Source organism: Pseudoalteromonas sp. H105, assembly GCF_001469215.1.
GTDB lineage: Bacteria > Pseudomonadota > Gammaproteobacteria > Enterobacterales > Alteromonadaceae > Pseudoalteromonas.
Genome location: NZ_LOFH01000005.1, coordinates 115,344 through 173,014 on the forward strand (window position 1 = coordinate 115,344; position 57,671 = coordinate 173,014).

At 38.1% G+C, this 57,671-nt stretch carries 51 protein-coding genes and 1 other RNA gene (1 of these 52 only partly in view); 7 read left to right on the forward strand and 45 right to left on the reverse strand.

Going from position 1 to position 57,671, the window contains the following annotated elements; all coding sequences use genetic code 11:
* Positions 1 to 590 precede the first annotated feature (590 nt).
* Positions 591 to 1,460, reverse strand: coding sequence for a trypsin-like serine protease (locus ATS75_RS10375; protein WP_058560379.1), 870 nt, complete (start codon positions 1,458 to 1,460; stop codon positions 591 to 593).
* A 187-nt stretch (positions 1,461 to 1,647) separates the two neighbouring features.
* On the opposite strand from ATS75_RS10375, the gene ATS75_RS10380 reads away from it, so the two are divergent.
* Positions 1,648 to 1,899: a hypothetical protein gene (locus ATS75_RS10380; RefSeq protein ID WP_058560380.1), complete on the forward strand. Its 252-nt coding sequence runs from the start codon at positions 1,648 to 1,650 to the stop codon at positions 1,897 to 1,899.
* Between the two features lie 154 nt (positions 1,900 to 2,053).
* Positions 2,054 to 2,344: a hypothetical protein gene (locus tag ATS75_RS10385; RefSeq protein ID WP_058560381.1), complete on the forward strand. Its 291-nt coding sequence runs from the start codon at positions 2,054 to 2,056 to the stop codon at positions 2,342 to 2,344.
* Between the two features lie 52 nt (positions 2,345 to 2,396).
* Here the strand turns inward: ATS75_RS10385 and ATS75_RS10390 are convergent, their stop codons facing one another.
* The 3 genes from ATS75_RS10390 to rsmI all read right to left on the reverse strand — a co-directional run bounded on the left by ATS75_RS10390 (position 2,397) and on the right by rsmI (position 4,120).
* Complete coding sequence (locus ATS75_RS10390) at positions 2,397 to 2,729, reverse strand: hypothetical protein (RefSeq protein ID WP_058560382.1); 333 nt, start codon at positions 2,727 to 2,729, stop codon at positions 2,397 to 2,399.
* 127 nt (positions 2,730 to 2,856) lie between these two features.
* Positions 2,857 to 3,220: RNase P RNA component class A (rnpB, locus tag ATS75_RS11085), an RNA gene on the reverse strand.
* A 42-nt stretch (positions 3,221 to 3,262) separates the two neighbouring features.
* On the reverse strand, positions 3,263 to 4,120 hold the full coding sequence (rsmI, locus tag ATS75_RS10395) for a 16S rRNA (cytidine(1402)-2'-O)-methyltransferase (protein WP_058560383.1): 858 nt from the start codon (positions 4,118 to 4,120) through the stop codon (positions 3,263 to 3,265).
* A 61-nt stretch (positions 4,121 to 4,181) separates the two neighbouring features.
* On the opposite strand from rsmI, the gene ATS75_RS10400 reads away from it, so the two are divergent.
* From ATS75_RS10400 to dolP, 4 genes are read left to right on the forward strand one after another with little or no spacing between them, the layout of a single operon-like run.
* Entirely contained in the window at positions 4,182 to 6,047 is a 1,866-nt protein-coding gene (locus ATS75_RS10400) for a penicillin-binding protein activator (RefSeq protein ID WP_058560384.1), read from the forward strand.
* 27 nt (positions 6,048 to 6,074) lie between these two features.
* Entirely contained in the window at positions 6,075 to 6,446 is a 372-nt protein-coding gene (locus ATS75_RS10405) for a YraN family protein (protein WP_058560385.1), read from the forward strand.
* A 1-nt stretch (position 6,447) separates the two neighbouring features.
* A complete protein-coding gene (locus tag ATS75_RS10410; RefSeq protein ID WP_058560386.1) occupies positions 6,448 to 7,035 on the forward strand; it encodes an SIS domain-containing protein in 588 nt (195 codons plus the stop codon).
* Complete coding sequence (dolP, locus tag ATS75_RS10415; RefSeq protein ID WP_058560387.1) at positions 7,035 to 7,601, forward strand: division/outer membrane stress-associated lipid-binding lipoprotein; 567 nt, start codon at positions 7,035 to 7,037, stop codon at positions 7,599 to 7,601. Before ATS75_RS10410 ends, dolP begins: the two co-directional genes overlap by 1 nt.
* Positions 7,602 to 7,674: 73 nt before the next feature.
* Here the strand turns inward: dolP and mutT are convergent, their stop codons facing one another.
* The 4 genes from mutT to ATS75_RS10435 form a co-directional block, all read right to left on the reverse strand.
* The gene (mutT, locus tag ATS75_RS10420; RefSeq protein WP_058560388.1) at positions 7,675 to 8,070 is read right to left on the reverse strand and encodes an 8-oxo-dGTP diphosphatase MutT; all 396 of its coding nucleotides are present in this window, start codon (positions 8,068 to 8,070) and stop codon (positions 7,675 to 7,677) included.
* A 381-nt stretch (positions 8,071 to 8,451) separates the two neighbouring features.
* Positions 8,452 to 11,160, reverse strand: coding sequence for a preprotein translocase subunit SecA (secA, locus tag ATS75_RS10425; protein ID WP_058560389.1), 2,709 nt, complete (start codon positions 11,158 to 11,160; stop codon positions 8,452 to 8,454).
* A 413-nt stretch (positions 11,161 to 11,573) separates the two neighbouring features.
* On the reverse strand, positions 11,574 to 12,053 hold the full coding sequence (locus ATS75_RS10430) for a DUF721 domain-containing protein (RefSeq protein ID WP_058560390.1): 480 nt from the start codon (positions 12,051 to 12,053) through the stop codon (positions 11,574 to 11,576).
* Positions 12,054 to 12,435: 382 nt separating this feature from the next.
* A complete protein-coding gene (locus ATS75_RS10435) occupies positions 12,436 to 12,762 on the reverse strand; it encodes an REP-associated tyrosine transposase (RefSeq protein ID WP_161936897.1) in 327 nt (108 codons plus the stop codon).
* A 466-nt stretch (positions 12,763 to 13,228) separates the two neighbouring features.
* Between ATS75_RS10435 and ATS75_RS10440 the strand changes: the two genes are divergently transcribed.
* A complete protein-coding gene (locus ATS75_RS10440; RefSeq protein WP_058560392.1) occupies positions 13,229 to 14,599 on the forward strand; it encodes an MBL fold metallo-hydrolase RNA specificity domain-containing protein in 1,371 nt (456 codons plus the stop codon).
* Between the two features lie 119 nt (positions 14,600 to 14,718).
* On the opposite strand, the gene ATS75_RS10445 is transcribed toward ATS75_RS10440, so the two are convergent.
* The 37 genes from ATS75_RS10445 to ATS75_RS10635 form a co-directional block, all read right to left on the reverse strand.
* Positions 14,719 to 16,290, reverse strand: coding sequence for a hypothetical protein (locus ATS75_RS10445; RefSeq protein WP_058560393.1), 1,572 nt, complete (start codon positions 16,288 to 16,290; stop codon positions 14,719 to 14,721).
* Positions 16,291 to 16,521: 231 nt separating this feature from the next.
* Positions 16,522 to 18,720, reverse strand: a complete 2,199-nt coding sequence (locus ATS75_RS10450; RefSeq protein ID WP_058560394.1) for a YjbH domain-containing protein — start codon at positions 18,718 to 18,720, stop codon at positions 16,522 to 16,524.
* 375 nt (positions 18,721 to 19,095) lie between these two features.
* Positions 19,096 to 21,045 carry a polysaccharide biosynthesis protein gene (locus tag ATS75_RS10455; protein ID WP_058560395.1) on the reverse strand — a complete coding sequence of 650 codons (1,950 nt, stop codon included), beginning with the start codon at positions 21,043 to 21,045 and terminating at the stop codon, positions 19,096 to 19,098.
* Between the two features lie 73 nt (positions 21,046 to 21,118).
* Positions 21,119 to 22,201, reverse strand: coding sequence for an alanine racemase (gene alr, locus ATS75_RS10460; RefSeq protein ID WP_058560396.1), 1,083 nt, complete (start codon positions 22,199 to 22,201; stop codon positions 21,119 to 21,121).
* Entirely contained in the window at positions 22,202 to 23,362 is a 1,161-nt protein-coding gene (locus ATS75_RS10465; protein ID WP_058560397.1) for a CDP-glycerol glycerophosphotransferase family protein, read from the reverse strand.
* A gap of 1 nt (position 23,363) precedes the next feature.
* On the reverse strand, positions 23,364 to 24,269 hold the full coding sequence (locus tag ATS75_RS10470) for an ATP-grasp domain-containing protein (RefSeq protein WP_058560398.1): 906 nt from the start codon (positions 24,267 to 24,269) through the stop codon (positions 23,364 to 23,366).
* A gap of 15 nt (positions 24,270 to 24,284) precedes the next feature.
* A complete protein-coding gene (locus ATS75_RS10475) occupies positions 24,285 to 24,851 on the reverse strand; it encodes a sugar transferase (protein ID WP_058560399.1) in 567 nt (188 codons plus the stop codon).
* A 1-nt stretch (position 24,852) separates the two neighbouring features.
* The gene (locus ATS75_RS10480) at positions 24,853 to 26,106 is read right to left on the reverse strand and encodes a hypothetical protein (protein ID WP_152996215.1); all 1,254 of its coding nucleotides are present in this window, start codon (positions 26,104 to 26,106) and stop codon (positions 24,853 to 24,855) included.
* On the reverse strand, positions 26,103 to 27,191 hold the full coding sequence (locus ATS75_RS10485; protein WP_058560401.1) for an O-antigen ligase family protein: 1,089 nt from the start codon (positions 27,189 to 27,191) through the stop codon (positions 26,103 to 26,105). The genes ATS75_RS10480 and ATS75_RS10485 overlap by 4 nt, the downstream gene beginning before the upstream one ends.
* Entirely contained in the window at positions 27,178 to 27,900 is a 723-nt protein-coding gene (locus ATS75_RS10490) for a cytidylyltransferase domain-containing protein (RefSeq protein WP_058560402.1), read from the reverse strand. The genes ATS75_RS10485 and ATS75_RS10490 overlap by 14 nt, the downstream gene beginning before the upstream one ends.
* A gap of 7 nt (positions 27,901 to 27,907) precedes the next feature.
* Positions 27,908 to 28,456 (reverse strand): hypothetical protein, encoded by a 549-nt coding sequence (locus ATS75_RS10495; protein ID WP_161936895.1) that lies wholly within the window; start codon positions 28,454 to 28,456, stop codon positions 27,908 to 27,910.
* Positions 28,446 to 29,516: a glycosyltransferase gene (locus ATS75_RS10500; protein ID WP_058560404.1), complete on the reverse strand. Its 1,071-nt coding sequence runs from the start codon at positions 29,514 to 29,516 to the stop codon at positions 28,446 to 28,448. Before ATS75_RS10500 ends, ATS75_RS10495 begins: the two co-directional genes overlap by 11 nt.
* Before the next feature lie 16 nt (positions 29,517 to 29,532).
* Complete coding sequence (locus ATS75_RS10505) at positions 29,533 to 30,303, reverse strand: aldolase/citrate lyase family protein (protein ID WP_058560521.1); 771 nt, start codon at positions 30,301 to 30,303, stop codon at positions 29,533 to 29,535.
* Positions 30,304 to 30,339: 36 nt separating this feature from the next.
* Entirely contained in the window at positions 30,340 to 31,392 is a 1,053-nt protein-coding gene (locus tag ATS75_RS10510) for a nucleotidyltransferase family protein (RefSeq protein WP_058560405.1), read from the reverse strand.
* A gap of 2 nt (positions 31,393 to 31,394) precedes the next feature.
* Complete coding sequence (locus ATS75_RS10515) at positions 31,395 to 32,042, reverse strand: NeuD/PglB/VioB family sugar acetyltransferase (protein ID WP_058560406.1); 648 nt, start codon at positions 32,040 to 32,042, stop codon at positions 31,395 to 31,397.
* Positions 32,035 to 33,105: an N-acetylneuraminate synthase gene (gene neuB / locus ATS75_RS10520; RefSeq protein ID WP_058560407.1), complete on the reverse strand. Its 1,071-nt coding sequence runs from the start codon at positions 33,103 to 33,105 to the stop codon at positions 32,035 to 32,037. Before neuB ends, ATS75_RS10515 begins: the two co-directional genes overlap by 8 nt.
* 7 nt (positions 33,106 to 33,112) lie before the next feature.
* Positions 33,113 to 34,261 (reverse strand): UDP-N-acetylglucosamine 2-epimerase, encoded by a 1,149-nt coding sequence (neuC, locus tag ATS75_RS10525; protein WP_058560408.1) that lies wholly within the window; start codon positions 34,259 to 34,261, stop codon positions 33,113 to 33,115.
* Between the two features lie 4 nt (positions 34,262 to 34,265).
* Positions 34,266 to 35,420: a LegC family aminotransferase gene (locus ATS75_RS10530; RefSeq protein WP_058560409.1), complete on the reverse strand. Its 1,155-nt coding sequence runs from the start codon at positions 35,418 to 35,420 to the stop codon at positions 34,266 to 34,268.
* Between the two features lie 15 nt (positions 35,421 to 35,435).
* Positions 35,436 to 36,626 carry a UDP-N-acetylglucosamine 4,6-dehydratase gene (locus ATS75_RS10535; RefSeq protein ID WP_058560410.1) on the reverse strand — a complete coding sequence of 397 codons (1,191 nt, stop codon included), beginning with the start codon at positions 36,624 to 36,626 and terminating at the stop codon, positions 35,436 to 35,438.
* 54 nt (positions 36,627 to 36,680) lie between these two features.
* Positions 36,681 to 38,921, reverse strand: coding sequence for a polysaccharide biosynthesis tyrosine autokinase (locus ATS75_RS10540; protein ID WP_058560411.1), 2,241 nt, complete (start codon positions 38,919 to 38,921; stop codon positions 36,681 to 36,683).
* Between the two features lie 14 nt (positions 38,922 to 38,935).
* Positions 38,936 to 39,370 carry a low molecular weight protein-tyrosine-phosphatase gene (locus ATS75_RS10545; protein WP_058560412.1) on the reverse strand — a complete coding sequence of 145 codons (435 nt, stop codon included), beginning with the start codon at positions 39,368 to 39,370 and terminating at the stop codon, positions 38,936 to 38,938.
* A gap of 8 nt (positions 39,371 to 39,378) precedes the next feature.
* Positions 39,379 to 40,497, reverse strand: coding sequence for a polysaccharide export protein (locus tag ATS75_RS10550; RefSeq protein ID WP_058560413.1), 1,119 nt, complete (start codon positions 40,495 to 40,497; stop codon positions 39,379 to 39,381).
* 232 nt (positions 40,498 to 40,729) lie between these two features.
* Entirely contained in the window at positions 40,730 to 41,896 is a 1,167-nt protein-coding gene (locus ATS75_RS10555; RefSeq protein ID WP_058560414.1) for a nucleotide sugar dehydrogenase, read from the reverse strand.
* Between the two features lie 1,149 nt (positions 41,897 to 43,045).
* The gene (gene rfaH / locus ATS75_RS10570) at positions 43,046 to 43,534 is read right to left on the reverse strand and encodes a transcription/translation regulatory transformer protein RfaH (RefSeq protein WP_058560417.1); all 489 of its coding nucleotides are present in this window, start codon (positions 43,532 to 43,534) and stop codon (positions 43,046 to 43,048) included.
* 306 nt (positions 43,535 to 43,840) lie between these two features.
* On the reverse strand, positions 43,841 to 44,440 hold the full coding sequence (locus tag ATS75_RS10575; protein WP_058560418.1) for an SDR family oxidoreductase: 600 nt from the start codon (positions 44,438 to 44,440) through the stop codon (positions 43,841 to 43,843).
* Positions 44,437 to 44,886 carry an adenylyltransferase/cytidyltransferase family protein gene (locus tag ATS75_RS10580; RefSeq protein ID WP_082665459.1) on the reverse strand — a complete coding sequence of 150 codons (450 nt, stop codon included), beginning with the start codon at positions 44,884 to 44,886 and terminating at the stop codon, positions 44,437 to 44,439. The genes ATS75_RS10575 and ATS75_RS10580 overlap by 4 nt, the downstream gene beginning before the upstream one ends.
* An 80-nt stretch (positions 44,887 to 44,966) precedes the next feature.
* Entirely contained in the window at positions 44,967 to 45,719 is a 753-nt protein-coding gene (locus ATS75_RS10585) for a glycosyltransferase family 2 protein (RefSeq protein WP_058560420.1), read from the reverse strand.
* 29 nt (positions 45,720 to 45,748) lie between these two features.
* Positions 45,749 to 46,735, reverse strand: coding sequence for a glycosyltransferase family 2 protein (locus ATS75_RS10590; RefSeq protein ID WP_058560421.1), 987 nt, complete (start codon positions 46,733 to 46,735; stop codon positions 45,749 to 45,751).
* 6 nt (positions 46,736 to 46,741) lie between these two features.
* Positions 46,742 to 47,998 (reverse strand): oligosaccharide flippase family protein, encoded by a 1,257-nt coding sequence (locus ATS75_RS10595; protein WP_058560422.1) that lies wholly within the window; start codon positions 47,996 to 47,998, stop codon positions 46,742 to 46,744.
* Between the two features lie 5 nt (positions 47,999 to 48,003).
* Positions 48,004 to 48,834: a hypothetical protein gene (locus tag ATS75_RS10600; protein WP_058560423.1), complete on the reverse strand. Its 831-nt coding sequence runs from the start codon at positions 48,832 to 48,834 to the stop codon at positions 48,004 to 48,006.
* 1 nt (position 48,835) lies between these two features.
* Positions 48,836 to 49,966, reverse strand: a complete 1,131-nt coding sequence (locus ATS75_RS10605; protein WP_058560424.1) for a glycosyltransferase family 4 protein — start codon at positions 49,964 to 49,966, stop codon at positions 48,836 to 48,838.
* A complete protein-coding gene (locus tag ATS75_RS10610; protein WP_161936896.1) occupies positions 49,966 to 51,006 on the reverse strand; it encodes an EpsG family protein in 1,041 nt (346 codons plus the stop codon). The genes ATS75_RS10605 and ATS75_RS10610 overlap by 1 nt, the downstream gene beginning before the upstream one ends.
* A gap of 102 nt (positions 51,007 to 51,108) precedes the next feature.
* Positions 51,109 to 52,035, reverse strand: a complete 927-nt coding sequence (locus ATS75_RS10615; RefSeq protein ID WP_058560426.1) for a Wzz/FepE/Etk N-terminal domain-containing protein — start codon at positions 52,033 to 52,035, stop codon at positions 51,109 to 51,111.
* Between the two features lie 185 nt (positions 52,036 to 52,220).
* Complete coding sequence (locus ATS75_RS10620) at positions 52,221 to 53,213, reverse strand: exopolysaccharide biosynthesis polyprenyl glycosylphosphotransferase (RefSeq protein ID WP_058560427.1); 993 nt, start codon at positions 53,211 to 53,213, stop codon at positions 52,221 to 52,223.
* A gap of 93 nt (positions 53,214 to 53,306) precedes the next feature.
* Positions 53,307 to 55,985, reverse strand: coding sequence for an SLBB domain-containing protein (locus ATS75_RS10625; protein ID WP_082665462.1), 2,679 nt, complete (start codon positions 55,983 to 55,985; stop codon positions 53,307 to 53,309).
* 126 nt (positions 55,986 to 56,111) lie between these two features.
* Positions 56,112 to 56,882: a YdiY family protein gene (locus tag ATS75_RS10630; protein WP_058560428.1), complete on the reverse strand. Its 771-nt coding sequence runs from the start codon at positions 56,880 to 56,882 to the stop codon at positions 56,112 to 56,114.
* A gap of 250 nt (positions 56,883 to 57,132) precedes the next feature.
* Positions 57,133 to 57,671, reverse strand: partial view of a mechanosensitive ion channel family protein gene (locus ATS75_RS10635; protein ID WP_058560429.1) — the 3' portion only. It continues 280 nt past the right edge of the window; 539 of the gene's 819 nt are visible here — the last part of the coding sequence; its start codon lies beyond the right edge, outside the window — the gene reads right to left on this strand; the stop codon is at positions 57,133 to 57,135.

Below are 57,671 nucleotides of genomic sequence, written 5' to 3' on the forward strand. Positions count from 1 at the left end.
GTGCACATTTTCAACTAGGTTTTCCTTCGAAAAACACAAACAATTAAACGACGAATTTTTTCTCAATTTCAACCTCAGCCCTCAAAGCGTTACTAATGATATTCAATCATGTATTTTAGTGGTGGTATCAACGAATAACAGCAACTTTTCCATTTTCTATTTATAAAACGTCCATCATTGTTTGAGTGCATTCATTCAGCTGGTTATTTTTTGAGTAAATCCCTTTTGCATAGTGTTTATATCTAATGGTTATAGCTGAATGATTAAACGTAAACACATCTAATAGATCTATTTTGTATTCTGTATGAGCCCCTAAAGAAAAAGTCATGCTTTTCTCAGAGGTTCTTTTCCGCCAGGTAAACAAGAATCATCAATCACCCAAAGCAAATGAGAATGCCACATCATCAACGAGCAACGATATATATTCCTCCAATTCTTTTTAGTAACGCAGAGTAGCCAAGTCGCCTTCATTTTTGAAAATATAACGTTGCAAATGCATTTAGAACCACTCGCAGATATTGAACCTGAGAATAAAATAAAAATCGACAATAATATTTTTTGCATAAAACCGGCTTTCCAATAATAGGATATCAATCGCTCGTATTAGATTTAACTACAGGTTGTGTAATAGTAATATCTTTGCATACCATCGGTAGCATCTCAGTTGTCAACCCCGCTGGAAGCTTGCTTTGACTTAACTTTGTTGTGACTGAAGCTAGGCTACTTGGGTTAGGATGGTAAATAACCTCATGAATCCAATCATTAAAGTAAGATACTCTGGTATACACTTCATCAATACCATATTTACCAATCCCGCCCTTTTCAAATCGAGAGCTAATTCCTAAGACTTTAATCCCTGATTTCGTTTTGATATAAGCAGGACCACCGCTATCACCTCCTCCAGACACCCCTTCTAAAGGAAGGGCTTCACTACCATTATCAAACTTAAACTTTAACAATGGTCCTTGCGCGTAAGTCACTTGATTCTGTGCTTTACGTAATACACCTTTATTAGCGAAGTTATCTACCGTTTCTCCAATTAACCCATTTCCTGTTCCGCCAATACCTATAAACCAAACTTGTTTATTTAGTTCATTATTTTTGGTTTCGATGATTGCAGGCTTCACCGCCTGAACAGCTTGCGCTAACTCTACTAATGCAATGTCATGACTGCTGCCAGGTTTATATAACTTATGGATAAACAGGTTTTCGATAGTTTCCAATTTTCCATTAATCTCAACTTTACTCCCCTTTTCAATGCAAAAAGAAGCATGTGCTGCTGTTAATATCCATTTAGGGGCTATTAAAGAACCATGGGCACCACCTACGTAAAATGTAGCTAAAGGCGGAAACTCATTAATATTAGTCTTATAATTAAAATCGTTTTTGTCATGTTTTATAACAATCGCGTTGCTATAAAAAGACATGATTAAAAGTGTCGTGAAAAATGCTTTGTTCATGTTTTAATACCTTAACTTGAAATTGTTCTAACGGCTGATGCTAAGCTTAATCAGTATTGTGTTGTGCCATGTTATTCTGTTGCATGTGACAGTCGACTTTCTATGTTTTGTTCCTTAAAGTTGGCTAACCAATAGCTATCCAAATTATATCCTTGCGTGTTTTTGTACTTAGATAGGTAGTTTTGCAATGCAAATTGATAAAAATAAGGTTGAGCAACTAAAGAGGAAACCATTTAAAGTAAATGGCGCAGAAGTTGATTATCAAAGAAACCTTATCCGTATAGATGATGTAGATAACGCAGTACAGCCTATGGTAATGGAATTAATGGTGTTGTTAAGTAGCCATAAAGGAAAAACGTTATTAAAGAGTGATATTGTCGCTCACCTTTGGCCTGATACGATCGTGGGTCCCGATTCATTAGCAAATACCATGGCTTGACTTCGCAAAATATTAAACGACGATGCTAAAACGCCAATCTATGTAGAGACAGTGCAAAAAAAAAGGCTACCGATGGTTACAAGATATTAAAAAAGAGCCAGAGAAGCGCATACATAAAAAAAACTTAATTTTAATATTAGCCTCAATAATCTTTATGCCGTTCTTATTTATCTTTTTTACAAAAGAGCCAATAACACAATCTTCTTCAGAGTTTTTGTTTCCAGAACTGTCAATTACTCAGTTACCTGCCGGGGGGTATGAAGTAGATGTAGCTATTGAGGGCGAATTAACAGAGGAAAGAAAAGCGGCAGTGCTAAAAGAAATAAAGAGAATCACAGGGGAAGAAAACTCAGAAATGGAATTTACTTTTGACTCCTTAACCCCAACATGTGTTGATAAAGCCGAACAAAACATAAATTGCGAATACAAAGATAAACAACATTAATGAAGCAGGTACATTAAACAGGATTTCATGCTTGTACTAGCTCATACTTAATCTAACAGTTTTTATCAATCAGTGTGCCGTTGAAGTATAACGTTGCTGTTTTTTTGCTTAGCTCATGGGTCAGTTTTTGCTTCATATGAATTAAGATACGTTTTGCTTGAGTGATTAAAGTGCCAGTATCTATAGTGTGTCGATCACTGGCAAGTATTTTTAGTTTATCTAATTCGGGTTTGATTAATTCAAGAAAGTTTAAAGCATGATGAAGATGTTTAGTTTTAAGTGAAATGCGTATATCGGAGCCGATAAATTTACGAGGGAAAACATAACGAAAATAGTAACGTTCTTTTCGTAGTATGAGGTGTTCGGGGAGTTTGATATGTCTCATTAAGTTACCTATGTGTAAGTAACGTATTGAGTTTATTTGGCACACTATTTGGCACACTTTTAAAATTTTGTGCCATGAGATTAGTGGTTCAAGCGTAAGCACCTAATAAATCAGATGCTTACGCTTGAGTTTGAGTCAGCCTATAAGCCGGGTTCTGTTCTTTCCGAAGAAAGCGATAATCATTCGTCTAGGCCATAAATCGCTCTATGGCTCAAGCAACCTACCCGGTTCCAACGTGGGCCACGCCATAAGGAACCCTATTTGGTCTTGCTCCGGGTGGAGTTTACCTTGCAACCAACTATTACTAGCGGCCCGGTGCGCTCTTACCGCACCCTTTCACCCTTACCAACCGAGGTTGGCGGTCTCCTCTCTGCTGCACTTGTCGTGGGCTCACGCCCCCCAGCCGTTAGCTGGCACCCTGCCCTGTGGAGCCCGGACTTTCCTCCCCCTGCGCATTTTCGTTGCAGGCAGCGATTATCTTGGCTGACTCGGCGCGCAGTATACCTGAGCTTATAGCTCAGCGCAGTAAAGAATTAACCTTTTTCGTCAATAATTGTTTTATACAGTGCGTTTTTCTTCATTCCAAAGTAGTCAGCCACAATACCGCAGGCTTTTTTCATTGGCATTTCACTTTCAAGCAACGTAAGCATTTTGCGTGCTTCTGGCGGGATATCATCCACCAGCTTGGGTTTTCCCGGCAACATCAATACGATTTCGCCACGCTGTTTGGTAGGGTCATCCGTTAAAAATTGCTTCAGCTCAGTGACCGTTCCATTAAAAAAGGTTTCGAAGGTTTTGGTGAGTTCTTTGGCAAAGACAACGTGCTGTTCACTTCCCAGAGCAGCGTCTAAATCATCAAGACTTGCCATAATACGGTGCGTACTTTCATACATAATGCTGGTAATACCTGAATTTACCGCTTCGATGAAAAAGTCTTGGCGCGCTTTACTTTTAGCGGGGGTAAACCCAATGAACTGAAAACGATCTGTTGGCAACCCTGAGCAGCAAACCGCTGTAATGGCAGCACATGCACCGGGCACAGGGGTAACATGCGCGCCTTGCTCGCGGCAAAGGTTAACAACCGCATAACCTGGATCGCTTATCAGAGGTGTGCCTGCGTCGGATACTAACGCAATGTTCAATCCTTGATTTAGTTGATCAATAATTTGCTGTGCTTTTTGCTTTTCATTGTGATCATGCAAAGCAAAGGTTTTAGCCTTAATGCCAAAGTGACTGAGCAACTTGCCGGTGTGGCGTGTGTCTTCAGCTGCGATTAAGTCAACTTGAGATAGTGTCGCAATTGCGCGCTGACTTAAGTCGTCAAAATTGCCAATTGGGGTAGCAACGATGTAAAGAGTGCCGATTTTATCTGAATTCTCCTCATTTAACATTGAGGTCTCCTGCGTCAGTCAGTAATATAAGCAAATCGCGTTAACGTATTGGGAAATCATTGTGCGACTTAAACTTGTTAGTCTATTAATCATATTGTCAGGGTTATCGGCCTGTAGTACAACCGAAAAACCGACTAAAACCAGTGAAAACCTTAGTTCAGCGACTCGTTCTGCACAATTTCAAGCAACTGATGCACGCTCAATGTACCAACTTGCCTTAAATCGCCAAGGCGCAGATAAAATTCAGTTACTGTATAGCGCACGCGATGCTGCAATTGCAGAACAACGCTGGCCGTTACTTGAGCAAATATGCACTGACCTTGAACAAACTCCCAGCGTTGATCAAATTCAAAACAAACTTTACATCGCCTTTGCACAAAAACAACAGGGTAAAAATACGTTAGCACTTGAGATGCTAGCCACTTTAAATAATAAACTTACTCAAGCTGAGCACTTTGCATGGCATCAGTATTTAACAGGCAGTGTGTATACATCACAAGCGTTACCTAAAAAAGCGATACCTTACTTTTTTAAAGCATCTGAAACCGCCAGCAAAAATAATTTAACTATCCCCGGTTTAAACCAAGCGCTATGGCAAAACTTACAGCAGCTGTCTTCTTACGCTTTAGAGCGTTTTAATCGTGGTTCTGTTGTACAGCAGGGCTGGGTTAATTTAGCGTTATACCACCAAGTGTATTCAGGTACACCCGTTGAACTAGACCAAGCCATTAACAACTGGCAACGACGTTACCCTAGCCACCCTGCATCGGCAGTTTTACCAGAAAAAGACGCTGAGCTGCTCGCCGCTGCCCCCATTAATATTAATCGTTTAGTGGTATTACTGCCGCAGTCCGGTGCTAATCAACGATTGGGAGACGCGTTAAAAGCAGGTATTTTAGGGGCGCTCGATACAAGTGAGATAAATGAAGCAACATTTATTGACGAAATGCTCAGCACTGCACAAATCAATGCCAAACTCAACGAAATACAGCCAAACTTTGTAATTGGCCCACTGCTTAAAGTCAATATAGATAAGCTCACTAATGAACAAGCATTGAAAAACTACCCTACACTGCATTTAAACGCGATTGAAGGTGAACGAACCTCAGCTCAACATTACTTTTTTGCACTCAACCCTGAACATGAAGTACAACAGGCGCTGGAGCACTTTTTAGCACAAGGCTACCAGAAACCGATGTTACTTGCCCCAGACACCAGCGCAGGCCAACGTTTGGTTGATTACTTCAATGTTCAATGGCAACGTTACAGTGAAACCACGCCACAAGTAGGTCTTTATAAAGACAAAAAAGACATGCCAAACACGATCACGGGTTTACTCGAAGTCGCTGAGTCTAAACAGCGTATAAAAGGTGTTAAAGCGCTATTTAAACAAGAAGTAGAAAGTGAAACGCGTTCGCGCAGAGATATTGATGTCATTTACATTTTAGGTGATGCAACAGAAACGCGCTTAATAAAACCCTACTTAGATGTAAATGTCAGTACCTTTGCAGACCGCATTCCTTTGTACGCAAGCTCTAAAAGTCACAGTAAACAAATAGATAGAACAGACAAAGGCGACCTTGATGGTCTATATTTTACAGAGTTACCTTGGATGTTAAACGGTCAAATAGCGAATCAGTCTTTGCGTCAACAATACAACTCGCTTTGGCCTGAGCAAGTCGATATTAGCCAACGCCTATTTGCAATGGCGTATGACTCTGTGGCCTTACTTGATGATCTTAATCAGTTAAGGGTGTTTCCAGGGAAACAATATTCAGGTTTAACCGGGCAATTAAGCATTGCCAGTGACGGCCAAATTAATCGCCAATTAAATTGGGCGCAATACAAAGATAAGCAAATAAAGCCCGTGCAACTTAAAACACAAGCCCCAGTGCCTTTGTTTATGCAAGTTGCAAGCGGTGAATAATTTGCTAAAACCAACAAGGATGTTGTCATGTCGTGGTTTGAACAACTGTGGCAAAATAGCCGAGAAAAAGGCCAATACTATGAGCTAGAAGCTCAAAAGTATTTGCAACAGCAAGGGTTAATTCCCATAGAACGAAATTATAACTGCCCCTATGGTGAACTAGATGTGATAATGCGTGACGGTAACACACTAGTATTTGTTGAAGTTAAATTTCGTAGTAGCCACGCAAGAGGCGGCGCTATTCATGCGTTAGGAAAACAAAAGCAACAACGCCTAAAGCGCACCATTTATCATTATTTAGCGGCCAAGAAGCTACAAAACCAACCGCTAAGAATCGACTTTGTCGCAATAACGGGCGACAAATCGCAACAACTTAATTGGATAAAAAACGTATTTTAATATGCAAGATACAATAAAAGAAATTTTTAAAGAAAGCATTCAAGTACAAATTGCAGCCGGTGAAGTACTTCCAAGTGCTTTAGAAGCCGCGGCATTTACGATTGCGCAAAGCCTTATCAACGGTAACAAGCTAATTTGTTGTGGTACGGCAAGTTGCCATATGCTCGCACAGCATATGGCCGGCGTACTGATAAACTTTTATGAGACTGAACGCCCGTGTTTACCTGCAATAGCGCTTTCTCAAGAGCATATTAACTTAGGTCAGAACAACCAAAGTGAAGACCATGAAACATTTGCACGCCAAATTCGTGCGTTTGCTCAGCAAGGTGACTTATTGTTGGTGTTAGCCAGTAATGGTAATGAAAAAAATATAATTTCTGCTGTGGAAGCTGCACTTACTAAAGATATGAAGGTCATAGTCATGGTAGGTGATGACGGAGGTGAACTTGTTGGCCTACTAGGCGCCAATGACGTAGAAATACGCGTTCCATCTAAACGTCCTAGCCGTATTATTGAATCTCACTTGGTTAATTTACATTGTTTGAGTGAGCTTATCGATTTAACCCTCTTTCCTCAGGATGAAAGTTAATGTTCAAGCAGTCTCTTATTATTATTGGTACCGTTTTATTATTGCAAGGTTGTGCTGCCGCTGTTGTTGTGGGTACCGCAAGCGCCGTTACCGCAGCGAATGACCGCCGTACTATAGGCTCACAAATTGACGACAATAACATTGAAATTAAAAGTGGTATTGCTATTAATGACGTCCCGCGCTTAAAAGATCACACCAACCTTCATGTTATCAGTGTGAATGGTATTGTGTTACTGATTGGCCAAGTGGCGACACAAGAAATGAAAAACGAAGCCATGCAAGCGATTGAGAAAATTCAAGGTATTCGTAAAATTCATAATCAAATTAGGATTGGCTCTAATATAAGTATCAGTACAAAAACACATGATTCATGGTTAACATCAAAAGTTAAAACTCAGTTACTCACTGCTGAAAACATCAGTAGTAATAACATTAAAGTAGTCACTGAAAACGGTGAAGTATTTTTGATGGGGTTAGTCACAGATGCAGAGGCAAATGCTGCGGTGAGTATTGCCCGTAATGTATCTGGCGTAGAACGCGTTATCAAAGTATTTGAATACCTATAAAATCACTTAAAGCCACACGATTTTCTCTCTCTTGTGGCTTTAATTCATAAAGCAAAATATTGAGTGTGTTGCTTTAGCAGAGCGATTTAAGTTTATTAATTATCTCAACATTCGCGGCTGGAAAATTATACTCATCGAGTTTGTCTATATCTACCCACGCACTTTTTTGGCCTTCAGCACCGTGAGCATTTCCTTCAAACTCAGTCACTAAGTGAACATCCAGCTTGACACATTTATCGCCATAATCATGCTCTATGAGCATCAATTCACTTGAGCTGTGAATGGTCAGTGCGACCTCTTCGTGTAATTCCCGTTTAAGCGCCTCAAACACGCTCTCACCGCTTTCAACTTTACCACCTGGAAATTCCCATAAACCGCCTTGGTGCTTATCATCTGGTCGTTTACAGATAAATAATGTATTGCTTGCTTTAATCACACCAACCGCTACATGGACAATTTTTTTGGTCATTGGACACCCTTTTTTAAATTATAAAAAACCGCAATCATTAAGCTTGCTAACGCAGTAAACTACCTAAAACACCACTTGCACAAAGAGAAGTGAATGAGGAAAAGCCAAACAAACCTAGCGCCAAGTCCCTAGAACCTTTGCCTTCCTAGTACCTTCGACTTTTAACCTCTTTGTGAATCAATCTTTCGCGGTGGCAAACTACTCGTCTACAGTAAAACATTAATCCCGAAATTTAACCTTAACTCCCGTAGGCGTTAAGCTTGCTGACGCAGCAAACATCATTGAAATCTTTAAAAATGCGGTGGCAAGCCACTCGCCTACAGACTCATTAAAAAGCAAAAAAGCGACGCATGCGTCGCTTTTTCAACGTTTAAACCAAGGTTACTTTAATTTACCACAACATTGCTTAAACTTTTGGCCTGACCCACACGGACATGGTTCATTACGGCCTACTTTTGGCTCTGTACGAGCTGATACAGTTGCACCCGCTGGCGTTTCACCGCCGACGTGCTCAGCCTCTTCATGCTGGTACTGACGAGGTGCATTTTCACTGCGGCGATGTTGCTCTTCAATCTTTTCAACATCTTCTTCTGCACGTACTTGAACTTTGCTTAAAATACCTACAACATCAACTTTAAGGTTTTCAAGCATTTCAGAGAACAACTCAAATGACTCACGCTTATACTCTTGCTTTGGATTCTTTTGGGCATAACCACGTAAATGGATACCTTGGCGTAGGTGATCCATCGCAGCTAAGTGATCTTTCCAATGCTGATCTAAGCTTTGTAGCATAATCGCTTTTTCAAACTGGCGTAATACAGACTCACCTACTTGCTGCTCTTTCTCTTTATACGCATTCGTAACCGCTTCTTCGATACGCTCACGTAGTTTTTCTTCATAAAGCTTATTATCGTCTGCTAACCATTGAGAAATTGGCAACTCGAGTAAGAAATCTTGCTTGATACGTTCTTCAAGACCTGGGATATCCCACATCTCTGCCAAGCTTTGTGGTGCAATATATTGATCAATTGTATTGCTCAGTACATCACCACGAATCGCCGTAATAGTTTCAGAAATATCACCCTCAACTAGTAGTTCATTACGTTGAGCATACACAACACGACGCTGATCATTGGCTACATCATCGTACTCAAGCAGCTGCTTACGCACATCAAAGTTACGTGCTTCTACTTTACGCTGTGCATTTTCGATTGCGCGGTTAACCCAAGGGTGTTCAATGGCTTCACCACGTTGCATACCAAGTTTACGCATCATGTTAGTCATGCGTTCACCAGCGAATATACGCATTAACGCATCATCCATCGAAAGGTAGAAACGGCTTGAACCTGCATCCCCCTGACGACCCGAACGACCACGTAGCTGGTTATCAATACGACGCGACTCATGACGTTCCGTACCAATAATATGTAGACCACCGGCTGCAATAACTGCATCATGACGAATTTGCCATGCGGCTTTGATTTCAGCTATTTTCTCATCCGTTGGATTATCAAGTTTTTCAACTTCACTGTTCCAGTTACCACCGAGTACGATATCCGTACCACGGCCTGCCATGTTGGTTGCAATGGTTACTGTACCAGGTAAACCAGCATCAGAGACGATATCCGCTTCTTGAGCATGGAATTTTGCATTCAATACGTTGTGCTTGATTTTTTCTTTACGTAAAAACTGCGATAAATACTCAGAACTTTCAATCGAAATAGTACCGACCAATACAGGCTGTCCGCGCTCTTGGCAATCTTTGATATCTACTAAAATGGCTTCGTATTTTTCATCTTGCGTTAGATACACTAAATCAGCACGATCATCACGGATCATCGGCTTATTTGTTGGCATTACAACGGTATCTAGGCCATAGATTGACTGAAATTCAAATGCTTCAGTGTCGGCAGTACCAGTCATGCCCGCAAGTGTATCGTAAATACGGAAGTAGTTTTGGAACGTAATTGATGCCAATGTTTGGTTTTCGTTTTGAATTTTTACACCTTCTTTTGCTTCAACAGCTTGGTGCAAACCTTCAGACCAACGACGCCCTTCCATTGTACGGCCAGTGTGCTCATCAACAATGATGACTTCGTTTTCTTTAACAACGTAATCAATGTCTTTTTGATAGAGTTTATGGGCACGTAACGCGGCATAAATGTGGCTAAGTAACGTAATGCTACCTGCTGAATAAAGCGAATCGCCCTCTTCAATTAAGCCTCGTTCGGTGAGTAATTCTTCAACTTTAATTTGACCACGTTCAGTCAAATGAACTTGTTTTGATTTTTCATCAATCGTGAAATCACCATCACCCTCAACACCTTCTTCGTCTTCTTTTTCTTGTAATTCAAGTAAAGGAACAATGGTGTTAATTTCAGTGTAAAGCTGCGAACTATCTTCAGCTGGTCCTGAAATAATAAGCGGTGTTCGTGCCTCATCGATTAAGATTGAATCCACTTCATCTACAACAGCAAAGTAAAGTGGGCGCTGAACGCGTTCATCAATACTGAACGCCATGTTATCGCGTAAATAATCAAAACCAAATTCGTTATTTGTACCGTAAGTAATATCCGCTTCGTAAGCTTGCTTCTTCTGCTGCGGCATCATGCCGGGTACATTACAGCCTACTGTTAAGCCTAAAAACTCAAACAATGGACGGTTAGTTTCAGCATCACGCTTAGCAAGGTAATCATTCACCGTAATAACGTGAACGCCTTTGCCTGTTAAGCCTCGAAGGTAAGCGGGTAAACTTGCGGTAAGGGTTTTACCCTCACCCGTACGCATTTCTGCGATGCGGCCTTGGTGTAATACCATGCCACCTAAAAGCTGCACGTCAAAGTGGCGCATGCCATTAACACGTTTTGATGCTTCACGGACTACTGCAAATGCCTCTGGCAAAATGTCATCAAGGCTTTGCCCGTTATCGTAACGCTCTCTAAATTCTGCTGTTTTGGCTTTTAAATCTTCGTCTGAAAGCGCTTCTAGTTGCGTTTCAAGCGCGTTGATTAGCGCGACCGTCTTTCTTAAATTTTTAATAGTGCGGTCATTGCGACTACCAAAAATCTTGGTAAATAAATTAGATATCATGATAAAACCGTTACAATGTATTCTTTGTTAGCCGAGCATCGGCCAACCCATTTTATGCACCCAAGAAGTTTGGGGATGATTACTAATTAATATACTGCTCATAAAAAGAACATATTAATTAGTAATTTTAATAAACGCTGTTAATTTCAGCGTTTATATCGTGCGCTACTATACCAGACTCTGCGAAACAACGAACTATCAGTTGATAAAGTTAGCCACTTTTAATAGAAAAAATTCAAATATGCCGTAAAGATAACTTTAACCCAGTAGCAGAGCCTATATTTACTAGAATGATATGGAGGTACATGAATAAAAAATCAAGAGGGAGGAATAAGAACTTAGGTTCTAGGTTCTAGGTTCTAGGTTCTAGGTTCTTAAATACTGTTGCCAACGCTAGATACTTAGCAATGCGTTTATTTTTTCCCATGCTTGGCTAGGCGCTCTAACTTCTCACGTAGTGACGGCGGCGCATTTTGTGCAATAGCAGTTAGGTAATCAGAAGTTTGCTCACTCATAGGAAGTTTTTTTGCTGTGGTATTATTTGCAGACTTTGAGGCATTATTTTGAGTTAATCGTTGGCTTGATTGTGGGTTAGCAGTAATTTTAATTTGCCCAAGCTCAGCCATTCCCGCACCACGAAAATGTGACAGCAGATCCATTTTCAAATAATTTAAACGAAGTGCAATTGGCGCCGATACCGCCTCAATCATTAATGTACCGTCGCGATAATTACTCACTCTGCACTTATCAGCCAGGTTAGGACTTAAAAACTCAGTTAACAGTGTTTGCTGTTTATCGAGCGCTTGGCTTTTACCCGCATAATTAGATAAACGGCCACTGAGACCAGCCATAATATCGTTCAACGGTTTTGGCGCGTATTTATCTTTAGCCATCACAACACCAATAAAAAAGTTAAGGGTTAGATTTTAATTCAATACAGCGCCTATTACCACCAAGTAAATGTTAACACCCATAGGCGTTAAGCTTGCTGACGCACAAATATTAATAAACATCTAAAACGCAGTAGCAAGCCACTCGTCCACAAGTAAATGTTAATACCCTTAGGCGTTAAGCATGCTGACGCAACAAACACCAATAAATACCTAAAACGCGGTGGCAAGCCACTCGCCTACAAGTAAATGTTAACACCCGTAGGCGTTAAGCTTGCTGACGCAACAAACACCAATAAATATCTAAAACGCGGTGGCAAGCCACTCGTCTACAAGTAAATGTTAACACCCGTAGGCGTTAAGATTGCTGACGCAACAAACAAAATTAATCCAAGTAGCAACAATTCCAAAATGGATAGTCACCTATATTTTTTACCAACCTAGCTCTCAAAGGATTTGCAACGATATACCGAGCCTGCTGAATTAAGTCACTTTCAGCTCTAATTTTATGATCATAAAAATTAGGCTGCCATATCCGTCCGCTCAACCCTCTCTCCCTGTTTACTTTTAATGTGGATATACTTTTAAACTGCCCAATCAAGTTCGACAAACTCATAGCTTCATCTTGTAACTGAAAGAGCCAATGTAAGTGATCAGGCATTAATGAAAAGCAAATGGTTGATGCTCTCTTACTTTCGCTAAATTGATATATTTGTTACGAAACAACACAAGCAGTTTCAAAGTTTGTAAAAATGGGAGCACGCTGCTCACAACAAATAGTGATTGAATAATAACTATAACGTGAAGAATATCGCCCCTTTACTCTTTTATTACTATCAAACATGAGTCCCTCCATTAGACACATTTAATAATAGTAGCATGTGAATAAAAACCAAACTCATCATAAAACGCGGTGGCAAGCCACTCGCCTACAAGTAAATGTTAACACCCGTAGGCGTTAAGCTTGCTGACGCAACAAACACCAATAAATACCTAAAACGCGGTGGCAAGCCACTCGCCTACAAGTAAGTTTTAACACCCGTAGGCGTTAAGCTTGCTGACGCAACAAACACCAATAAATACTTAAAATGCGGTGGCAAGCCTCTCGCCTACAAGTTAATTAGGTACAAATAAACCTTTGGTGCTACACTTTTTAAATCCAATAAAAGGAATTAACTATGCGAATAAAACACCACGGAGCGGTGAATGGCGTTACAGGTTCATGCCATGAACTGCACATTAGCGACAAAACATCTATATTAATTGATTGTGGGCTATTTCAAGGGGAAGACGCGGGAGTCGACCTCTCTATCAACTTTGATATATCAACCGTTACGGCGCTTATTGTTACCCACTGCCACATTGATCACGTAGGCCGAATACCCTACTTATTTGCTGCTGGCTTTACCGGGCCCATATTTACCTCTGTCGCATCTGCAAGCTTACTCCCACTTGTCATTGAAGATGCTTTAAAAGTGGGCGTTACGCGGGATCAAACCATAATCAATGCGTGTTTAGGGTTACTGAAAAAGCGCATCATAAAGGTGGAATTTAATACGTGGTTTGAATTACCCGTTAATAACCACGAACTCGCGAAAGCACGGCTACAAAGAGCGGGGCATATTTTAGGCTCTGCTTATGTTGAAATAGATATTGGTAAAAAGCCATCAAGCCATAGAGTTGTATTTTCAGGTGATTTAGGTGCACCGTATACGCCGTTATTACCAAGCCCAAAAGCCCCCTATAAAGCGGATACACTGGTTATAGAATCAACCTACGGTGATAAAAAGCATCAAGGCCGTAAACATCGCACTCAAACCTTAAAGACTATAATTGAACAAGCAGTGTCGGATAACGGTGTTGTGCTTATTCCCGCGTTCAGTATAGGTAGAACACAAGAGCTACTTTACGAATTAGAGCAGTTAATACATCACTCAAGTAAGCAATCCACATGGCGCACAATTGAGGTAATTATAGACTCCCCTATGGCGGCAAATTTTACCCAGCAATATCGCCAGTTTAAAAACTTATGGGATGCTGAAGCCAAACAACGCGTAGCAAGCGGCCGACACCCACTCAACTTTGAAAGCCTTCATACCATTGATAGCCATAAGGAACATTTGGCCGTTATCAATTATTTACGCAGCCGAAAACAGCCCGCAATTATTCTTGCAGCCAGTGGCATGTGTACAGGTGGCCGAATAGTTAATTATTTAGATGCATTTTTAGCAGATAAAACCACTGATGTAATTTTTGTTGGCTACCAAGGGCGCGGTACTTTGGGGCGAGATATTCAAACATACGGCCCGAAAAACGGCTATGTAGAAATTAACGATAAAAAGGTAAACATAAACGCGAAAGTACACACTATAAGTGGCTACAGCGCCCATGCAGATCAAAATGGCTTAATAAAATTTGTAACAGGCATGCGTAAAAAGCCCAGCCATATAAAAATAGTGCACGGTGATGATAAAGCAAAACAGGTATTGGCAAATAAATATAGAGAGGTATTGGGGGAAGGAGTTAAAATTGAAATTGCGAAAGGTTAATTACTAGGTGCTAGGTTAACAGCGATTTGAAATTAAAAATGTGAATCCAAAACAGCCATAAAAAAAGCCGCATAAATACGGCTTTTAGGCTTAATCCCTAATAGGAACTAACAAAAATATTAGTTACCGCCAGTACCACCAGTACCACCGGTAGATACAGCACACTCAATGCTTTCAGTACGCACTTCGTCAGTACCGTCTGCTGTTACAGTGAATGCTGCATCAGCGATAGAAGATAAGCTACCTTTGTACTTAACAGTTACGTTGTACGTTTCGCCCTCAACCATATTGTTAAGTGCATAGTTACCAGTACCATCACCTTTTGCTACTTTAGATGCTTTATTAGCACGACTATATTTAACTAATGCACCAGACGCACCAACAGAAACGTCAGTATCATTGCTACACACAGCTGTAACATTAAGTGTTTCTGATTGGAAAACCACATCTGGCGCAGTTAATGCAACGTTTACATCACCACAAATTGCCACTTCAGAAACAGAATCAAACCAAACATTACCTTCAATATCACGAACTCGAACACGAGTTTCTGCTGTATCACTGATGCCAAAGAATGAAACCCAAGGTGTAGGTACTGTTAAATTACCTTTAACACCTGGTAAAGTAGCATCGATATCTGATGAGCTAATACGTAGGTTCAAACCTGTTGGAGATGGGAATGTATCTCCAGAGAAAAGGAAGCGCACTGGCGTAGCACACACAGGTGATGAAGTAGTAGCAGCAAAGAATGTTAAATGGTCAGTTGTAAAACTACCTACTTCACCAACAACAGTTACATCTTGGTCTTCTGCAGTCCACACACCAGTGTCTTCATTTTGTGATGAAAGATCAAGTGTTGCAGCAGAGCCCTCTTTTACAGCCATATCAACATTAATTGGGCTAGAGAATTTTTTAATTTTAACGCCATCAGCGTTAACCATCTCAACACTGGTTACACCTGATGGTGTGAGTACTGTTGTAGAATCAGCACTGTTTAAGCCTTGTGGTACGATGGCAGCAGCTGCTGCTGAACCTGGCTTAGCCGTTGTTACCTTAACAGTAACAGTACCCGTTACTGGAGCACCGTTAGCATCTTGCAACACAGTGTTTGCAGGGATTACAATTTTAGACGAAGCGCCATCACCATTATCTACAGGCACTTCAATGTCTGTAGCACTAGTACCATCTTCGCTGATGGTTGCTTCAACAGGAGTGGCAATTGCAAGGCCTTCTGCATCAGTTGATGTTAAACCTAATTCAACAGATACATCGCCTGCACTAAGCTCAGATAAATCAACAACAAACGCTTTTGATACATAGTTTTCAGCTGTAATAACAGCTGTAACTTGGCTTAAATCAACGCCGTCTTTAATTTGAAAAACAAAGCTGCCGTCTTCAGAGTCAACAGTTGCCGTTACATTACCATCAACATCAACGATGTTTTCAGATGCTACGCCTGCTTCAAAAAACGAGATTGTTGAAGGAAGGGCTGCTGCATCTTCTAAATCAACTACGTTGCCGTAAACAACAGCGCCCAAAGCAGCTGGCTGCTCAGGTGGTACTACGACTTCTGGCTCAGGACCTGGGCCAGGAGGTGTATATTCGTTGCTATCGTCGTCACTAAAACAACCAGTAAGAGCGAAAGCAGATGCTATAGACAGGGCTAGTAGCGATTTTTTGTTAGTAAACATAGGGAGTCCTTTTATTCCTTTATATAAACAATCAATAAGTAAGGTTTTTATACTCGTTAATATAGTAGCGTGTACTTTTAAAAAGTATAGCTATAACGCAACAAAAAGAGTAAAAAAACAACATTTTTTACTTTTGTAGTACGTTTAGAGCGTAATGCGCTAAACAATTAATTAATTCGTAACAATCATATAGACTAACCTGTAATTTGTACAATAGTTAGCCTAATAAATTCATTCTTGATACTTCAGATAAGCTTCTTTTAAGCGTGGTAAATGCTTGTACACATAATCACTCGATAAGCGGCCTTGATTAAAAAATGTTTTATCAAGGCCAACAATGCTACTGGGGGCATACAACTGATTAAACACTAATCGGTTATGCGATTTACCCACTTGCGTACCAATACTATGGCGGTACGCCTCATTACCTTTTACTTGGCCAAAGCGAGTAACCGACATATCTTTGCGCGGCGTGAGTGGAATACTAATGGCTGCACCGGCCCTTTGCGCACGAGAGTCTTCATAAAACACAGCTAAGTAGCTATCACCAAACCAAAAGCGGCTTTCTAATTTATAACCACTGTCTTCGTACCAGAAGTCACCAGCTTTAGCATGAAACGTAATGTCTTGCTCAACCCAATTATATTGGTAATTGATCATTTGATAGCTACGACTTCCACGGTAATTTTCATACTGGAAAGAGCCAAATTTAAAACTTACCTTATGCCTACCTGCATCACTTACCCAAGTGGTTTCGTTACTAATGCCTTTATAATCATAAAAATCTTTTATGTAACCCACTTGGGTTTGGTTATAAAAACCAAACGGCAATACAAATGTTTGATAAAACAATGCACGATCAAATTGGGTTTCTTTGCGGTAATTTTTAAATGGCTTATATTCGCCGTAATCATCACTGTTAGTTATATTAACTTGGCCACCTAAAATTACCCCACCACCTTGCCAAAGTGGCACCTCTAAATCAGCCCTAATGGCAGCTGAGTAATCCAAAACCCCCAAATCCGTAGCATAGGTATTACTAATAGTGGGGGCTAGCGTTAAACGCGGTTTAAAATAAGGCGAGCTAGAATCAGTTGTACCAACCCATATAAGGCCTTGTGGCTCTAATGCAGCCCCTTGTGTGATCAGCAAATCAGGTGAGATATTATTGCTAACAAATTCACGGTAGCTCTCTACTTTGCCAACAATATTTAACAGTGCAATATCATACTTATTTAACTGAACACTAAACTCAGCCCCGTCTAAAGTAACCAGTTCACTGACACGGCCAAGCACAACACCGAGTGCATCAATATCGTTACGGTTGTAAATGGAGTTTTCAAATTCAACATACAACTGTTTGCTGTTATTAAACGCTACACGCACATTTTCAAAGCCATCTTCAACGAGGGCTAACTTTAAATTAGCCGCCTGCGAGTTCAGTTCGCCTAACTGGAGATTGTGCTCTGTATTTTTAGCTATTTTAGGTAAGGTACGTACTTGTGGTTCAACCTTAGGCGCTATATAATCGCCCCAAGCAGCACGTGTTTTACTATTACTCTTTGATATAAGGCTTTTTTGTTCAACAGGTAACTGGGTAGTTATTGGACTTATTGGTGGCTTAGGTTGGCTTTGTGTTATTTTATTTGTTTGTATACTAGGCGCCGCTTCAATAGGTTGCTGGTAATTAACTTCATCACTCAGTGGCAAAGTAAAGTTTATACCCCAATAATTACTGGTATCTGTAGAGAACTCCGTGCTGCTATAAAAGCGGCTTGTTAGCGTGATTTCACCAATATCATATAGCCACACTTTTGGTATAGTAACACGAGCAGCCGCATTAACAGCCTCAGCATCGTACTCGGTCAATAAGCTAAACCACTCAAACGGTTGCCATTCAACTCCCGCAAATGCCCCATTCATCTCGCCAGTTAATCGGTCGCTCGTGCCAACCCCCGCGCTAAACCTAAAATCCCATAGCTCTTTTGAGGCAACTGCATAAATAGTTTTGTAATTATTGGCAGCCCCACCAATGTCTTTCATGCCCACGGCTACACTCAGCCAATTTTTAGGAATGTACGGTAATTGGTATTTAGCATTAAAGGATAAATCACGAGTTTGCCCACGCCCTTCAGCATAAAACAGATTATCGTGCATAGAATTTGACGCAACCTGACCACTTACCTCAAAACCTTCAAATAAACCAGCGGAGACTATAAAATTATGGCCATCCATGTACCTTTGGCCTCGAAAATCAAGCTGATTATTATAACCAAAATCTACAACGCCTGTACCTAACACCTGCGCATTAGGCGTATTTATAATACCAGTATAACCTGCAAATGATTGAAGGTGTTTTATTTCATCGGCAGCGAGTGGCAAGCTAAGTGCAACTGCACAGCTTAAAAACAAGGTATTTAGTTTAGGCATGAATGATCCGCTTTTAAATTATTATGTCCATGGACGTCTTTAAAGTTTAAAGCCGAACGATATAAGTCGCAAGCTTTAATAGATTACGTTGGGGCTCGGGTTAGGGCTATCAAAAAGATATTGTGTTAATACGTGAACGAGGTAAATTTAAATCAAAAGTATAACTTAACATAGTAGGCATGGGGCTAACGAAGTGGCAAACCACTAACCTACAAGCTAATAGATTAACCCAAATACATATTTTAACACCGTAGGCGTTAAGCTTGCTGACGCAAAAAAAGCCGATAACCCTTTAAAATAAGGAGCAAGCCATTCACCTACAATTAAATTATAATCCTTTAGCCTACGCAAAAAAACAACCCCAAAAGCTTATGTTTAACTCTTAATGCTCACTACTTTTTTATCATTTTTTTCTGGCAATTGCTTTTTCGCATTCCAAACCAAATCACATATACCATCGGTTGGGTTAAACCCAGTAGGGGCATCTAGCAACAGCTGTCGAATTGTTTCATGATCAAAGTTATGACACGCGATATCGAGAGCTTCTAAAAACACGTTAAGCTCTGCAAAGGGCAGCATTGCTTCATTTGCAGTCATAATACGCTCATGAGTCGTTTCGCCAACATTATTGCCAATCAATAATTCTTCATAAAGTTTTTCACCTGGGCGAAGGCCTGTGCATTTAATTTCAATGTCGCCATGAGGGTTGGTATCATCTTTAACTTCAAAACCCGATAATCGCACCATTTTTGAGGCTAAATCTTTAATTTTTACTGATTCGCCCATATCAAGCACAAATACATCGCCGCCTTTCCCCATCGAGCCTGCCTGAATAACAAGTTGCGCAGCTTCTGGTATGGTCATAAAAAAGCGGGTTATATCAGGATGAGTTAACGTAATTGGCCCCCCCTCTTTTATTTGGCGCCTAAATAAAGGCACTACTGAACCTGATGACCCTAATACATTACCAAATCGAACCATACAAAAACGCGTTTTGTGCTTAACCCCTTTGTTTTGAGCAAGACCTTGTAACACAAGCTCAGCCATTCGTTTTGTTGCACCCATTACGTTGGTTGGGCGCACCGCTTTATCAGTAGATATTAATACAAAGGTTTCAACACTAGCATTAATAGCTGCTTTTGCCGCATAGTAAGTACCGAATACATTATTACGCACACCCTCTACTACATTATGCTCCACTAATGGCACATGCTTGTATGCAGCTGCGTGATACACCGTTTGCACACTAAATGCCATCATCACGGTTTCAATGCGGTTTATACGTTGTACGGAGCCCATTATAGGAATAAGTTCGAGGTCGATATTGTTATTAATTACATACTCATGGAGCTCTTTTTCTATGGAATATAAACCAAACTCAGAGATTTCAAATAACACTAACTTCCTAGGCTGAAGCCGAACTATTTGCCTACATAACTCTGAGCCAATTGATCCACCAGCACCACTCACCATCACTATTTTATTTGTTACGTTAGCGGCCATAAGCTCAGACTTGGGGGTAACCGGATCTCGACCTAGTAAATCTTCAATCTCAACGTCTCTAAATTCAGATAGCTTTGCTTTACCTTCAACAACATCAGCCATACCTGGGATGGAAAGTACCTTAATTGTAAGAGGTTCTAGCTGTGCTAGTACCTCTTTACGGCGAGCACGTGTGGCACTCGGTAAAGCTAATAACACTTTTGTCGCTTTGCCTTTATTTATTAAGTCGTAAACACCTTTAAAGCTAATTACCGGTATACCTTGAATAATTGAACCTTGCTTTGTCTCATCGTCATCAATAAAGGCACGTACAAAATATTCAGGGCCAGCGCCTAATGCAGTCGCTAATTGCCTACCAGCGGAGCCTGCGCCATAAATAATAACTGACTCTTTATTTGCTGTAGCTATTTTACCAATCAGTGCACGTACTAAAATACGTGAACCACCTACAGTTAATAGACAAAGCCAAGCAAATATAAATGGCATAGTTCGCGGTATACTCACGCCTACAAAAAACGACAGTAAAACGAGCGCCACCGTAGTTATAATGGTTCCAAGCACAATTGCCCACAACGCTTGAGCATTCATATATCTTAGGACAGCTCGATATAAACCTAAATTAATAAACGCAAATAAAGCTGTGGGCACCAGCAAAGCTAAGAGTAGCCAATTATTCAAATTATCAAAGGGCTCTAGGCTATCCAGACGAACAATTAAAGCCAACCAGAATGCAGCTGCAATGAATAAAGAATCTATCAATAAAGTGATGGTACGCTTTGTGTTTCGTGAAGCGTTTAATATAGAGCGCATAAGACTGTCCATTGTGGTCTCTCATAAAAAATTAAATATCATTATAACAACAAAAAATGTTATAATTGAAACAATAAACTAGTATCTAGTCATAGGAATAATTTATACGACTGGTTAAGTTACATACAAGCTCGTATGGTATAGTACCTTGTACTTTTGCAAATTTTTCAATACAGCACTCGTCTCCCCATATGGTCACCTCATCTCCAATTTCATCACATACATCTTGACCAAGTTCAACCAGCAACATATCCATGCATGCAACACCAATCACATTAACCATTCTATCATTTATTCGAATCTCTACACCAGGCAATACATTCCTAGGAAAACCATCACCATACCCAATACTAACGACGCCGATTATAGTATTCGATGGCGCACGCCAGTGTAAGCCATAACCAACATATTCGCCAAAAACCACTTCACGTTTAGCTATCAATGTAGCCTTTAAAGTCATAACAGGCATTAAACCTAAATCTTGCGCTGGAATATCTTCAAAAGGAGATATTCCATATAATGCAATACCAATACGACTAAAAGAGTAGTGTAAACTCTCACTGTAAAAAAAGGCAGCAGAATTTGATAAAGAAGGTACTAAAGAAAAAGCCTCTTTAAAGGAGTTATAAGCTAATTCAAACTTAAATGCCTGCTTTTGGAGTTGTGCGGATGAGGTATCATCCGCTGTTGATAAGTGACTAACAAAGCCTATATTATCAGATATGTTAATATTATTTGACAACGCTTCTAAAAAACTTTCTGCATTATCTATGCTTACACCCAAACGATGCATTCCAGTATCAATTTTTAACCAAACATTTATAGACTTACGAAGTTCTACTGAGCAATATAAATCCAATTGAAAATCATTATGTACCATACAATCAAAATTCAATTTGCTTGCAATCAACAGTTCTTCTAATGAGTAAACCCCTTCCAATATAAGTATTCGATTATTTACTCCTTTGTCCCTCAACTCTACTGCTTCACTTAATCTAGCAACAGCTAATATATCTTCTGGAGGTAGCAACCTTGCAATAGCTACTGAACCATGACCGTATGCATTTGACTTTAAAACCCAAATAATACGGCTTTTATTCTTAGAGCTTCGTTTAATAACATCAATGTTATTTAACACTGCCTTCTTTGAAATAATAGCTCTGACCATTTAAATACCCTTGAAAGATTCAAAAATAGTATCAACAACTTTTTCTGTTGCGCTACTTGGCTGCTGAAAACGAGGGTAATTGCTAATCTGAGCATCAAAACAAACCTTTTTCTCGTCAGTAAAATTAACTAACAAACTAATTAGTTCATTTACTGAACTAGCAACTTTTGCACACCCCATCGAAACAAAGTCAATAGGAAAAATTTTAGACTCAAAATTTATTATCAGTAATTTTTTATTTTGATTAATTGCCTGAAAGCCGACACTTGAGAAGTGAGTTATGACTAAATCGCTTTTCGCAATTAGTTCATTTGCATCTTGGTCTTTATTAATTTCAATTAAACTATTAATTTCGTCGATATCATCCAAGTTTTCACTAGGATGGGGTTTATAAGTAAACTTTAACTTAGCCTGCTTATTTAGTAACAACCCAAATGCTGCTAGTACGCTGTTGCGATCTTTTAAACCGGGCTGAGAAAAGTATGTGACACAAATATCACTACTAAAAGTTGTCACTTTTGAGGAGTGTTCGAAATTGGGGTTCCCAGTAACAATAATTTCATTCCGAAGTTGTAAAGCTTCTAATAAGATTTTTTTTGTATACTCGTTACCTACGAGCATTGTTGCTTTATAGTCTACTTTTGCTGGATAACCAACCAAGTCAATTAGTCTAAACACAGGGATAGCTAATTCGTTTGCTGCATATGCAAAAGCCAACTCCAATCTTTGCCCACACGTCACAAAAACAAAATCGGGCTTAATAGAGCGAAGAACTTTGAGCGCAAAACCTTTAGGCAAAAATGCTTTTCTACCTTGGTTCCGATAAGCAGTGAATGCATCTTTCTCACCAACAGATTTACATAATTCATAAAGCCCAATTCCGTGGTACCAAACTGACTCAGTGTCTACAAGCATTCCCGCTGAACCAATGAGTGCTAACTGTCCTAATTCAATGATAATATCTTGTTCTTGCTTACTAAAAAGGTATGCATAGTTTGAAAGGTTAGTATAGTTCAGCTTGGCTTTACTTAGCTCTACTACACTATTTGTCAACCCTAATATTTCAACATTATGCCCACACTCATTCAAACGTTTAATTACAGGAATTACGGACTTGACATGTCCTCCACCATAAGTTGGGAAAAAAGCATGTAAAACCAATTTAATGCTCCCCAATTAACACTAGAGAGGTATCAACCATTATTTTGGCTATATCAATATTTTTTTCTTCAAAAAAGGGGTAAGCACTACCATTATACCCGGTGACCATAATAGCATTAATTTCTAGCACAAAAATTTGGTTAGCCTGAACAATATAATCAACCCTGACTAAACCTTTAATTCCGACTAAACTAACGAGCTCCTTAGATAAGGTACATATCTTCTCTTCAAGCAGTTGAGGCAAGAAATTTGCGTTAGCTCCTTCGAAGCCTTCTAAATTGTATTCTTTAGCCTTGCAATAATAAATAACACCATAATCTGATATAGCATTACCATCGTTAGACACTGCAACAGTGCAATCACTGCCATTTATAAACTCTTCAACAAGTATGCCTGAGCCTCTTGACTCTAGAACCTGAGTCAATTCAAGAAGGCGATTAGGAGAATAAACTTTGGCTGGTTGTATTAAGTCTGTAGATGACTTTACAACGCACGGAAAAGGTATATTTTCAATATTACCTAATACTTCATCTTTAGTATTAAAAGTAAAGTACCTTGGCGTTAGCACACCTGCCTTATCAATTAGTGACTTAAACTTAATTTTATCTTTAACCAAGTTAAATGTTTTTTCTTCAAGGTTTGTTGTTATTTTATTCCTTTGAAGCTCTGGTAATAAATTTATTGCCTTATAATGGCCGGTTCCAAAGATAACCTTATCTACTTTTAATTCTAAAAAATAATCTATAATAACTTGATGCTGAGAAAGATCACAAGTGAGGCAAAAATCCGCCTCAGATTCACCTGGTTCGCCAGCTTTACCAGTAATCAGAGCGACCTTATAACCTGCTTTCTTTAGTTCTATAGTAAGAGAATCCCCACTCGTTCCTGCAATTAAACCTATAATCATTATCAATCCTTAATTTTAATAAGCACTACGCGCGAATACAACCTTAATAAAGGTTAAAAAAATAATTCTGAGATCACCTATAAACGTAATATTACTTGCATATTTTAACTCCAGCTCTCTTTTCTCACCCGAAGTCAGACTGCTTCTACCTGTAACTTGGGCTAAGCCCGTAATTCCTGGCCTTGTATCAAATATATTAGAAGCAAGAAAACTCTCTGAATATCCTTTAAGTGTACCTGGTCTATAGCCAATCAAACTCATATCACCTTTTAAAACATTTAATAATTGTGGTAACTCATCCAAGCTAAATCGTCGCAAAAATTTTCCTATTGGAGTTATACGACTATCGTTGATTGAGGTTGAAAGTGGACCTATCAAATCTGCACCATTAACCATAGTCCTAAACTTATAAATTTTAAAAAGTCTTTTCTTTTTACCAACTCTCTCTTGTAAAAAAAATATGGGACCTCGTGAATCAGCAATTATCAGCATTGAAATTAATAAAAGTAGAGGGGAGACAATTAGAAGTCCGCCTAACGAAAATATAATATCAAGTATGCGTTTCAAGAATTTAGAGTACATTTTAACACCTCAGAGATTTCAATTTTTTATAAACAATAAAATATATATATAAATTTGGTAAAACAAGAGCTAAAGAAATAGAAGATATAATATAATTTACAGATAGCAATCCTAATAAATACAATAAGCTTACACTTAAAAGCACAGTTAATGGCAGGCTCATAAAGATTCGAAAACTAAACTCCATATCTCTAAAACTAACGATCAGTCTTTGATAAAAAACCAAGCCCGGATATAAAAAACAAAGAGGGACAGTTACATAACTTAAACTGATAATATTTTCCAGTTCAAAGTATATCTCTTGTTGTAAGTTTACAAAGACTAATAAATAACTTAATACCCCAAGAGATAATACATATAGCAAAGTTACAAAAACATTTATACATGAAAATTTCAAAAATGATTGGAGGGCTTTATCTAAACTTTCTTTTTGGATTAAAGAAAAAAACTTAGTTAATGCAACAAAAAGTAGCGTACCTTTAAACGCATCAAATAACTTTAAAGAATAGAAGTATATAGAAGTACTGCCTGTTGGGAGAAAGCCACAAAAAAAACGACCAAAATATATAACCGATTGAAAAAGTGGCCCCAGCATCATTTTCTTTAGTTCAATTAACTCTATTCCCTTAACTTTTTTAAAAACCTCTTTCATACTGCTACATTTACACACAACTATTAAGTTGATTTCTGAGTAAATAAGCAAATAAATAAACCTTACCACATAACTTAGAGAGCTAATAATAGCTAAACCAATCACCGTTGCATCAAGTAATAACAAATATATTATAACTGGAACATTCACAAATATGTTACCAAAGTACATTTTGTGCAAAAACCGTCCATTAGAAATAATTTTAGAAGCAAGTACCTCGGAGCATATTGTAAAAATTAATATTAAAGTTGATGTAAATATCAAAGTAATAGTTATGGTATTAATTTGGTGAATAAAAAACGCTGATGTAAAAGAAATAAATATATTTAACACTGCAAAAGCTAACGATACAAAGAAAAAAAACTTAATATAAGACTCTTCTTTAACACCCCCTTGCTTTGATAGCATTGGAACTAGCCACAAATTTATAAATGGGAGTGCAAATGCTGTAATAATGGCTGGGAATGTCAAATAATGTACATATGTATCAAATAATCCACTTATACCTATAAAGTAAAATGGTAAGCCATCTCGTAGTAAACCAGACACTTTCACTAAAAAGGAAATCGAAACACCTTTCAAAAAAAATCTAAATAGACTCACTTCTCCTCCAGGCGATTCTTAACCATAAAGTTATTATAGCTCAAGCCCAAAAAGAAACATATAACAACGAAAACCCTTGAGTCAGAATAAACTGTTTCAACTAAACCGAGTATTATTACAACTATAACCTGCAAAAACAAAGAAATATTCCCCTGCCTAAATGAAAAATATAACCAGGCGAGAAAGAACATTATCATTGCAACACCACCGAATACTCCTGTTGTGAATAAGACCTGAAGATATATGTTATGGACATGTTTCATCTCGTTATTTAGATAATGATTATATATTCCGAAAAACTCATAGCCCATCCCAAACAACAGGTTTTCTTTATGGAAAAACTCATTTAAACCCACTTTCCAAAGAGTCAATCTAACTTGGTCAGAATAACTATTAAATTCTAAAAGTTTAGCAAACGACTCAAGATCAACTCCATGATAAAAAATAACTATTGAAAAAATGAGTAAAATATAGAAGCGTTTTATAAAGCTAAACTCTTTCATCGAATAAAAAGTAAAAACAGCTGCAACCAATGCAAAACCTGCTCTAGATCCAATAAAAAACATACATATAATAGTCAAAAAAATTACAAGATACTTCATTGAAGTACTTGATAGACTCATAACAGCTGGAAATAAAAAAGAAATTATTATCATTGAGTTATTTTGGTCTGGGAGGTAAAACATACCATTTGAACGAACATCAGAGCTCCAGCCAAATAGTAAGTACTGCAATATTAATAAAATACAAAATGAAAAAAAAGAGACAAATAGCGTAAATCTATAACTTACCTTTGAAAGACTAAAACCATATGTTAATGCAATTATGTAAAAAAAGAACTTATAGTTTTTAGCGTCAAATACACCATCATTATTATATATACTCGAAAAAACGCTCATTGTTAAGATAGTAAAGAAGCATATAAAGCTTATTAAATATAACTTTGAAACCTTTATAAAACTAGTTTTAGTAAGATTAATTAAAAAGCCACCTAATAAAGTAAATAATGCAAAAGGAGGCCAGGTTGTAAAAAAAAGAATAGGTGTGAGTGACTTAAAGTTTAGGCTGAAATTACTTATTTTCATTTTCTTTCTTTTTATTTTCGATTAATAATTTGGCAAATTGAAAATCGAAAAGCTCATCTATATCTACAGAACGCTCCTTCGGCATAATATATGCTTTGGTATTACCTTTAACATAGAATGCTCGTTCTTTAATTAGGCTTTTCACATCTGCCAGATACAAAGCACCATTTAAACGATAATATGATTCAAGATCTTGAGATCTATGGGTTGTTGAGTTAGCACCTATAAAGCCATTTATTGAGCCTTCGGCACATATTGTTGTAGACCACAATGGCGAATGTTCACACTCACATACACTTACAAAAAAAGAAAAAGTACTGTGGCTACGAGCTAAATCAACAATATTCAATACATCACATTTACTCCTCAATGGAGAAGTGGGCTGAAGAAGCATCACGTAATCAAACTCTTCTCCTTTATTTATATAAAATTTGACTATATCTAGAACGAAATCTACTGATGAAGCATTGTCTGTTGCTAACTTCTCCGGTCTAAGATAAGGAATTTCCGCTCCTGCTTTTTTTGAAATCGTTGCTATTTCTTCGCAATCAGTTGAAACTACTAAACGCGTTAAAGCATTGCTTGCAAGTGCAGCTTCAATGCTCCAGCAAATTAGTGGTTTACCACACAACTCCATGACATTTTTTTTGGGTAGCCTTTTACTACCAGCTCTAGCACCAATTATCCCTAACACTTTGGGTAATAGCATATATCTTCTACTCACTTATTATCTCACCAGGAATGGACTGGTAGAAATGAGGGACTCTTGCATAGTTACTCACGCAAGATTGTACATTGATGTGACTAAAATCCCCAACTACGACATCATGGTCAACTAAACTAGAAACATTTAAAATACAGCCATCACCTATCTCAGCGCTATTTAGTACTACACTCCTCGCTAGGATAACAACACCAGATCCTAGCTTTACATTTGGAGATACATAAGCGCTTTTCGATACAAAAGTAGGAGTATAATAACCTGCGTCACTTAAAAGCTGAAAGTAATCTTTTCGAACTTCCCCGTTACCAATACAAACTATAAAACTCGCCCCCTTTGGGACTGTATTAATTATATCTTTAGTATAGCCCAGCAGCATTGCAACATTTTTATCGCTAGGCTGAGCTAAATCATCAAATAATCCGAGTACATTTATACCTTCCTCATGAAGAAAATCAGCTAGCACACGAGAATAACTGCCAGCACCAATTAAATACACCCCTCCTTGCAACTCCTTAAGAGTTTTTTGTTGACTAAACTTCATAGGCTTTTTCATAATTTTTAGTTAGTTTTTCGAGCGTAAATAACTCCAAAACTCTCTCTCGAGATTTATTACTCATGTATATATAATTAAGTTTGATGTCTTCTATGGCTGTTAGAAAATCAGTTTCATTCGGATTTAATGTTAATAACCTTCCTGTATTTTGACCAACAACCTCAGGTATTCCTCCTACGTCAGTTGCTATTACAGGCAAACCCCTAGCCATTGCCTCTATCAATACCATACCAAAAGTTTCCATATCAGGCATATGTATAAAAATATCAGCAAGGTCTATCCACTTATAAACATCATCCTGCGCACCAACAAATTTACACTTATTCTTTATACCATTCTTCTCTGCTAATTGCTCACAACTTTGCCTTGTTAAGCCATCACCAATAAATATGATTTCGAAGTTATAATTATTTGGTAATCGACTCAAACTGCTGATAATTCTTTCCTGACCTTTTTTTCCAGTAAACATAGCTATACTGCAAAAAGTAAGCTTCTCCCCATGATTCAATTCAAAATGAGCATGTTTATTATTAAGCTTTTTAATATCAATTACTCTTTCCACTGGAATTATTGAGTTATAGACCACATCAATTCGTTTAGGTTTTACATTATAGCTCACTAGCTTATTCTTTACAGAAGTAGAGACCGCAATATATTTGCAAGGAATAAATTTTAATATGCTTTCTTTTCCATTTCCTAGAACTGTATTTACAATGTTAATTTTTTTAAAAGTGAGCAAAGCGGCTAAAAAGCAAACTATGGCTGAATGTGCATTGAATGAATGAATTACATCGATGTCATATGATTTTAATAACCCCCTAATCACCATAATAGCTTTAAAGGTAGATAGTATACCCCTACTTTCTAATCTCAGCTCAGGTAATGAATGATGTAACATATTAGTTTTTTCAAAGTGCTTTGAAAACTCCCCACCACCAGTTACAGTAATGACATCATGCCCTCTAAATTTCAAAGCTTTAGCAGATTCAAATATCAATTTAGCAGGGCCTGCGAGCTTTAGATCTGATCTACAAAACAAAATATTCAATTAAATACTCCAAAGTTTATATTTTTACCAAGCTTGCTTTAAATTCTTTATCATATTGACTTGAGTTCTCAACCTTATGACTACCTTCTACCAGTCTGAGCCTATCAATTTCAGCATGTAGCTCTTCACTGTAAGATCTATGAAATGAACGAGATAAAATAACTCTATTTGAACCCATTGAAAGATATTTATTCAAAACTGTCTCGCCTTCAATGTCTCCTCCGTTCATTGATGCAACACCACCTATTCCATAGTTAATACCTTTCAACTTTAATTTTGAAACTAGTGTATCTATAGTACCGTTCGTAAAAAGCTCAAACATATGCCTAAGTTTATAATCTAAATGTAGGTCATTTAGGCCTATATGTAAGTCAGTTAGGATATTAGCTTCGAGTATTTTATCTAAAGACTCTACTGCAGACACCGTCTCAAGAAGAGGAACGAAGGTGCACCTATTATTTATTAATTTATGAACAGCTATAACCTCATCAACTGTTGTAAACATAGGCAACATAATCATATCGGCGCCAAACCTTATAGCATCTTCAACTTCTTGCTCTGTTTTAAACTCGTTGTAAGGGTTTACTCTTACTAATATTTTAGCCTTCTTTAAAACTTTTTTTATTCGCGATACATCTTTGATATCATGTGAACTGATAACGGTATCCAAATGGCCTTGCCGCTCAATCTTCCCATCTATCTCTAAATCTATAAAAATTATATCAACTCCACTCTTTTCAGCATACTTTGCATAAACAGGTGAGTTAGTTATTAGCATTAAATCCATTAAGAAACCCATTAACTAAATAAATAAAACTACACCTTAAAAGGTGAGCGAAGTAATATCAATTTGTGCTTTTTCAAAATCATCATGACGACCTATGTCCAACCAATACTCATGAATAGGGAACTTTAATACCTTAGAACCTAAACGCTGCTGTTTATCAAACAACTCTGGAATATCCAAGTATTGATTCTTAACCAATGATTGAATAATAGCATTTGAGATAATATATATCCCAGCATTAACGAAAAATCTATATGTCGGTTTTTCAATAATACTTGTTATTTCATGGCTCTGTCCTTCAATTACACCAAATGGCACTTTTATCTCATAATCTCGGACACACATAGTGGCATCACTTCGGTGCTTTTCATGAAAACTAATTACCTTTCCAAAATCAACATTTGTTAAAATATCGCCATTGATCATAATCAATGGCTCTTTTGGTAATGTTTCTGGTAGTAATGATAACGCCCCACCAGTCCCTAGAGGGGTGTCTTCATGAACATATGTTATTTCAATTTCAAAATCACCGCCATCACCAAAGTAATCCATTATGACTTCTGGGAGATAGTGTGTAGAAATATAAAATCGGTAAAAACCATGACTTTTAAAGCTATTGATTAATGTTTCAAGCATAGGCTTACCGCCTACTTTCAGCATTGGTTTTGGGCAATTATCTGTAAGAGGTCGTAATCGAGTACCAAAACCTCCGGCCATAATAAATACAGGGTTTTCTCTTTTTTCTACGGTTAATGTTTCATGTATGGTTTTTAAGCCGACAAGTTCGCCTTGATCATTAATAATTGGTAACGACAAGATCTTTTTTGACTGCATCAGTGTTTTTAATTCATTACTACTTAATGATTTATTTGCACTAACAGGATTAGCATTCATAATTGAACTTACTGGCGACGCTAATTCAACTCCTTGTAAAATTCCTCTGCGCACATCTCCATCAGTGACCATGCCAATGAGCCTATTCTCCTCTACAACTAAAGCAACTCTAAGCGCTTCTTTATCTATTATTTTTAATACATCGTTAATTGAATCTGAAGGGCTAACAACAACTTTTTGCCAGTTAATCGACATTTCTATTCACCTAATCCTTTAATTATTGAATGTGTACCATACACTATCGAGTATTTTGGAATTGATTTGGTAATATTAGCCCCAACCCCAATAATAGTATTACAACCTATGCTTACATCATTAATAATACTACTACCTGTAGCAATATGAACGTTATTTTCAACTATTACTTGCCCACTGAGTGTGGTCCCTGGTGCAATGTGGCAATGAGCGCCAATAATACAATCATGGTCAACTGATACTGAGGTATTTATTATGGTGTTTTCGCCAATTTCACTACCAATATTAATCACCGCATTATTCATAATTTGGCCGCCTTTGGCCAGTACAGCATAATCTGACACTAATGCTGAATCTGCAATAACTGTTGCAAATGTATAACCCAATTCGCTAAAACGTGTATAAACTTTTTCTCTAAGCGTTTGTCGCGGCATTGCACCAATACCATTAACTAATAAAACCTCATTAGTAGAAAACGCTAATACGTCTTCATCCCGTAAGTAATGCTGCACAGTATCAAAAATCGCATGACCAGCTAAAATATTCGGTGCAACAACACCTAATATAGATTTGTGTTGCTTAATTAGTATTTCAGCAAGGGCCGCTGCATGCCCGCCCCCGCCTATAATTAAATACCCAGAGTTACTCATCAATTAAGTCGCCGGCTTGATAGTTCTTGCTACTTGCTTTATTTAAGTAATGCCAATACTTAACTGGGTTTATGCCATTTCCAGGGCGCTTCACAGCAAGGTTTTCTTCATTTAACAATTCTCCTGCAGCAATGCTATTTGCCGCCACAAGGCTTTTACGCGCAACGCTTTTATTTTTTACTTCAGATGGACGCGGCCCTTTAATGCCATCTCCCAGTACTTTTTCAACCGTACGAATTCCATCTACCATCGCTTTTAGTTCTTGCGGATCCAATGATGCTTTATGGTCAGGACCTGGCAGGGTTTTGTCAACTGTAAAATGCTTTTCAATTAATACAGCCCCCTTAGCTACAGCAGCAACAGGTACAATTATGCCTTCACTGTGATCTGAATAGCCAACAGCCAATTTAAATGAGTCTTTCATTGTATCCATTGCATTTAGATTTATATCGCCAAAAGGCGCTGGGTATTCTGTCGTGCAGTGTAACAGGGTCACTTTTTCTTTTAATAGCAGTTTACCTTGCTCAGAAAAATATGACGCTTGCAGTGTTTCATCATTTGGCGTGCCCTGTGGATTTAAGTAGCCAAAGGCAATCACTGATAACACTTGCTCTATTTCTGATAACGTAGCCATACCTGTGGAGACAATGAGGTCACATCCCGTTCTGGCATGTTCGAGCACCAAAGGTGCATTAGTGATCTCACCTGATGGCAGTTTTAATCGCGTAATACCTAAGTCATCAACTAAAAATGAAAGGCTTTCTGAATCAAAAGCTGTTGATAAAAACTCGATACCCAGATCATTACAATATTTAACTAGTTTGTGATGAGATTCATAACTTAACTCAAGTCGTTTTAGCATTGAGAATTGAGATTCTTTCTGTCCACTGTTTGTTATTTGATACTCAGCTTGCTGGGCATCTTCTGTTACTAAATTTTTAGCTTTAAATGTTTGAAACTTGACGATATCTGCGCCCGCTTTATGAGCAGCATCAACAAGTGAAAAGGCTAATTCGTCACTGCCGTTATGATTAACACCAGCTTCTGCAATAATTAAGGTCATGGGGTACTCACTTTAAATCGTAGAAAGACTTACTTGGTTCGAAGTTTAGAGTTTTCAGCATTGCGATTGCCTGTTCACTTGCATTACCTGCACCATAAGGATTCGTTATTTCTTCATCTAAGGTTTTATAATCACCTTGAAGAGCAATGGTTATAGACGCATTTATTGCTGTTTTTGTGGCGTCACAATGCAATACGCTTTTAGCTGCTAATCGCCCTTTTTGTCTAACGCCTATATTTACTGTTGGTACATTAAATGACGGCACTTCAATTACGCCACTTGATGAATTACCAATTACTACAGCGGCATGTTTAACTGCACTTAAATACCGCTTTTGCCCAAGTGATGGAATTGCATGAACTCTTTCAGGCTGTTGCTTCGCGTATTTTTCAAGAATTGGAATTATACGGCGACCACCATCATCAGCATTGGGGTAAGTTAAAATAATCTGATACTCTGGAAATTCATTTAACGCATCTAGCAGAGCATTAAAGCTTTGTTCTGGCTGCTCATCACCTAAAGTAACTGGATGATAAGTGACTAAGAAATATGGCTGACTAAGTCGAAAGCCTAAAGAGTTGCCAATTTCATCTATAGTCATAAACTCACCACGCTTCAGGTGGTCAAGGCCAATAGCTCCAATATTGCGAACACGCTCAGGTTGCTCGCCTAATTGAATTACACGTTGCCTATATTCTTCGGTGGAGGTGCCGTGTAAATAGCTCAACTTAGTAATAGCATGGCGTATTGCATCGTCATAAGCACCTTCCGTTATTTCACCGCCATGCAGATGGAGAATAGGAATGCGCAAAATCATAGCTGTTTGCGCTGCTGCAAGTGCTTCAAATCTATCACCTAAAATCACTATTGCATCGGGCTTTAAACGATTTAATGCATCTGCAAAACCAAGTACTCCTAACCCCATACTTTTAGCAGTACCAACAGGTGTATCTGAGGAGAGTAAAATTTCTATTTTTTCATCAATCTCAAAACCATCGTGCTCAATTTGCTTATAGGTTTCACCAAATTCTGAAGATAAGTGCATACCAGAAACAAGCAACTGCAAGGTCATCGCTGGGTCAGTTTGTATATCTTTTAAAAGCCAAAAGAGTAAACCATATTCAGCTCTTGTGCCTGTAAAAACAGCAACCTTCATAAATTTATACTCCGCCTAAGCTTTTTACCGGTGAGCTTGGGATATTCACTAAATGACTTTCTATAAATTCAGAATATGAAAGGTCACCTCTAAATGCATTTTTAAACATCGGTAAGCGATGCATCAATTGCCAAATTGGTCTAGTCATCACACCATTGTCGTTGGCATTTTTTAGTAGTTTTTCACGAGATTGTTTATCCGGGCAAATTATTGCATTTAACCAGTAGTTAGATTTGGCATAGCCCGGCTCTGTAACAAACTTATATGCTGAGTTATTGAAAAAATCTGCATACAATAAAGCTAATTTACGCTTATTTTCGATAAATGCAGGTAAACTTTCCATTTGTGCACACCCTAATGCCGCATTTAAATTTGGCATCCGGTAGTTAAAACCTGCTTCGTCATGATAAAACTCATAAGGGTGTGGGACTTTTGCAGTTGTAGTTACATGCTTAGTGCGTTTACCTGCATCTAAAGTTTTACACAACACCATTCCACCACCACCAGTGGTAATAACCTTGTTGCCGTTAAAGCTAATAGCGCCATAATCACCAAATGTACCGGTGTGCTGTCCTTTATAAAAAGAACCCAAACTCTCAGCTGCATCTTCAATTAAACTAACTTTCCACTTTGAACATACAGCTATAAGCTCATGGAGTTCAACGGGGTGACCGAACGTGTGCATAGGAACAACTGCTTTAATACGCTGCTTTGTAGTCTTATGAACCGGTCCAGTTTCTGTTAAAACGGCGTACTCATCTAAAAATAATTCTAAAGCCTTCGGACACAACCCTAAACTAATAGGTGAAACATCCACAAATGCAGGCTGTGCCCCCATATGATGTAATGCATTACAAGTAGCTACAAATGTAAGCGCTTGGGTTATTACTATATCATTTGCTTTAACCCCAGCCATATATAGTGCTGCATGCAATGCTGCAGTACCATTAACAGTTGCAACAGCATTGACTGTACCTGTGTAAGCCTCTATATGATTCTCAAAGTCATCAACAAACTTACCAACACTTGATACAAATGTACTATTGATTGTCTCTGCTACATATTGCTGTTCATTACCCGCAAACGTAGGCGCATGTAATGGAATAAATTCATCAGTTTGATATAGGTCTTTAATAAAAGAAACAAATTGCTTAGTCATAGTAGCGACTCCCGCTTACATTTTCCCATCAAGATATTTACCCGTTTCTTTATGGCCAAACCCTGGTATCATTTTAAAGAAAAGTTTCACCATTTGCTCTTTAGTCCACGATTTACTGCTTTTCATTAAAGCGATTTCACTTTCAAATTCGTTTAATAACTTTTGGTCAAACTCAGGCGTATTTTTGATAATACCTAGATTCTCAAAACGCGTCATATCTAACTCTTCACTATCGGTAAAAAATTCTTCAAAATCTTTTTCACCCGTTGTGTCACTTTCAGTGAAGAGGCATGGCCACTTACCTTGTGAAGGCAGAGTCTTAACTAACTCACGCGCTTCATCTTCTGTTTTGCATAAATACGGTTCAAAACCTCGCTCATTGAGGTATTTAACTGCAATATCAGCAAATGTAATTAGGTGCAATGCCTCACTTAATTTAGGGAAGAAAATATCTCGGTTATCACCAAAAATACACGACATCAAACATAACTCTCCCGACTCCTGGGGAGTAACAAAATAACGTTTAATGTCACTAGGTGCGACGATAGGCTGTTTCTTTTGAATGCGTTGATTAAAGCCATGCAAAAGCGACCCATCAGAAAAAGCAACGTTGGCAAAACGAGCTGTTGAAATAGCGATTTTTTCGCTTTTGCGCATTAAAAACATTTCCATAATGCGCTTTGAAGCACCCATCATATTAACGGGGTTGGCGGCTTTATCAGTAGATACGCAAAAATATTTTTTTGCACCACATTCGATTGATTGCTGAATGGTTTTGTCTGTATTAAAGACATTCACGTCGATCATACGCATTAATGTAAATGGATCTTTTTCACTGCGGACATGTTTAAGTGCTGATAAGTTTAATACGTAATCATACTGCCCATCAGATTGTATGAATGCATCATATTCAATAGAACCAATATCTAAAGCAAATGTTTGAAAATCCCCTTCGATGTAGCCAAAAGAACTGCGAATATCACGAACCAATTCAACCATGTTGTTTTCACTTATATCAACAACATGTAGTTTTTTAGGATTACGTTTAAAAATTTCTTTCGTTACAGCCTGACCAATTGAGCCTGCACCACCCAAAACTAGAAAACTTGAGTTTGAAACTATCTCTTTAAGCTTTTCGTTTGATGTTTCAATGTCTTGAATAAAAAGTTCTTTTGTGCGACCTATTAATGAGATTATATTACTCACTCTAATTCCTTAATTACATGTAGTGCCGTATAGACTAAAAAGAATATTTGAATATTACTTATCCGATTTATATTCGTAGTTGTAGTAACCGTAATAACCATAAGCATTGCTGGCTTTTTTAACTACGCCGTTAAATACTACGCCTTTTACGTCGGTGCCGTTTTGCTCAAAGCGGGCTCTTGTTAGCTCTATCTCTTTAATATGGTTTTGGCCAAAGCGTGTTACCAATAATGTAGTACCCGTATGCGCGCTGACGATAGCCGGGTCTGTTACTGCTAAAATAGGTGGCGTATCTATGATTACCAAGTCGTACTCAGCGCTTACCTCTTCAACCAACTTACTAAAATTAGAGTGCATTAGTAGCTCTGACGGATTTGGCGGTATTTGGCCACGAGTAATTACACTTAATCCTTCAACTTGCGTTGGCTTAGTCACTTGAGCTAAGTTTAAACGGCCTGATAAATAATCACTTAGGCCATTATCCCACTTTATGCCAAATTGAGTTTGCAAATAACCTTTACGCATATCGGCATCGATAATCAACACCTTTTTACCACTTTGCGCGAGTACTGAGGCTAAGTTAACTGATATAAATGATTTACCTACGCCTGGGCTTGGGCCTGATATAGCAATTAAATTATTTTTTGCTTCCATCATCGCAAAGTGTAGGCTAGTGCGTAAACTACGAAGGGCCTCTATTGATAAATCAGCGGGATTATCGAGTGCGAGTATTGATTTAGGCTTACTTTTAGCTTTACGGGCTTTACTAAAGCCAGTGAGTTTATCTTGGTAATCTGAGTACGGCACACTGGCATATACAGGTAAGCCGATTGCCTCAATTTCGTTCGCGTCTTCTACGCCCTTATGCATGGCTTTTTGTACTAACACAATCGCTACTGCTAACATGCCGCCTAACATGGTTGCCATTATCACTATTAATGCTTTTTTAGGTTTAACTGGTTTTGAGGTATTTACCTCTGCGTAGTCAATTATGCGTACATTTCCTACAGTACCTGCACGCACAATATCAAGCTCTTGCGTTTTAGCTAAAAGTAATGTGTAAATTTCATTACTTACTTCAACGTCACGCTTTAAACGTAGTAGCTCTTGCTGTGTTTCAGGTAAGTTACCTACCTCGCCTACTAGCCTTTGCTTTTGCTTTTCAACTGCTTCAATTTGCTCAAGTACGCCTTGGTAAGTTGGGTGGCTTTCTTTAAATTTTCGGCTCATTTCAAGGCGTTTAAGTTCAAGCTCTTGCAGTTTAGTTTCAAGCTCGACGACTTGCTCAAGTACACCTTGGGTTTCTAGGGTGATATTGATTGATTGGCGTTTTATTTGGTACTCGTTAAAACGTTCTTCAGCGTATTCCAGCTGTTTTTTAATTTCAGGGAGCTGTACCTCTAAAAAGTCGAGCGACTTTTTAGCCTCTGCACTATTACGCTCAACATTACGGCGTACATAAATAGCCGCTACTTTATCAAGTACTTTCTCTGCATAGCTAGGTATTGCACTTTGCAAGCTTAAGTTTATAATCCCAGAGTCTTTACCCTTTTCGCTGGCACCAATCGATGCTTGTAAATCTAAAATTGTATTTAGTCTGTCTTTACGGGTAATTATAAACTCAGAGCCCGCACGGGCATTAATAGAGCGTATCGTTAAGCTGAACTTACCGTTTGTTAACTCTTGCCCTACTTTGCCCGCTAATATTTGTTCGCCATCGTCACTTACAAGCGCAACACTATTATTCTCCTGCGCTACCAGCGTAAACTCAACCCCAACGGCTGATTTTGGTACATCAAATCTAAATACATCAACACTCTCGCCGCCCCATGCATACGAAGTTGCACCAAAGCTAGGCTCTGCTAAATCCCCCTCGTTCATTGGCGTAAATTTACGGAATGCGCGACCGCCAATAAACGGATATAGTTTCGGTTCCACTGTAATATCTAGCTTTAGCGTATCAACCGCCTCGCCTATTATTGAGCGTGATTTTAAAAGTTCAATCTCTGTCACTGCGGCAGATGTGCTTTCGAACATGCCAGCCATATCATCAAAGCCTGGCACTGAGCCGCCACTTTCTTCAACCTGTATCATCGCCGTAGCTTGATATATAGGGGTTGATAACACCGCATACACCACGCCTATAAACATAAACAAAGCGGTGAGTGCGACTATGAAAAATTTACGGTCAAGCAATGCGCCGAGTAACGCCATTAAATCAATTTCTTGGCTTGGGGATTGTTCGTTTGTTCGATTTTGCTTATTTGCTGCTATCGCAGTGGGCTGAGCATTCATGTACTAGCCTATCCTTATAAATACTTTTGCCAAGCGCTACACGCGCTATCGATTAATTCGTAAACGTGTTCAAACGCTTCTAAACTTTGCCTGTATGGATCGGGTATTTCTTTATCGCCTAACCATTTACCGAGCAAAAATGTTTTGCCACGCGCTTCAGGGTAGCGGGTGCAAAGGTCCGTTAAATGGCGTTGCTCCATCACTAAAATAACACTGTTTTGCGCGACGAGTTTTGCGTTAAGCTGACGACCTTGGTGTTCATCCATATTGATACCGTGGGGTGCAGCAATTTGCTTTGCTGTGGCATCGGCTGATTTCCCCTCAAGTGCAGTTAAGCCGGCTGACGACACCCTTATACCTTTGCCTTCAAGCTTACTTTTAAGTACATACTCGGCCGTTGGGCTGCGGCAAATATTCCCTGCGCACACCACTAAAATTGAATCAAACATAGTAACCCTTATTTAGTCGCGGCTAAATCGTCAATTGAATCAACTGTTGCGATAGAAGGTAATAATAAGCTTATTACGCGGTTCCAACGTGCAAGTGGTGCAGACGTTACATAAACAATATCATGCGGTTGTAATTCAAATTGCTCTGCCAGCACTAATGCAGCCACATTCTTTGCGTGAAGTTGGTATACATCAGCAATAACACCATCTCGTTCTAAATCACGCTTACGCAATACAAACACTCCGTTGGCATCTGCGGTATTTTCGTTTAAGCCACCAGAGTTTGCGAGTGCTTCTGCTAGGTTTAAACCATAACGGTTAACTTCAACTGAGCCGGCTTTTTTTACATCGCCCAATACAAATACATTTTGTAAGTCGTTGCGGTTTACATGCACAATATCGCCGTGTTGTAATAAGCGATTTTGTGAAATATCACCGCGCGCATAGAAATCATCAAGCTTGATGACTTCTGTTTTATTACCTCTGGTAAACGTTACCGTGCGCCAATCTGCAGCCTCGGTTAAGCCACCTGCTTGGTTTAATGCATCTACTAATGTTAGTGGTATTTCGGTTACAGGGTAAACGCCAGGTTTAGTTACTTCACCTGTTACATAGGCTTTTTGACTTCTAAAACCAACTATTTTCACATCAATTTGCGGGTCTTCTATTACACGGCTTAATCGCCTTACCAGCTCGCTATGAAGTTGTTGAACCGTTTTACCTGCCGCCTGTATATTTGGCGCGTAGGCATAGGTAACTGTGCCATCGGCTTGCACACGGAAACCGTCAAACTCTGCAGTACGCTGCACTGCAGCGGGGATTGTTAACTCAGGGTGATCCCATACACCAATGGTGAGCACATCACCTACACCCAGTTTGTATTGGTAATCACTGGTATTTAAGCCGTTGTAGCTTGAGCGTGGTGCACTTTTTGTTTGAGCCTGCTTTTTTTTGTTAATTAAAACAGAGTCAATGATTTGGATATTAACCTTTTCAAGATCTTGTTCAAGGTTTTTAGTTTGTTCACCCGCTTCGATTCCTTCGAAATGGCTACCGGGGATGATTGTACACCCTGTCATTGTGAGCAAGGTAAGTGATGCTACAAGTGTTTTACAGCTTAGCGCCATTGTTTATTCCCAAATATTATAAAATTCTAAAACTTTCAGCTTAGTTATTTGAAATTCGCTGTTATTTTTTTGCTGGCTAATTAAAGCATGGCTCCGTTTACTGTGCAAGGTTGGTTGTATAGTAAACGAGCAGGTGAGTAATTATTTTGTAAAATTAGTTAAAAGCCATCTCAACTTAATAGAATAGTCGTTATTCTATCTCGTTTAGTCATATTGAGCACAATTCAAACGCCTAATCACTGCCGAATAAATCTCGTGTATACACTTTTTCAACAACATCGTTTAACTCATCGACCATTCGATTCGACACCACTACATCGGCGATTTTTTTAAACTCATTTATATCGTTAATTACGCTAGAATTATAAAATTGCGTTTCTTTTAATGCGGGTTCATAAACAACAACTTCAATGCCTTTGGCTTTTATTCGTTTCATGATCCCTTGAATTGCAGACGCTCTAAAATTATCAGAGCCAGTTTTCATTACCAAGCGGTATACACCAACCACCTTGGGGTTACGCTTAATAATTGAGTCTGCAATAAAGTCTTTGCGCGTCATATTTGCATCTACAATTGCAGCAATCATATTGTTAGGGACGTTTTTATAATTTGCTAAAAGCTGCTTTGTATCTTTTGGTAAACAATAGCCGCCATAACCAAATGAAGGATTATTGTAATGATTGCCAATACGTGGGTCTAACCCTACTCCCTGGATAATTTGCTTTGCATTTAAGCCATGGCTTTCAGCATAGCTATCAAGTTCATTAAAGTACGCAACACGCATTGCCAAATAAGTATTTGAAAAAAGCTTTATTGCTTCCGCTTCTGTGGAGTCTGTGAACAGCACATCTATATTTGTTTTAAGTGCGCCTTGTGCTAACAAGCTGGCAAATATTTTTGCACGTTCGCTTTGTTCACCCACAATAATACGTGACGGGTGCAAATTGTCGTATAATGCTTTACCTTCACGCAAAAATTCAGGCGAAAAAATAATATTATCTGTCGAAAATTTTTCTTTAACTGATTCAGTATACCCTACTGGCACTGTTGATTTAATGACAATGGTCGTTGTCGGGTTTATTGCTAACACATCTGCAATTACTGCCTCAACTGATTGCGTATTAAAATAATTTGTTTCCGGGTCATAATCAGTTGGCGTAGCTATAATCACGTAGTCTGCAGCTGTAAGCGCAAGTGTTTTGTCTGTGGTTGCAGTAAAATCAAGGTTTTCATTATTTAAAAAATGAGTTATTTCAACGTCTGCAATTGGCGATTGCCTATTTTTTAACAATGCTACTTTTTGTTCATCAATATCCAATGCAATTACATTATTGTTTTGTGATAACAATAGAGCATTTGAAAGACCCACATAACCTGTACCAACAACCGCTATTTTCATCTTCGATACCTTGAATTTATCTAACTTTGTTACACATTAAGATAGCCACACTTAACTGTAATAAAAACTTTATTCACTTGTGGTTATTGTATTATTTATCACGCTTGAAAGCACGCTTTAGGCTGCTCCATGAGTAGCTGCTTTTTTACTGTCTCAGTGGCAAGGCATTTAAAATCTTTTCGCGGTAGCAAGCCACTCGCCTACAAAGTAACTTTGCTTGTCTAGCCCTTCGGGCACGCTTCACGTTCCAGTTCGTCGCAGAGCTCTTCTCGCTCCAGCTTGAAAGCAAAACTATTTTCTTGCCTAGCCCTTCGGGCACGCTCCACGTTCCAGTTCGTCGCAGAGCTCCTCTCGCTCCAGCTTGAAAGCAAAACTATTTGCTTATCTAGCCCTTCGGGCACGCTTCACGTTCCAGTTCGTCGCAGAGCTCCTCTCGCTCCAGCTTGAAAGCAAAACTATTTGCTTATCTAGCCCTTCGGGCACGCTCCACGTTCCAGTTCGTCGCAGAGCTCCTCTCGCTCCAGCTTGAAAGCAAAACTATTTGCTTGTCTAGCCCTTCGGGCACGCTCCACGTTCCAGTTCGTCGCAGAGCTCCTCTCGCTCCAGCTTGAAAGCAAAACTATTTGCTTGTCTAGCCCTTCGGGCACGCTCCACGTTCCAGTTCGTCGCAGAGCTCCTCTCGCTCCAGCTTGAAAGCAAAACTATTTGCTTGTCTAGCCCTTCGGGCACGCTTCCGCCCCTAGGTTGCAGTTCCTACGGTCTGGTCAAATATTAGGTTCTAGGTTCTAGGTTCTAGGTTCTAGGTTCTAGGTTCTAGGTTCTAGGTTCTAGGTTCTAGGTTCTAGGTTCTAGGTTCTAGGTTCTAGGTTCTAGGTTCTAGGTTAATAAGTTTAAAAACGGCTGCGGGCTTTGTGCAACGAGCAGCGAGCTAAATAAACTAATCATAACCATCTTTTTTACCGCCGAGGGCACTTCGCTGCACCGAGAAAAGAATGAATCAATATTATTCCCTCTGTGCTCTCTGCGGTAAATCTTTAATTCATTTTCGCGGTGGCAAGCCACTCGCCTACAAAACACTTTCGGCTAGGTTTTTCACTTCCCTAGCTCCTAGTCTCTTCCCTAGAACCTAGTACCTTTTACTTTTCGCCTTTAACCTACTTTTCTTATGTCGTTATTTTCTACTGTGATTTCTATTTTTTTATTGAGTAAATTCACAAGTAATATGCTGCGCATGTCGCCGTCTGGTTCTTTAAATATGGCTTGTACGTCTTTAAATGAGCCGTTATTTAGGTACACTAAATCTCCTGCATTTGGCAGGTCGCTTGCCTCTAAGTTAGGCTTAACGTTTTGTAATGTATTAATTAATTGCTCAGGTACAATTTGATATGATGCGCCATATGACACAAAACCACTGACTCCGCGGGTATTTTTTATCGCAGAAAAGTTACAGTTTTGTGAATTTAAACGAACAAAAAGATAATTAGGAAATAACGCTGATTCTTTAAAAGTACGACGGCCTTTTATGAGCTTTTCAGTTTTTAATAGCGGAAAAAATGCTTCAATCCCTTGGTTTTGTAAATTAATTTTTGCACGCTCTTCTTGGCGCGGTTTGCAAAATAATAAGTACCAACTATCCATATCAATCCCTAAAATACTGACTTCTTTACTTACGCACTTCAACCTGAAATGTAAGCTTGGGGATTATACGCACTGCATTAATAGCTGTCTATAAAAAACCCCATTAAAACTTTTCACGTTAAAATAGAGACATATTAAGTCATTTTAAATCAACGCGTTTTAAATAGGGTGGGTCTAAATTTACATTTGATTTTAAACGTAATACGTACTGTACTGAATATGAGGGAGGTGGCGAATAGCGATTAATTAATGTCAAAATAGATATTGCTGCATCACTAAGCTTAAGTAGCAACGCAGCAAACCATTTTATAATTCTTCTTCTCGGTATTCATTTTTTCTATAAAACACGAGCTTGCCATTTTGATCATTAATTACGGCATCTAATATCGGAGCAGCACCTTCTGCTATAGTCATTACATTTGGGTTATCGATTGTCAAACCATTACGTAATTTGGTTTCTATCGCTCCGGGGCACAATACAGTAACGCTATAGCTATCTTTATAAAGCCCTTTTGATAGAGTTACTACTCCCGCCTTAGCAGCGCAGTATGATGTCCAGTCTTTGTAGCTATTAAATGCAGCGGTTGATGCAACATTTATCAATTTTACTGATTTATTCGCTTTAACTGCGGCTCGGCATATTAAGTAACTGCCAATTAAGTTAACTTCAATGTCTTTGACCCAAAGCAATGGGTCTGAGTCAGCAACTAAGCTTGAGTAAAGCGTACCCGCAGCATTCACTACCACATCGTAATGTTTAGCCTCAAAGAATGTTGTTACAGAGTCAACTGAAGAAACATCCAGCTCATGCCTTGAGGGTGCATCTACAGTATGGCCCAACTCAATTAATGTGGTAGTAATATATTTAGCCAGATCGCCTTGGCCACCCGTTACTAACACATTCATTTTTTAGGTTCCGGTATTGGGTGAACATCACTTGGTTCAATCAATTTTTTGTACTGATCGTAGATTTTCTTTTTTAAATTTGTAGAGCTAACACCTGCGCCGTATGGGAAGTAAAAAACCTGTACACCTTGATCTTTAAGGTAATCGTACTTTCCTTTCCAATCATCGCCAATTACAAAAATATCGATATTTAAGTTTTCAACCGTTTCATTATGATCAAGTGTTCGCTGTGGGATCACGACATCTGGATCTCTTAACCCTTCAACAATGGCTATGCGTTCTTCAAATGGCACTGCAGGTGGTTTTTTATATGAGCACACTAGCTCATCGGTGCTTACGCCTACAATTAATGTATCACCTAAGCCACGGCCATAGTTGATCATTTTTAAATGATTACTGTGAAACAGGTCAAAAGTACCTGATACATATACAACTTTATTTTTCATCAAATTTAGACCTATAAAATTTTTAGTACTTTTAATACTGCACGATTAATTAATCTTCAACATAGTGTGTTTGGCAATACTTATTTGCTATGTTTCATATAGCCCTTAACAGCATAAACTGAAAATACAGCTAATGACCTAATTGGGCTTAAGCCTACAACCTCTCTGTAAAATTGCCATTGATATGACAATATCTTAACTTTATTCGCACTCATTCCATTGCCTACTCTGTATTTTGCCAACACTTTGGGCAAACAATACGCCTTAGGTATATCCTTCAAAATATCTAGCCACAACCCCATATCTTGGCGCTTTCTTATCAATGGCATATACCGCTTACCCAACAACTTTGTATCGTAAATTGCAGTTAAACATCCTATTACATTACTGTACATTAGCTTTTTATAATTAGTCTGCTTTGGCGCAGTCACTACTCCATATTCAGCATTTGAGTCAAAACGCCTGTAATAAGTATAAGTAAAGCCATAGTTATTAGTTAACATAAAATCTATTTGCTCTGACAGTTTATCCTCTGTCCATAGATCGTCTGAATCTAGAAAAGAGATAAAACGTCCTTCTGCTTTGCTTATGGCAAGGTTGCGACTGGCACCCGCACCTTGATTTATTTCATTTTGAAAACACATTATATTTTCGTACTTAGTTGCAAAAGCCTGAAGTATTTGCCACGTTGTATCACTTGAGCAATCATCAACAATAATTAACTCCCAATTTTTATAGCTTTGCTCAATTACACTTTGAATACTGCTTTCAATCGTTTGGCTTGAGTTATAACTTGGCATCACAATAGACACGAGGGGTTCATTTTTTTTCATAATATAATTTTAATTAAATGCTTTTAAAGCTATTTAATACCTCTACTTTTTATAAATAGTAATAACCTAGTAAGTCCTAACTTGTCTAAAAGAATAAAAATAGCGAGCTCGTACGGAATGATACTAACATTACTCAAAAGATATTTTGTCGAGGCTGGAAATTCAGAGCTTATTGTATTTTTTAAACGCTTATACCGCTTACTTTGATTCCCATAAATACAAGATACAAAGTTCAACTTACTAAAAGAAAGGTTATTGAACAATCGATAACTTGGGAGTACATCGTTATCAACGCATTGCGCCGTAATCGCTTGGTTAAATTTATGAATCGACTCATCAGACAGTTTACTTTGTAATTTTTTTGATGAATTACAAGCCGAAGACATGCTGTTATCTCTGATGCGGTAATAGTATGTAGCAGCGGCTGCTAAGCCAGACTTAACACCTTCAAGGAAGTGGAAGTTTGTTAAGTAAAGCTCCCCTTTATCATAACTATATTGTCGCTCAATAAGCAGTTCTCGTTTATACATCCTGCACCAGGTTGCATAAGGTATCGAAAGAAGAGAAAGTAAGTTCTCTTTCGAAAATACGAAATCTTCTTCGTGCCTTTTAGATTTGCTATTTTTTAATGGTTTTCCATCTTCATCGACCAACTCTACATTACTAACAACAATATCGAGCTTTTCATTTATTGCTAATGTGTAAAGCTCTTTGATGAAATCTGGAGAAATAAAGTCATCTGAATCTAAATTGATAACGAACTCACCTATTGCCTTATCAAACGCATCTTGGCGCGCTTTATACAGCCCTTCATTAATGTCTTTTTTAATGTATACAAATCGATTATCTTTTTTCAAATATCTTTGAATAATTTCATCTGACCCATCTGGGGAAGCATCATTTACAATTATAAATTCAATATCTTCTAAGGTCTGCAAACATAAATTTTCTAAAAACACCTCAAGATATTTCTCAACACCGTAGACTGGTATTAATAGACTCACTTTCTTTTTCATATAAACCTACAGAAGTTTTAGCGTATTTAGTTTTAATTTTATTAAAACATAAAAGTAAGAGGAAACATTCACTATGATCACAGTCCAAGTTGTCATTATTGCAGCACCAAGCGGGCCATAACTTGGGATGAGGAAATAACCTAAAATCAGGGAGATAAACAATGCACATAACAAAATGTTTTTTTGTATTTTCTCATGCCCTGTCATTGAAAGTAATAATCCAATATTACCTGTTATTACATTAACCAATTGACCTAAGGCTAAGACTATCAATACTAAATACTGACTGGGATATGATTCATCAATCATCATTAAAATTTGCTGACTAAATAGCATAATAATAAATACTGCTGGAACACAGAGTATCCACATCAATCTCGAAGATTTACTGATCAAGTGCTGTAAAGCGACTAAATCACCATTTTTGTAAGTTACCGCTATTTGTGGAGCCAACACACGATTAACCGCAATGATGATAAATGACAACATTGTTGTTAGCTTAAGCGATACAGCCATTATGGATATATCTTTACCAACCCACAAAACCCCAAGTAACAAAATAGCTGCATGATTATTATACTGCACAACAGATTGGCTTACTAACATTGACTTACATGTAGATTTGAACGCATGAGTGTCAAAACTTTCATTCTCGTCGTTAAGATCTTTATTTAGATAGTAAATTGCAATTACTGAGGCCAGCAAGTTACCTAGGGCAAAAGCACACGCAGCATCAAAGTAACTGTCTGCAAAAAAAGTTAGCGATGATAATAAAACAATATTTTGCACAAAGCCGGTTGTTATCATCGCAATGATAATCCTACCAGCCCCTTGAAGGGCTGATGATAATAACAATATGATAGATGATAAAGGTAAAACAACTATAATAGAAAGTATGAATAACTCCTCACTAGATAGCTCTACCGTTTTATTAACTACAAATAAAATAAAGGTAATTACTAGTGAAAATACAACCGAAAGCAAACATGCATTTTTCACAACTAATTTAACTAACTTTCCAACATTTCTATTAATTGCTGTAAATTTTAAGATGGCTTCTGGCGCACCAAATGTCGATAGCGCAGTGAGTACTGAAGATAATGCTATCAAGAAGAAGTAAGCGCTTGAGGTTTCTCCCCCTAAGTTTTTAACTAAAAGTACAGTAGTACTAAAGCCTAGAATTGAAGAAATAACCTTAATAAGAAACACAATTACAGTTTGGCGATAAAAGGCATCATGCATTAATTTATTGAGATGTCGCATGTAGCTCACATTTTACCCGGGAATAAACTCAAAATTCGTTCTATCTTTTCGTCAGTAATTTCATTGAAGTAAAAAGCCCCTTCTAGCTCCTCAATTTCAACTTGTTCATCAATTAAAACTGGTTCTCTTTTAGAATCGCTAATACCTAATGCATAATCATCAAACTTAAACCTTCCGCCCAAAAGCTTATCTGAAAAAACAATGTGGGCATTTGGAATTGAATATGAATCAGAAGCAATTAAACCATGCAATGATGAAGAGAGTACATTTTCGCACGCTAATAGCTGATCAATAAATGGTTCTATATCTTGCTGGATATCGATGAGTAAAGTGTCGGTTCTGCTTGCCCATGTTTTTACAATTGGGTTACTTTTGTCTACATGATGAGGGATCAAACCATATTTATATTTTTTCTCAACGCAAGGGTTATAAAAATGCCTAATACAAACGCCAGGATCGCCATACTCTGCGCCCTGCCAATTTAATCTATTAGCTGTAGAAGGACCCCGTAATAGCTTGATATCTAATTTTTTATTACAATCGCTCTCTGAAGAAATTAACCCGCTTCCCCAGACAAGGCTATTATTTCTGGCTCTATGTAAAATAGATCCGATGCCTAGAATGTGCTTTTTAAAAGAGTATGGATATATAACTACTTTTTTACCGGAGACCTTTTCTATTAGGTATTCGTTTAAATCGTCTCCCCAATTAGGCACACCTTTAAAATAGTTCACTAATATACAGTTATCTTTACCGTATTTACTCAAATTATAATGATAATTAAAAATAGTTAAAACTTTGGATTTTGTAATTTTGTATAAAGATATTAATTTCATTTTAAACTATTTCACTATATATATCGGCTAACTTTAAAAATTCAATTTCCCAGTTATTGCTCTTAACAAATAACTGTCCATTAATTCCCATTCTTTCTAACTCGTCATTATTTTTTGCAAGTTGTGTAATTGCTTCAGCAAGCAGTTTTGGCTCAGCAGGCTTAACAAACACACCTGATTTAGAAGCTTCAAGCTTCTCTTTCCAGCTACTGAAGTCACTTGCAATATAAGGCTTTGAAAATGACATGTACTCAAAGAGTTTATTTGGATCAGTCGATGAATGATCACCAACATCATGTATATAAATTAACCCTATATCAGATTGTGCAACATAAGCAAAAGCAAGCTCTTGATTTAACCTTCCTGTAAAATCAACATACTTCCAACCAGGTAACGCTTTCAGTATTTTTAAGTAGTTGCTACTTATCTCGCCAATCAAGCAAAGTCTAACTTGCCTTTCCTTATTCACTCGTTCTAGGGAATTTACAATATCTGTTATTCCCCTAGGCTCATTGATCGATCCCAAGTAAACGAGTCTAAAGCAATCATTTTTTAAACTGACTTCACTTTTCAACTCATCAACTCTATCAATAAGCGATTGATTAAACCGAGGTGAGTTCCCGATTAAAACCGCTTTTTTACCTAGCCTTTTAACGACCGAGTCCTGTGTGCCTATCGCTCTATTTGTGACATTAGCCGTTAACCACTCAAGTGTTGAAACAACTTTACATGCTACGTTTCTAAGCCTTTTTGGTATCCACTCTCTAAATAAAAGCCTTTTCGAATAATCTTCATGGGTATCGTAAATCACTTTTTTTGAAAAAAGCTTCAATAAAAACACAAGTGGAATAGTGTTTGGATTATGTAAATGGTAAATATCTGCCTTAAATTGGAGTGCCTGTATAAACACTTTATAAATGAAAATAATCCGACCAATTTTCCCTAGCGCCGCTATTTTTGAACGGATCAGCTTTACACCATCGATAGTTCGTTTATCTAATTCATGAGGCATTTTTGCGATAAGAGTCACATCGTAGCCATGTTTTGCTAATGATACTGCTTGCTTTTTAAATACCCTCACGTCATCCCAAATGTGGATAGGTGCTACAATACAAACCTTTTTCAAACCCATCATAGACCTTTTAATATTGAGTTATAATCGTACTCAGATGTTGCTAAAAACGTTACTTTTAAAAAGTAGGGTAAAAGTATGTAGCAAATTACCAAGACAGTTGAATAGACTTTATTTTTTTGAATATACTGCGCGATTAGATAGTACATAGGAAAAATATAAAAAATCATAAAGTACTGAGCTACTCTGCCAAAAAAACCAAAATACATATTTACAATGAACAACCAATACGTTGCGGCTAAAATCATAAAAAAACGCATAACCATGTCATAGCTATCATCATATAGGCCTAATTTCACTTCCTTCTTGTACGTGTACATAGCCAGTAAAAAAAGGGGCATATAATATAATTTTGTTATTACTGAAACAAGGTTAGCACTTGCGGACAATGCACTCTCAAAATATCCGGCATAACTACCAAACAACGTGGAAACTATAATCGGAAGTAACTTAGGAACAACCAACGCAGAGACAATAAAACTAAACAAAAATAAATACCACACTCTAAGAGGTGTTGGCTTGAGATATATAAAAATAAAAAACGGGTAAACCAGAATAAAAGATGCATGGCATAATGACGCTAAAACGGTCAAAATCAGGGCTAAAAAATACTGCCTATTATAAAGTACGATAAATAAGCAAGGCAATATCGCTATCGCCATATACTGCCTTAAACCATTTAACTGATTTTGATAAATACCCGTTACTGTAAAGTACAAAAATACAAAAATCCAAACTTTATAGTTGGCGTTTTTCAGAAGAAAAATAAAGTACAACCAAAACACAGAGTAAACAACAGACACTAGTATAAATATAGACTGCTCACCAAGTCTTAAGGCTGTTGATATCTTTAATATGTAATAAAATACATATTCCTTCTTATTATAGTAATACTCTATATTGTAGCCATATTTATACATATCTACATATGATATATAATCAGTGCCTACATCAAGTTGAAATGCAGGCATTTGAAAATAAAAGAAAACCACTGGAAATAGGATCAAAAAGAAGGCAAGCTTTTCAAACTTTCTATCCATAAAATAAAGATAAAACACGCTAACAAACGTGGTAAGTAGGTACATCACTTCATTTACTGCATGAAGCTTTTGATTTTTACTGGCATTTTTTTTCCTTCGTTTTTATAGCTGTGCCGCTTTATCTTTTTTTATTACAAAGCGAAGAAACACAACTAACAAACCGATTACACCACCTAAAACAAAACCCATTAACGAGATTAGTGCTCTTTGAGGCTTAAGCTTCATCTCAGGTACAACGGCAGGGTCAACTACTTTGAACACAAAATCCTTTTGTACTTCTGTTAACATCAAGCTCTTCGTCTGTTCTTTAATCAACTCATAAAATGTACTTTGCATTTCAGCCACAGACGTTTTATTTAATTGGTTATTTAAGTATGCAAGGTTTTGCTGCGTTTCACGTTTTTTCCTTTCTCGCATCACTTCATTTATGTCATCAACAAGCCAATTAACCCACGTTTGTGCTAAAAAAGGAGAGTAATGCATGATGGATAAGGTAAATGAGCCGTTTTCTTTGTCTTGCGTAATTGAGAAAACCTCATTAATGAAAACGTCATAAGCTTCTTGATTTGAAGGCTTTGATTTTCTTAAACCTTTCGGCTCTCTGAGCCACAGGTTATTTATTGGATCATAGACTTCTTCATCGTATTGTAATGAGTCACTCTCCATCTCCCAGCCATTTGCAGCCATTAATGGCACCAATATATTACGACTTGTTATAAAATTAGATACAAACTTTCTTGAGTTTAAGACCTGTACCGCTAGGGCTGTTTGGCTCCCTTCCCCACCGCCAATATCTACACCAGCTAGCGCTGCTAATCCTCCCAGTTGATTTGCCATACCACCCAAACCTGAGCCTGATTGTGACTCTGAGGGTGAAAGCAAAGCACTTGCTTTATATATATTTGGTGAAGATAGTGCGTATAAAACAGCGGCACCAGTAAAAAGTACTACCGAAAAACATATTAACCATTTACCTTCCCAGATAGCCTGAATTAATTCCAAAAATGTAATAGGCTTCTGTTCATTCATTTTTATGGTGCTTCCTCTGTTATTAGTACTTTTAATAGATTCTAGTTTCATTTCATAAACAACAATTATTATCTAATTTGATAGTTGCACATCGACATATTCCCTTAGTGTAAGCCTTAAAAGAAAGATTACTTAAATCGTAATTTATTTTCTAAGTAAATGAGATAAGTTATAGATACAAAAAACTACCTGCCCATACCAAATATCACGACTTTAATTGTTTTAATAATAATTTTAAAATCAACTAAAGTACTATGGTGTTTGATGTAGTGTATGTCGTATTTGTGTTTCCAAACCGCATCTTCAATCGATGCTCCGTATGGATAACTTACCTGTGCCAATCCTGTTACACCGGGCTTTACAGCGTGGCGAAAACGATAATATGGAATAACTTTCTCTAAATCTTCAATAAATACTTCTCGTTCTGGTCTAGGGCCTACAACAGACATTTCCCCGCGTAAAACATTTATTAATTGTGGTATTTCATCAATCCGGGTTTTACGAATAAAATTCCCAACCCGCGTGACTCGGCTATCATTTTCCTTTGCCCACTTAGCCCCCCCCTCTTCAGCATCAACTCTCATTGATCTAAACTTAATAACTTTAAACTCTTCGTTGTATTGTCCAACACGTTTTTGTTTATAAATAACAGGCCCTTTGCTTTCTAAACGAATAAATAGTGCGGTTACTAACGCTATTGGTAAAAATAATAAAATTAAAACTATGGCAACAAAGAGATCAATCGACCTTTTAGCTAACTGGGTTCGCTTTGTATTAAGTATAGAAAACGCTTTTTGGTGCAAAAAATAGCTGCTTTGTAAAAGCGAAACTTCTGTGTAACCCATTCTTTTATCAAGATAGCTTATTAAGGGTTCTACCCATGCACCAAGCTCTGTTGCTGTTACAAGAAAGCTTCTTTTCTCATTTGACAACTTTGAATTATCGAAATGAGTGATAATTTTTTTGTCTAAATTTTTAAGCGTATAATCATTAAAAATAAAGTTTACATCATAGCTTTTAAGTACATCTTTTAATTGTTCTACTTTATCCTCAGGGCAATAAACATAAACATCTGATGCTCTGTATGCATACTTTGGAGCTCTAACTGAACGCCCCTTTTTGAGCTGCTCAAATAATAAAGAACTCTCTTCTGAGTTATTAGAAACAAACTGTAGCATTGAACTCTACAACCTCAATAAATGGAAAAAGAATGCTTTGTTCCCTAAGCATAATACTAATTAACATAGTTAAAAATTAACTAGTATATCGTTTTAAATACTACTAATCGCAGCGACAGCTACACCAAGTTGATAAACAATTTGTGTTGCGGTGCTCCATAGCGTTAGGTTATTCATATAGCCAGAATCAAGCGGCACGACTATTGTGTCACCGGCTTCTAATGCTTGTGCATCATTTACTGCAAACCAGCTGCCTGAGTCAGGGATTTTTACAGAGCCATTGGCTTTTATGATGTAAATACGTCCTTCGTCAGCGCGTTCTTTTAATCCACCGCTTAACGTTATGTAATCTTGATAAGAAATGCCGGGGTTATATAAGTGCGATGTTGAGTAATTCACTTCTCCAATAACACTTATTGAATCACGCTTGCTTGGTACATACAGTGTATCGCCGTCTTGAAGAACTAACTTTTGCTTATCCTCAACAATTAGCGGTAAATCAATAACCAACCGTCCAACAGCCTCTACATCGGCTAAATCGATCAGTAATTTATTCATTTCATCATAAGATAATGACGTGCCGCCAACTGAATTTTCAAAGCTTTTCTGAGCGATGTCTCGGCGTAGCTCTTCAGACAACTTTGCTAATTGCTTTTGCTCTTGAAGCCTGATCGACTCACGCGTAAAAATGGCTGCGCTTTCTTGGGCAAACTCTGAGAAACCGCCTGCTCGTTCAAGTAAATTACTCAGTGTTTCGCCGCGGCGAATAGTGTAAACACCTGGGAATTTAACTTCCCCTTTAAGCTCTACCTTTACGTTTTCTTGCCAGTTAGGTATTGAAAACACATTTAAACTGTCTTTACTTTGTAGTAATCGATTGTCATCTTCGTTGCCTAACAGTGCATTTTGTAGGTTAAACTTAATATGCTTAACCTTAGATGCATCTCCCGCCACTATACGCGTTATTTCAGCTTGCTCTATGTAGGCTGATTCAAGTAATCCGCCCGCGGCTACTATTAACTCATTAACTTCTGCCCCGACTGTTAACGGGTAAATCCCTGGAAAAGTAACATGGCCATTGACTTCAACTAATTGCATTGCTTTTTGTACTGAAGCTTGTTGTTTTAATTTAGCTTTAACTGATTTTAATAAATTAAAACGGCTAAAAATGGCGTAATCTTCAGGCTGAAGCTCTTGAGCATTTTCTTCTTCGGCTTTACGCTGTTTAGCTAATTGAGCGATTGTAAGGCTCGCTTCTTCTTGTGCTTTCTTAAAAGGGTCTTCCTCTTCAAGTACACCAATATATTTTTCAAACTCTTTTTGTTGAAACATGTGCCACTGCTTCACCTTGAGTTGCTGCTCTTGCTGCTGCTGCGTTAAGGCTAAATTAGCAAGAGCAAGCTCTTCCGCTTCTTTCTCCTCAAAGCGACTAAATACCAGTATTTTATCGTTAGCCTTTAACAATAAGTCATGTTTTTGGGCTTTTACACTCGCTTGTGCTACATCAAACTGGTGCACCTCAATGTCACCGGCAATATTAATCTCGCGAATTAATAAACCATAACTTAAATCGGCCTGCGGTAATAAATCGCCTCGTACCGACGTAAACACGTCTGAAATACGTTTGCCTTCATGCCATTGATAATGGCCTGGTCGCGCAACTGCGCCAATGACACTAATCGAGTTTTGATACTGTAAACTGATTGGATTAAAGCGAATGCGATCACCATCTCGTGGGATATACTGTACATTCTGGGTGGTAAAGTCGACTGAAAGAACTTCTTTCATATTGTAGTTATTGAAACGCTCTACAACGGCTTTTTTCGCATAAGCCTCTGGCTTTAAACCGCCAGCCATAGCCAATAAATTTCCAGCTGTTTCATTTTGCTTAAGTTCAAATATAGCTGGACGCTTAACAAGCCCTTCAACAGTGACTTGAGCGCCTACAGGTGGAACAAAAACAACATCGCCAGGCTTTAAAACAATGTCATTTCGGCTATCGCCTTCGATTAATAAGTCATATAAGTCAAAACGTGCCACAACCTTGCCCGCGCGTTTAACTTGGATATTACGTAAAGAGGCAATATCTGACACGCCACCGCTCACAAAAAGAGCATGTGAAACCGTGGTTAATGATGAAACACTGTAACTGCCTGGTTTATACGCTTCACCTAAGACGAGGATACGTATACTGCGTAATTTCCCGATAGATACAAACGCTTTTATGCCTATAATTTCTTGCTGTACTTTTGCTTTTATCAGTTCTTTTACTTCTGAAAAAGTCAAACCGGCCACTTGAACAGGGCTTAAGTTTGGAATACTAATCCGCCCCTCTCGGTCTACAACCACTTCATGACTTTCGCTTTCTTTACCGTAAAAGTTAATGTTCAACTGATCGCCACGCCCAATTAAATACGTATCAGGCACAGCCGCGTTTTCATTTGGCATAAAAGTAGTGGGTTCACCTGCAAATAGTTCATAACCGAAAGGCTTGAGCTCGTCTTTTTTTGGTTTAAAGCGCTCTTCATCAGACAAAGGCGCTTGCTCGTTTTGGGCTCGCGGTTGTAATGTTGGTTCTTCTTTGGTCGCTATTTGCCCTGAATCAGACCCAGTAATGGTTGAAAGGTCGACACCGTATTGTTTTGCTAGGGCTTCTTGTTGTGCTTTAGGTAGCTTTTTAAATTGTTCTATCTGTGAGGCACTGGGCGTGAATGCCCACGAAAACGCAGTAAAAAAGAATAACAAAGTTATTAAAAATCGATTAAATAACATCACAAGCAGGTTTATCCCTAGTTCTACGACCAAAAAGATTGGCTATTCTACATTATTTCATCACAAATAAAAAAGGGACTTAAGTCCCTTTGTTACAGAATAATGTCATTATAATCTTTAAAACTGTTAAAAACTGTAAACTAAAGTTAATGACGTCTCTGTATCTGTGCTGTCTTTATCATCGGCAACCTCTGAGTTGTTGGTAATGTTATACGCTACTTTCATTTGTAATGAGCCATTAATTTTAGCTAACAACGCCGTTTCAGAACGTGTTTTAGTATTGGTCTCACCATATTCAATAGACACTAACTGAGTAAATTTCGCATTATCCGAAATTTGCCAATTATAATCGAGCTTACCTAATGCGATCACTTCACTGTCAGTTTCGCCCGCATTAGGAATACCGTCTTCGTTAACACTGCCTTCAGGGAATTCAAAATACTTATAACCAGGACCAATCTCAGCATTTAACCACATGTCTGCACGGTCAATAAAACGTTGGCCATAACCTGCCGAAATTACGGCTTCGTTTCTATACGCACCAAAGTAATCAGAAACATACGAACCATAAATATATAAATGTGCATGATCTTCATTTAACTTATAATTACCCTGCGCTGAAAGCGAGTACTTTTCATTGGTGCGTTGCGTTTCTTTAGCACCTGTATCATTTTCAACTTCGTCTTCTTTATAAATACCATCTACTTTATATTCATTATTCCAGTTTTCTAAGTTATGTAATGCTTTGATACCACCTTTTAATGTTGTGGTCTCAGTATTACCGCTGGTGATGATGGCACCTAGTTCACTGGTAATGTCCCATGTTTGCGTATCTTTTGCGAAAGCGTTAGTTGCTGCTGTTGCGGCAACTAAAATTGATAAAAGCTTTAATTTCATTAAAAAACAACCTTGCTACTTAATACCAATCCGCAATAATACTTAATCATTTTGCGGGGCTAAACGTGTCGCTACCTGCGTTAAAAAACCCTCATTTAGAACAACTAAATAGCGAATTTTATGCCTTGCTATCAACACGTTTTTCTACCCTCAAAATAGATCACTTAATTAAGCGAATTGGTATAACGTTAAATAAGAGCACGCTGCTGAAATCGCGATAGCTTGCAATTTAGCCTGCGTGCTTTATGTATTAATCTTCTTTGTGAAAATGCACATCCATTTGTGGAAATGGAATGCTAATATTTGCGTCATCAAGTGCGATCTTAATGTTTTCCATTAAATCAAAGTATGCTGGCCAATAATCTGCTGAATTAACCCAAGGGCGAACGACGAAGTTGACGCTTGAATCTGCAAGCTCATTGACTGCCACTGTGTAAGCCGGATCTTTTAAAATACGTGACTCTTTGTCTAACACAGATTTAAGGACAGCTTTAGCCTCACGTAAATCCGCATCATAACCAACACCAATGACTAAATCGATACGACGTGTTTTTTCACGTGAAAAGTTAACTATTGGGCCTGACATAATTGATGAGTTAGGCATGATGATCACTTTATTATCTGGAGTACGAAATTCTGTTGAGAATATTTCGATTTTTTTAACTGTACCTGCTTTACCACCAGCTTCAACATAGTCACCCGACTTGAAAGGACGAAGAAGGATAATAAGTACACCTGATGCAAAATTTGATAACGAACCTTGAAGCGCTAAACCAACGGCTAAACCGG

What these genes read in the sequence shown, in the direction of transcription:
- ATS75_RS10390 (WP_058560382.1), bottom strand. Translation starts at nt 2,729, where the DNA reads ATGAGACATATCAAACTCCCCGAACACCTCATACTACGAAAAGAACGT.
- ATS75_RS10475 (WP_058560399.1), bottom strand. Translation starts at nt 24,851, where the DNA reads ATGTACTCTAAATTCTTGAAACGCATACTTGATATTATATTTTCGTTA.
- ATS75_RS10470 (WP_058560398.1), bottom strand. Translation starts at nt 24,269, where the DNA reads ATGATTATAGGTTTAATTGCAGGAACGAGTGGGGATTCTCTTACTATA.
- ATS75_RS10630 (WP_058560428.1), bottom strand. Translation starts at nt 56,882, where the DNA reads ATGAAATTAAAGCTTTTATCAATTTTAGTTGCCGCAACAGCAGCAACT.
- ATS75_RS10485 (WP_058560401.1), bottom strand. Translation starts at nt 27,191, where the DNA reads ATGAAAATAAGTAATTTCAGCCTAAACTTTAAGTCACTCACACCTATT.
- secA (WP_058560389.1), bottom strand. Translation starts at nt 11,160, where the DNA reads ATGATATCTAATTTATTTACCAAGATTTTTGGTAGTCGCAATGACCGC.
- ATS75_RS10575 (WP_058560418.1), bottom strand. Translation starts at nt 44,440, where the DNA reads ATGAATGTGTTAGTAACGGGTGGCCAAGGCGATCTGGCTAAATATATT.
- ATS75_RS10440 (WP_058560392.1), top strand. Translation starts at nt 13,229, where the DNA reads ATGCGAATAAAACACCACGGAGCGGTGAATGGCGTTACAGGTTCATGC.
- ATS75_RS10375 (WP_058560379.1), bottom strand. Translation starts at nt 1,460, where the DNA reads ATGAACAAAGCATTTTTCACGACACTTTTAATCATGTCTTTTTATAGC.
- ATS75_RS10585 (WP_058560420.1), bottom strand. Translation starts at nt 45,719, where the DNA reads ATGAAAAAAAATGAACCCCTCGTGTCTATTGTGATGCCAAGTTATAAC.
- ATS75_RS10550 (WP_058560413.1), bottom strand. Translation starts at nt 40,497, where the DNA reads ATGGCGCTAAGCTGTAAAACACTTGTAGCATCACTTACCTTGCTCACA.
- ATS75_RS10430 (WP_058560390.1), bottom strand. Translation starts at nt 12,053, where the DNA reads ATGGCTAAAGATAAATACGCGCCAAAACCGTTGAACGATATTATGGCT.
- ATS75_RS10505 (WP_058560521.1), bottom strand. Translation starts at nt 30,303, where the DNA reads ATGGATTTAATGCTAATAACTAACTCACCTGTTTATGCAAAGTATGCT.
- ATS75_RS10615 (WP_058560426.1), bottom strand. Translation starts at nt 52,035, where the DNA reads ATGAATGAACAGAAGCCTATTACATTTTTGGAATTAATTCAGGCTATC.
- ATS75_RS10530 (WP_058560409.1), bottom strand. Translation starts at nt 35,420, where the DNA reads ATGACTAAGCAATTTGTTTCTTTTATTAAAGACCTATATCAAACTGAT.
- ATS75_RS10620 (WP_058560427.1), bottom strand. Translation starts at nt 53,213, where the DNA reads ATGCTACAGTTTGTTTCTAATAACTCAGAAGAGAGTTCTTTATTATTT.
- ATS75_RS10595 (WP_058560422.1), bottom strand. Translation starts at nt 47,998, where the DNA reads ATGCGACATCTCAATAAATTAATGCATGATGCCTTTTATCGCCAAACT.
- ATS75_RS10490 (WP_058560402.1), bottom strand. Translation starts at nt 27,900, where the DNA reads ATGCTATTACCCAAAGTGTTAGGGATAATTGGTGCTAGAGCTGGTAGT.
- mutT (WP_058560388.1), bottom strand. Translation starts at nt 8,070, where the DNA reads ATGACCAAAAAAATTGTCCATGTAGCGGTTGGTGTGATTAAAGCAAGC.
- alr (WP_058560396.1), bottom strand. Translation starts at nt 22,201, where the DNA reads ATGGTCAGAGCTATTATTTCAAAGAAGGCAGTGTTAAATAACATTGAT.
- ATS75_RS10385 (WP_058560381.1), top strand. Translation starts at nt 2,054, where the DNA reads ATGCCGTTCTTATTTATCTTTTTTACAAAAGAGCCAATAACACAATCT.
- ATS75_RS10540 (WP_058560411.1), bottom strand. Translation starts at nt 38,921, where the DNA reads ATGAATGCTCAGCCCACTGCGATAGCAGCAAATAAGCAAAATCGAACA.
- ATS75_RS10545 (WP_058560412.1), bottom strand. Translation starts at nt 39,370, where the DNA reads ATGTTTGATTCAATTTTAGTGGTGTGCGCAGGGAATATTTGCCGCAGC.
- ATS75_RS10455 (WP_058560395.1), bottom strand. Translation starts at nt 21,045, where the DNA reads ATGGACAGTCTTATGCGCTCTATATTAAACGCTTCACGAAACACAAAG.
- ATS75_RS10445 (WP_058560393.1), bottom strand. Translation starts at nt 16,290, where the DNA reads ATGTTTACTAACAAAAAATCGCTACTAGCCCTGTCTATAGCATCTGCT.
- ATS75_RS10410 (WP_058560386.1), top strand. Translation starts at nt 6,448, where the DNA reads ATGCAAGATACAATAAAAGAAATTTTTAAAGAAAGCATTCAAGTACAA.
- rfaH (WP_058560417.1), bottom strand. Translation starts at nt 43,534, where the DNA reads ATGGATAGTTGGTACTTATTATTTTGCAAACCGCGCCAAGAAGAGCGT.
- ATS75_RS10590 (WP_058560421.1), bottom strand. Translation starts at nt 46,735, where the DNA reads ATGAAAAAGAAAGTGAGTCTATTAATACCAGTCTACGGTGTTGAGAAA.
- ATS75_RS10605 (WP_058560424.1), bottom strand. Translation starts at nt 49,966, where the DNA reads ATGGGTTTGAAAAAGGTTTGTATTGTAGCACCTATCCACATTTGGGAT.
- ATS75_RS10610 (WP_161936896.1), bottom strand. Translation starts at nt 51,006, where the DNA reads ATGGATAGAAAGTTTGAAAAGCTTGCCTTCTTTTTGATCCTATTTCCA.
- ATS75_RS10450 (WP_058560394.1), bottom strand. Translation starts at nt 18,720, where the DNA reads ATGCCTAAACTAAATACCTTGTTTTTAAGCTGTGCAGTTGCACTTAGC.
- ATS75_RS10580 (WP_082665459.1), bottom strand. Translation starts at nt 44,886, where the DNA reads ATGAAAAATAAAGTTGTATATGTATCAGGTACTTTTGACCTGTTTCAC.
- rsmI (WP_058560383.1), bottom strand. Translation starts at nt 4,120, where the DNA reads ATGTTAAATGAGGAGAATTCAGATAAAATCGGCACTCTTTACATCGTT.
- ATS75_RS10625 (WP_082665462.1), bottom strand. Translation starts at nt 55,985, where the DNA reads ATGTTATTTAATCGATTTTTAATAACTTTGTTATTCTTTTTTACTGCG.
- ATS75_RS10555 (WP_058560414.1), bottom strand. Translation starts at nt 41,896, where the DNA reads ATGAAAATAGCGGTTGTTGGTACAGGTTATGTGGGTCTTTCAAATGCT.
- ATS75_RS10600 (WP_058560423.1), bottom strand. Translation starts at nt 48,834, where the DNA reads ATGAAATTAATATCTTTATACAAAATTACAAAATCCAAAGTTTTAACT.
- ATS75_RS10380 (WP_058560380.1), top strand. Translation starts at nt 1,648, where the DNA reads ATGCAAATTGATAAAAATAAGGTTGAGCAACTAAAGAGGAAACCATTT.
- ATS75_RS10495 (WP_161936895.1), bottom strand. Translation starts at nt 28,456, where the DNA reads ATGAAGTTTAGTCAACAAAAAACTCTTAAGGAGTTGCAAGGAGGGGTG.
- neuC (WP_058560408.1), bottom strand. Translation starts at nt 34,261, where the DNA reads ATGAAGGTTGCTGTTTTTACAGGCACAAGAGCTGAATATGGTTTACTC.
- ATS75_RS10405 (WP_058560385.1), top strand. Translation starts at nt 6,075, where the DNA reads ATGTCGTGGTTTGAACAACTGTGGCAAAATAGCCGAGAAAAAGGCCAA.
- dolP (WP_058560387.1), top strand. Translation starts at nt 7,035, where the DNA reads ATGTTCAAGCAGTCTCTTATTATTATTGGTACCGTTTTATTATTGCAA.
- neuB (WP_058560407.1), bottom strand. Translation starts at nt 33,105, where the DNA reads ATGACCTTAATTATTGCAGAAGCTGGTGTTAATCATAACGGCAGTGAC.
- ATS75_RS10510 (WP_058560405.1), bottom strand. Translation starts at nt 31,392, where the DNA reads ATGTCGATTAACTGGCAAAAAGTTGTTGTTAGCCCTTCAGATTCAATT.
- ATS75_RS10515 (WP_058560406.1), bottom strand. Translation starts at nt 32,042, where the DNA reads ATGAGTAACTCTGGGTATTTAATTATAGGCGGGGGCGGGCATGCAGCG.